At 70.3% G+C, this 55,883-nt stretch carries 57 protein-coding genes and 3 pseudogenes (2 of these 60 only partly in view); 27 read left to right on the forward strand and 33 right to left on the reverse strand.

Features of this window, described 5'->3' with window-relative positions:
- The 8 genes and pseudogenes from FCN22_RS09410 to FCN22_RS23025 all read left to right on the forward strand — a co-directional run.
- Positions 1–766, forward strand: partial view of a cytochrome ubiquinol oxidase subunit I gene (locus tag FCN22_RS09410; protein WP_137121294.1) — the 3' portion only. Its footprint begins 671 nt before the window's first position; 766 of the gene's 1,437 nt are visible here — the last part of the coding sequence; its start codon lies beyond the left edge, outside the window; its stop codon occupies positions 764–766.
- Positions 767–799: 33 nt separating this feature from the next.
- A complete protein-coding gene (cydB, locus tag FCN22_RS09415; RefSeq protein WP_137121295.1) occupies positions 800–1,822 on the forward strand; it encodes a cytochrome d ubiquinol oxidase subunit II in 1,023 nt (340 codons plus the stop codon).
- Positions 1,822–3,468, forward strand: a complete 1,647-nt coding sequence (gene cydD, locus FCN22_RS09420; protein ID WP_137121296.1) for a thiol reductant ABC exporter subunit CydD — start codon at positions 1,822–1,824, stop codon at positions 3,466–3,468. The genes cydB and cydD overlap by 1 nt, the downstream gene beginning before the upstream one ends.
- On the forward strand, positions 3,465–5,126 hold the full coding sequence (gene cydC / locus FCN22_RS09425; protein ID WP_137121297.1) for a thiol reductant ABC exporter subunit CydC: 1,662 nt from the start codon (positions 3,465–3,467) through the stop codon (positions 5,124–5,126). Before cydD ends, cydC begins: the two co-directional genes overlap by 4 nt.
- Before the next feature lies 1 nt (position 5,127).
- Positions 5,128–5,547, forward strand: a complete 420-nt coding sequence (locus FCN22_RS09430) for a BlaI/MecI/CopY family transcriptional regulator (protein ID WP_137121298.1) — start codon at positions 5,128–5,130, stop codon at positions 5,545–5,547.
- A 34-nt stretch (positions 5,548–5,581) separates the two neighbouring features.
- Entirely contained in the window at positions 5,582–6,463 is an 882-nt protein-coding gene (locus FCN22_RS09435; protein ID WP_137121299.1) for a M56 family metallopeptidase, read from the forward strand.
- 87 nt (positions 6,464–6,550) lie between these two features.
- Positions 6,551–6,649 (forward strand): annotated as a pseudogene (locus tag FCN22_RS23020) (DUF302 domain-containing protein); the annotation flags it as partial.
- Between the two features lie 25 nt (positions 6,650–6,674).
- A pseudogene (locus FCN22_RS23025) lies at positions 6,675–6,863 on the forward strand (DUF302 domain-containing protein); the annotation flags it as partial.
- Between the two features lie 403 nt (positions 6,864–7,266).
- On the opposite strand, the gene FCN22_RS09445 reads toward FCN22_RS23025, so the two are convergent.
- Genes FCN22_RS09445 through FCN22_RS09455 form a run of 3 tightly spaced genes read right to left on the reverse strand, consistent with a single transcriptional unit; the run spans position 7,267 to position 8,527 of the window.
- Positions 7,267–7,914: a DUF305 domain-containing protein gene (locus FCN22_RS09445; protein WP_137121300.1), complete on the reverse strand. Its 648-nt coding sequence runs from the start codon at positions 7,912–7,914 to the stop codon at positions 7,267–7,269.
- A gap of 20 nt (positions 7,915–7,934) precedes the next feature.
- On the reverse strand, positions 7,935–8,315 hold the full coding sequence (gene yajC / locus FCN22_RS09450; RefSeq protein ID WP_137121301.1) for a preprotein translocase subunit YajC: 381 nt from the start codon (positions 8,313–8,315) through the stop codon (positions 7,935–7,937).
- Complete coding sequence (locus FCN22_RS09455; protein WP_137121302.1) at positions 8,312–8,527, reverse strand: hypothetical protein; 216 nt, start codon at positions 8,525–8,527, stop codon at positions 8,312–8,314. Before FCN22_RS09455 ends, yajC begins: the two co-directional genes overlap by 4 nt.
- Before the next feature lie 109 nt (positions 8,528–8,636).
- Between FCN22_RS09455 and FCN22_RS09460 the strand changes: the two genes are divergently transcribed.
- Positions 8,637–9,164 carry a hypothetical protein gene (locus FCN22_RS09460; RefSeq protein ID WP_137121303.1) on the forward strand — a complete coding sequence of 176 codons (528 nt, stop codon included), beginning with the start codon at positions 8,637–8,639 and terminating at the stop codon, positions 9,162–9,164.
- Positions 9,165–9,217: 53 nt separating this feature from the next.
- On the opposite strand, the gene FCN22_RS09465 is transcribed toward FCN22_RS09460, so the two are convergent.
- The 6 genes from FCN22_RS09465 to FCN22_RS09490 form a co-directional block, all read right to left on the reverse strand.
- Positions 9,218–9,472: an SHOCT domain-containing protein gene (locus FCN22_RS09465; protein ID WP_202911497.1), complete on the reverse strand. Its 255-nt coding sequence runs from the start codon at positions 9,470–9,472 to the stop codon at positions 9,218–9,220.
- A gap of 70 nt (positions 9,473–9,542) precedes the next feature.
- Positions 9,543–9,959 carry a hypothetical protein gene (locus tag FCN22_RS09470; RefSeq protein ID WP_137121304.1) on the reverse strand — a complete coding sequence of 139 codons (417 nt, stop codon included), beginning with the start codon at positions 9,957–9,959 and terminating at the stop codon, positions 9,543–9,545.
- A gap of 505 nt (positions 9,960–10,464) precedes the next feature.
- On the reverse strand, positions 10,465–11,427 hold the full coding sequence (locus tag FCN22_RS09475) for a M56 family metallopeptidase (protein ID WP_137121305.1): 963 nt from the start codon (positions 11,425–11,427) through the stop codon (positions 10,465–10,467).
- Positions 11,421–11,843 (reverse strand): BlaI/MecI/CopY family transcriptional regulator, encoded by a 423-nt coding sequence (locus FCN22_RS09480; protein ID WP_137121306.1) that lies wholly within the window; start codon positions 11,841–11,843, stop codon positions 11,421–11,423. The genes FCN22_RS09475 and FCN22_RS09480 overlap by 7 nt, the downstream gene beginning before the upstream one ends.
- A 463-nt stretch (positions 11,844–12,306) precedes the next feature.
- Positions 12,307–13,659, reverse strand: a complete 1,353-nt coding sequence (locus FCN22_RS09485) for a dihydrolipoyl dehydrogenase family protein (protein WP_137121307.1) — start codon at positions 13,657–13,659, stop codon at positions 12,307–12,309.
- Between the two features lie 268 nt (positions 13,660–13,927).
- Complete coding sequence (locus FCN22_RS09490) at positions 13,928–14,227, reverse strand: thioredoxin family protein (RefSeq protein ID WP_137121308.1); 300 nt, start codon at positions 14,225–14,227, stop codon at positions 13,928–13,930.
- Between the two features lie 55 nt (positions 14,228–14,282).
- Between FCN22_RS09490 and FCN22_RS09495 the strand changes: the two genes are divergently transcribed.
- Positions 14,283–14,744, forward strand: a complete 462-nt coding sequence (locus FCN22_RS09495) for a heavy metal-responsive transcriptional regulator (RefSeq protein ID WP_137121309.1) — start codon at positions 14,283–14,285, stop codon at positions 14,742–14,744.
- Complete coding sequence (locus tag FCN22_RS22800) at positions 14,644–14,970, forward strand: class I SAM-dependent methyltransferase (protein ID WP_162308175.1); 327 nt, start codon at positions 14,644–14,646, stop codon at positions 14,968–14,970. The genes FCN22_RS09495 and FCN22_RS22800 overlap by 101 nt, the downstream gene beginning before the upstream one ends.
- Positions 14,971–15,852: 882 nt before the next feature.
- On the opposite strand, the gene FCN22_RS09505 is transcribed toward FCN22_RS22800, so the two are convergent.
- Positions 15,853–16,422, reverse strand: a complete 570-nt coding sequence (locus FCN22_RS09505) for a class I SAM-dependent methyltransferase (RefSeq protein ID WP_137121311.1) — start codon at positions 16,420–16,422, stop codon at positions 15,853–15,855.
- On the opposite strand from FCN22_RS09505, the gene FCN22_RS09510 reads away from it, so the two are divergent.
- The 10 genes from FCN22_RS09510 to FCN22_RS09555 all read left to right on the forward strand — a co-directional run bounded on the left by FCN22_RS09510 (position 16,403) and on the right by FCN22_RS09555 (position 27,338).
- Positions 16,403–17,140 carry an SAM-dependent methyltransferase gene (locus FCN22_RS09510; RefSeq protein ID WP_137121312.1) on the forward strand — a complete coding sequence of 246 codons (738 nt, stop codon included), beginning with the start codon at positions 16,403–16,405 and terminating at the stop codon, positions 17,138–17,140. The two genes, FCN22_RS09505 and FCN22_RS09510, sit on opposite strands and share 20 nt — an antisense overlap.
- Positions 17,141–18,127: 987 nt before the next feature.
- Positions 18,128–19,207, forward strand: coding sequence for a phospho-N-acetylmuramoyl-pentapeptide-transferase (gene mraY / locus FCN22_RS09515; RefSeq protein ID WP_137121313.1), 1,080 nt, complete (start codon positions 18,128–18,130; stop codon positions 19,205–19,207).
- Between the two features lie 124 nt (positions 19,208–19,331).
- Complete coding sequence (locus tag FCN22_RS09520) at positions 19,332–19,958, forward strand: thioredoxin-like domain-containing protein (protein ID WP_137121314.1); 627 nt, start codon at positions 19,332–19,334, stop codon at positions 19,956–19,958.
- A complete protein-coding gene (gene lnt, locus FCN22_RS09525; protein ID WP_238384632.1) occupies positions 19,955–21,646 on the forward strand; it encodes an apolipoprotein N-acyltransferase in 1,692 nt (563 codons plus the stop codon). Before FCN22_RS09520 ends, lnt begins: the two co-directional genes overlap by 4 nt.
- Before the next feature lie 123 nt (positions 21,647–21,769).
- Positions 21,770–22,054, forward strand: coding sequence for a hypothetical protein (locus FCN22_RS09530; RefSeq protein WP_202911498.1), 285 nt, complete (start codon positions 21,770–21,772; stop codon positions 22,052–22,054).
- Between the two features lie 411 nt (positions 22,055–22,465).
- Positions 22,466–23,083: a TlpA family protein disulfide reductase gene (locus FCN22_RS09535; protein ID WP_137121315.1), complete on the forward strand. Its 618-nt coding sequence runs from the start codon at positions 22,466–22,468 to the stop codon at positions 23,081–23,083.
- Positions 23,080–23,832, forward strand: a complete 753-nt coding sequence (locus tag FCN22_RS09540) for a cytochrome c biogenesis CcdA family protein (RefSeq protein WP_238384633.1) — start codon at positions 23,080–23,082, stop codon at positions 23,830–23,832. The genes FCN22_RS09535 and FCN22_RS09540 overlap by 4 nt, the downstream gene beginning before the upstream one ends.
- Complete coding sequence (gene resB / locus FCN22_RS09545; RefSeq protein WP_137121316.1) at positions 23,832–25,439, forward strand: cytochrome c biogenesis protein ResB; 1,608 nt, start codon at positions 23,832–23,834, stop codon at positions 25,437–25,439. The genes FCN22_RS09540 and resB overlap by 1 nt, the downstream gene beginning before the upstream one ends.
- Positions 25,436–26,437, forward strand: coding sequence for a c-type cytochrome biogenesis protein CcsB (gene ccsB, locus FCN22_RS09550; protein WP_137121317.1), 1,002 nt, complete (start codon positions 25,436–25,438; stop codon positions 26,435–26,437). Before resB ends, ccsB begins: the two co-directional genes overlap by 4 nt.
- Position 26,438: 1 nt before the next feature.
- Complete coding sequence (locus FCN22_RS09555) at positions 26,439–27,338, forward strand: prolipoprotein diacylglyceryl transferase (protein WP_137121318.1); 900 nt, start codon at positions 26,439–26,441, stop codon at positions 27,336–27,338.
- 37 nt (positions 27,339–27,375) lie between these two features.
- Here the strand turns inward: FCN22_RS09555 and FCN22_RS09560 are convergent, their stop codons facing one another.
- From FCN22_RS09560 to ftsW, 15 genes are all read right to left on the reverse strand, one after another.
- Positions 27,376–28,335, reverse strand: coding sequence for a M56 family metallopeptidase (locus tag FCN22_RS09560; RefSeq protein WP_137121319.1), 960 nt, complete (start codon positions 28,333–28,335; stop codon positions 27,376–27,378).
- Complete coding sequence (locus FCN22_RS09565; RefSeq protein ID WP_137121320.1) at positions 28,332–28,739, reverse strand: BlaI/MecI/CopY family transcriptional regulator; 408 nt, start codon at positions 28,737–28,739, stop codon at positions 28,332–28,334. Before FCN22_RS09565 ends, FCN22_RS09560 begins: the two co-directional genes overlap by 4 nt.
- A 318-nt stretch (positions 28,740–29,057) precedes the next feature.
- Positions 29,058–30,557 carry an NADH-quinone oxidoreductase subunit N gene (locus tag FCN22_RS09570; protein ID WP_137121347.1) on the reverse strand — a complete coding sequence of 500 codons (1,500 nt, stop codon included), beginning with the start codon at positions 30,555–30,557 and terminating at the stop codon, positions 29,058–29,060.
- A 2-nt stretch (positions 30,558–30,559) separates the two neighbouring features.
- Entirely contained in the window at positions 30,560–32,053 is a 1,494-nt protein-coding gene (locus FCN22_RS09575; protein WP_137121321.1) for a complex I subunit 4 family protein, read from the reverse strand.
- A gap of 4 nt (positions 32,054–32,057) precedes the next feature.
- Positions 32,058–33,938: a proton-conducting transporter transmembrane domain-containing protein gene (locus FCN22_RS09580; RefSeq protein ID WP_137121322.1), complete on the reverse strand. Its 1,881-nt coding sequence runs from the start codon at positions 33,936–33,938 to the stop codon at positions 32,058–32,060.
- Positions 33,935–34,237: an NADH-quinone oxidoreductase subunit NuoK gene (locus tag FCN22_RS09585; RefSeq protein WP_238384634.1), complete on the reverse strand. Its 303-nt coding sequence runs from the start codon at positions 34,235–34,237 to the stop codon at positions 33,935–33,937. Before FCN22_RS09585 ends, FCN22_RS09580 begins: the two co-directional genes overlap by 4 nt.
- Positions 34,237–34,779 carry an NADH-quinone oxidoreductase subunit J gene (locus FCN22_RS09590; protein ID WP_238384635.1) on the reverse strand — a complete coding sequence of 181 codons (543 nt, stop codon included), beginning with the start codon at positions 34,777–34,779 and terminating at the stop codon, positions 34,237–34,239. Before FCN22_RS09590 ends, FCN22_RS09585 begins: the two co-directional genes overlap by 1 nt.
- Entirely contained in the window at positions 34,776–35,720 is a 945-nt protein-coding gene (locus FCN22_RS09595; protein ID WP_137121324.1) for a complex I subunit 1 family protein, read from the reverse strand. Before FCN22_RS09595 ends, FCN22_RS09590 begins: the two co-directional genes overlap by 4 nt.
- Positions 35,717–37,057 carry a hypothetical protein gene (locus tag FCN22_RS22535; RefSeq protein ID WP_137121325.1) on the reverse strand — a complete coding sequence of 447 codons (1,341 nt, stop codon included), beginning with the start codon at positions 37,055–37,057 and terminating at the stop codon, positions 35,717–35,719. The genes FCN22_RS09595 and FCN22_RS22535 overlap by 4 nt, the downstream gene beginning before the upstream one ends.
- A complete protein-coding gene (locus FCN22_RS09605; protein ID WP_137121326.1) occupies positions 37,048–37,395 on the reverse strand; it encodes an NADH-quinone oxidoreductase subunit A in 348 nt (115 codons plus the stop codon). Before FCN22_RS09605 ends, FCN22_RS22535 begins: the two co-directional genes overlap by 10 nt.
- A gap of 73 nt (positions 37,396–37,468) precedes the next feature.
- Positions 37,469–39,751 (reverse strand): heavy metal translocating P-type ATPase, encoded by a 2,283-nt coding sequence (locus FCN22_RS09610; RefSeq protein ID WP_202911499.1) that lies wholly within the window; start codon positions 39,749–39,751, stop codon positions 37,469–37,471.
- 58 nt (positions 39,752–39,809) lie between these two features.
- The gene (locus FCN22_RS09615; RefSeq protein WP_137121327.1) at positions 39,810–40,031 is read right to left on the reverse strand and encodes a heavy-metal-associated domain-containing protein; all 222 of its coding nucleotides are present in this window, start codon (positions 40,029–40,031) and stop codon (positions 39,810–39,812) included.
- Between the two features lie 76 nt (positions 40,032–40,107).
- Entirely contained in the window at positions 40,108–40,416 is a 309-nt protein-coding gene (locus tag FCN22_RS09620; protein ID WP_137121328.1) for a metal-sensitive transcriptional regulator, read from the reverse strand.
- A 704-nt stretch (positions 40,417–41,120) separates the two neighbouring features.
- Positions 41,121–42,137 (reverse strand): C40 family peptidase, encoded by a 1,017-nt coding sequence (locus FCN22_RS09625; protein ID WP_137121329.1) that lies wholly within the window; start codon positions 42,135–42,137, stop codon positions 41,121–41,123.
- Positions 42,138–42,417: 280 nt separating this feature from the next.
- Positions 42,418–43,686 (reverse strand): putative lipid II flippase FtsW, encoded by a 1,269-nt coding sequence (gene ftsW / locus FCN22_RS09630; RefSeq protein WP_238384638.1) that lies wholly within the window; start codon positions 43,684–43,686, stop codon positions 42,418–42,420.
- A 357-nt stretch (positions 43,687–44,043) separates the two neighbouring features.
- Here ftsW and FCN22_RS09635 point away from each other — a divergent pair, with 357 nt between their 5' ends.
- The 3 genes from FCN22_RS09635 (at position 44,044) to FCN22_RS09645 (ending at position 47,346) form a co-directional block, all read left to right on the forward strand.
- The gene (locus FCN22_RS09635) at positions 44,044–44,604 is read left to right on the forward strand and encodes a hypothetical protein (protein WP_137121330.1); all 561 of its coding nucleotides are present in this window, start codon (positions 44,044–44,046) and stop codon (positions 44,602–44,604) included.
- Positions 44,605–44,725: 121 nt separating this feature from the next.
- Positions 44,726–46,450, forward strand: coding sequence for a multicopper oxidase family protein (locus FCN22_RS09640; RefSeq protein ID WP_137121331.1), 1,725 nt, complete (start codon positions 44,726–44,728; stop codon positions 46,448–46,450).
- Positions 46,447–47,346 carry a F510_1955 family glycosylhydrolase gene (locus FCN22_RS09645; protein ID WP_238384639.1) on the forward strand — a complete coding sequence of 300 codons (900 nt, stop codon included), beginning with the start codon at positions 46,447–46,449 and terminating at the stop codon, positions 47,344–47,346. The genes FCN22_RS09640 and FCN22_RS09645 overlap by 4 nt, the downstream gene beginning before the upstream one ends.
- A gap of 7 nt (positions 47,347–47,353) precedes the next feature.
- Here the strand turns inward: FCN22_RS09645 and FCN22_RS09650 are convergent, their stop codons facing one another.
- Positions 47,354–47,800 carry a MerR family transcriptional regulator gene (locus tag FCN22_RS09650; RefSeq protein WP_137121332.1) on the reverse strand — a complete coding sequence of 149 codons (447 nt, stop codon included), beginning with the start codon at positions 47,798–47,800 and terminating at the stop codon, positions 47,354–47,356.
- 28 nt (positions 47,801–47,828) lie between these two features.
- Here FCN22_RS09650 and FCN22_RS09655 point away from each other — a divergent pair, with 28 nt between their 5' ends.
- The gene (locus FCN22_RS09655; protein ID WP_137121333.1) at positions 47,829–48,605 is read left to right on the forward strand and encodes a methyltransferase domain-containing protein; all 777 of its coding nucleotides are present in this window, start codon (positions 47,829–47,831) and stop codon (positions 48,603–48,605) included.
- Between the two features lie 332 nt (positions 48,606–48,937).
- On the forward strand, positions 48,938–49,447 hold the full coding sequence (locus FCN22_RS09660; RefSeq protein WP_137121334.1) for a hypothetical protein: 510 nt from the start codon (positions 48,938–48,940) through the stop codon (positions 49,445–49,447).
- Between the two features lie 782 nt (positions 49,448–50,229).
- Here FCN22_RS09660 and FCN22_RS09665 read toward each other — a convergent pair.
- The 6 genes and pseudogenes from FCN22_RS09665 to FCN22_RS09690 form a co-directional block, all read right to left on the reverse strand.
- Positions 50,230–50,835 carry a cytochrome c biogenesis CcdA family protein gene (locus tag FCN22_RS09665; protein WP_444965516.1) on the reverse strand — a complete coding sequence of 202 codons (606 nt, stop codon included), beginning with the start codon at positions 50,833–50,835 and terminating at the stop codon, positions 50,230–50,232.
- Positions 50,836–51,126: 291 nt separating this feature from the next.
- A pseudogene (locus FCN22_RS22180) lies at positions 51,127–51,608 on the reverse strand (DsbA family protein).
- A gap of 290 nt (positions 51,609–51,898) precedes the next feature.
- Positions 51,899–52,453, reverse strand: a complete 555-nt coding sequence (locus FCN22_RS09675) for a hypothetical protein (RefSeq protein ID WP_202911500.1) — start codon at positions 52,451–52,453, stop codon at positions 51,899–51,901.
- A gap of 1 nt (position 52,454) precedes the next feature.
- The gene (locus FCN22_RS09680; protein ID WP_238384641.1) at positions 52,455–53,123 is read right to left on the reverse strand and encodes an ArsR/SmtB family transcription factor; all 669 of its coding nucleotides are present in this window, start codon (positions 53,121–53,123) and stop codon (positions 52,455–52,457) included.
- A 57-nt stretch (positions 53,124–53,180) separates the two neighbouring features.
- Positions 53,181–53,423 carry a metal-sensitive transcriptional regulator gene (locus FCN22_RS09685; protein ID WP_137121352.1) on the reverse strand — a complete coding sequence of 81 codons (243 nt, stop codon included), beginning with the start codon at positions 53,421–53,423 and terminating at the stop codon, positions 53,181–53,183.
- Between the two features lie 78 nt (positions 53,424–53,501).
- The gene (locus FCN22_RS09690) at positions 53,502–53,903 is read right to left on the reverse strand and encodes a DUF302 domain-containing protein (protein ID WP_137121336.1); all 402 of its coding nucleotides are present in this window, start codon (positions 53,901–53,903) and stop codon (positions 53,502–53,504) included.
- 169 nt (positions 53,904–54,072) lie between these two features.
- Between FCN22_RS09690 and FCN22_RS09695 the strand changes: the two genes are divergently transcribed.
- Positions 54,073–55,440, forward strand: a complete 1,368-nt coding sequence (locus FCN22_RS09695; protein WP_238384642.1) for an MBL fold metallo-hydrolase — start codon at positions 54,073–54,075, stop codon at positions 55,438–55,440.
- A 393-nt stretch (positions 55,441–55,833) separates the two neighbouring features.
- On the opposite strand, the gene FCN22_RS09700 is transcribed toward FCN22_RS09695, so the two are convergent.
- On the reverse strand, positions 55,834–55,883 hold the end of the coding sequence (locus tag FCN22_RS09700; RefSeq protein WP_137121338.1) for a hypothetical protein. 280 nt of this gene lie beyond the right edge of the window; only the last 50 of its 330 coding nucleotides appear in the window; the start codon falls outside the window, past its right edge; it ends in the stop codon at positions 55,834–55,836.

The raw sequence follows: 55,883 nt of genomic DNA on the forward strand, positions 1-55,883 counted from the left end.
CGGTGCGTGGGTGACCCTGGTCGCCGCTCTGGTCGTGGCCGTCAGCGGCGACGTGCAGGGCAAGGTGATGACCGATGTGCAGCCGATGAAGATGGCCGCGGCCGAGGCGCTCTACGAGTCGGCCGAGGGCCATGCACCGTTCTCGCTGCTGACGATCGGGTCGCTGGACGGCCAGCACGAGAAGGTGGCGATCACCGTGCCGAGCCTGCTCAGTTTCCTGGCCACCGGGCACTTCGATGGCAAGGTCGAGGGCATCAACGAGCTCAAGGCGCAGTACCAGGAGCGGTACGGCACCTCCCCCGACGTGCGCCAGCACAGCGACAGCTACACCCCCAACATCCCCCTCGCCTACTGGACCTTCCGGCTGATGATCGGGGTCGGGATGGCAGCGGCTCTGGTCGCCGCGGCGGTGCTGTGGGCGACCCGGCGCGACCGGATCCCCCGGCACCGGTGGTGGCTCTGGGTGGCCGTCGTGACTCCGCTGCTGCCCATCCTCGGCAACTCGTTCGGCTGGATCTTCACCGAGACCGGCCGGCAGCCATGGCTCGTCTTCGGCGTGATGACGACGAGCAGCGGTGTCTCCCCGGGAGTCTCGGTGGCCGAGGTGATCACGTCGATGGCCGTCTTCACCCTCCTGTATGGCGTGCTGGCGGTCATCGAGGTGGGCCTCACCCTCAAGTACGTCAGACGCGGTGCGGACCCCTACGAGGAGCCGGTCGACCCCGCGCACCGCGACGACGACGCACCGCTCCTCTTCGCCTACTGACTCCCGAATCTCTTCTGCTGCAAGGAGGCCGACATGGATCTCACCACTCTCTGGTTCATCCTCATCGCGGTCCTGTGGACCGGCTACTTCGTCCTGGAGGGGTTCGACTTCGGCGTCGGCATGCTGCTGCCGGTCCTCGGCCGTGACGAGACCCGCCGCCGGATGATGCTGAACACGATCGGCCCGGTGTGGGACGGCAACGAGGTGTGGCTGATCACCGCGGCCGGTGCCACCTTCGCGGCCTTCCCGCACTGGTACGCCACCCTGTTCAGCGGGTTCTACCTGCCGATGTTGCTGATCCTGGTCGCCCTGATCGTCCGCGCGCTCGGCTTCGACTACCGCGGCAAGCGGGACGACCCGCTCTGGCGCGCGCGGTGGGACCGGGCGATCGTCTTCGGCTCCGTCGTGCCGGCGTTCGGGTGGGGGGCGATCCTCACCACGATGGTGCACGGGGTGGCGATCGACGCCACCGGAGAGCTGACCGGTTCGCCGCTGCTGGTGCTGGCGAACCCGTACGGCCTGCTCGGTGGGCTGACCACGGTGGCGCTGTTCCTCACGCACGGCGCGCTCTTCGTCGCGCTCAAGACCGACGGCGACGTGCGCCACGCGGCCCGGTCGATGTCGCTGCGGACCGGGGCCGTGGCACTCGCCCTGACCACGCTGTCGCTGGTCACGCTCGGCGCCGGGCGAGCCTCCGGCATCTCGTGGTCCACCAGCGCGCTCGCCGTCGTCGCGCTGGCGTCCGGGCTGCTCGCGGCCAGCCGCCGACGCGAGGGCTGGGCGTTCGCCGGCACGTTCGTGGCCATCGGGGCCGTGGTCGCGTCACTGTTCCTCACCCTGTGGCCCGAGGTGATGCCGTCGTCGCTCGTCCCGGCCTGGTCCCTGACGGCCGCGGAGGCCAGCAGCACGGCATACACGCTCACCATCATGACCTGGGTGGCCCTGGTGTTCACCCCCCTGGTGGTGCTCTACCAGGGCTACACCTACTGGGTCTTCCGCCGCCGGATCCAGGCACACCACATCCCGGCGCCGGTGCCGTTCCCCGTGGAGCGGTGATGCGCCCCTTCGACCCCCGCCTGCTGACCTGGCTGCCGACGGCACGGCCGGCCGTCGCCGCCCTGGCTCTCCTCGGCGGGTTGCAGGGGCTGACCGCGATCGGCCAGGCGTTCGCCGTCAGCGCCCTGGTGGTCGCCCTGGTCGACGGGACGTCGCTGACCGGGGCGGCGGTCGCGGTCGGCTCCCTCTTCGCCGCGCGCGGGCTGCTCGCCGGCGCAGGAGAAGTCACCGCCGCGCGGGCGGGCAGCCGCGTCTCAACCGCACTGCGGGAACGACTCGTGCAGGCCTGGATCCACCGATCCGCCGAGGACCGCCCCGAACCGGCGGCCGCCCTCACCCTGGCGAGCCAGGGCACCACGAGCATCGAGCCGTACGTTACGCGCTACCTGCCCGCGCTGGTCCAGGCCGCGGTGCTACCGGTGCTGGCGCTGGTCGCAATCACCGCCATCGACTGGGTCAGCGGTCTCATCGTCCTGGTCACCGTGCCGCTGCTGCCGGCCTTCGCGGCACTGATCGGGCACGCCACAGCGGGCGAGACCACGCGCCGCTGGCGGGCGATGGCGTCACTGTCCGGCCACTTCTTCGACGTTGTCCGCGGGCTGCCGACGCTGGTGTCCTTCGGCCGGGCGACGGTCCAGTCGGAGGCGATCGCCGAGGTCAGCCAGCGGCACCGCCGGGCTACGGTACGCACGCTGCGGATCGCGTTCCTCAGCTCGGGTGCGCTGGAGCTGCTGGCGACGATCTCGGTGGCCATGGTCGCGGTCGCCGCGGGTCTGCGGCTGGCGACCGGCAGCATGCCGCTGGGCGTGGCGCTCACCGTCATCCTGCTGGCGCCCGAGGCCTACTGGCCGATCCGGCGGGTCGGCGTCGAGTTCCACGCCGCGGCCGACGGCGCGGCAGCCCTCGACGACGTGGCCGCCCACCTCGACCGTGCTCCGTCCAGGCCGGTTTGCCCACTTCTGGCCGGTGCGGCGGGACCGAAAACCGGCCTGAACGGAGCAAACCGGGCCGTAGGGAGCACCACCACGGTGCGAGTCCGTGGACTGGCCTACCGATACCCCGGCGCGGACGACGAGGCGCTGCACGACCTCAATCTCAGCGTGGGCCCGGGGCTGACGGCCGTCACCGGTGCCTCCGGTGCCGGCAAGTCGACCCTGCTCGAGCTGCTCGCCGGCCTACGCACGCCGACCCACGGCAGCATCGAGGCACCGCCTGCCCACCTGGTGACCCAGCGCCCCTTCCTCCTCGCCGGGGCGTTGCGCGAGTCCCTGCTGCTCGGCGCCGCCGCCGACACCGGCGACGGCGCACTGTGGTCGGCGCTGCGCCAGGTCGGGCTGCACGGCCTGGTCGCGGGACTCCCGGGCGGCCTCGACACGCCCATGGGAGACGACGGGTTCGGCTTCTCGGCCGGCCAACGGGGCCGGCTCGCCCTCGCCCGCGCCAGCCTGTCCGACGTGCCGTTGCTGCTCCTCGACGAGCCCACCGCCCACCTCGACGACGGTGCCGCGACGCTCGTCCACGCGCTCATCGGGCGACTGTCCCGGGAGCGGACCGTCATCGTCGTCACCCACCGTCCCGAGCTGCTCCGGTATGCTGTCCGCCACGTCACGCTGCCTGCTCGCCGACCGGTCGGGGCAGCCCCGTGACACGTCGCCGACTCCCCCCGGGCCTGCTGGCCGCCGCCCTGCTCGGCGGGCTGGCCAGCCTGTCCAGCATCGCCCTGACCGCGACCTCCGGCTGGCTGATCGTGCAGGCCAGCTACCAACCAGTGATCCTCACCCTGCTCACCGCGATCGTCGGCGTCCGCGCGTTCGGCATCGCCCGGCCCGCCCTGCGCTATGCCGAGCGGCTCCGCTCACACGACGTCGCCCTGGCCGACCTGGCCCGGCGACGAGTCGGCCTCTATGACCGGCTCATCCCGCTCACCCCGGCGCGGCTCGGACGCCGCGGTCGCGCGGAGCTGCTCGGCGGGGTCGTCGACGACCTCGAGGACGACGTCTACGCCCAGGTCCGCGTCGTCGTGCCGGTACTGTCGGCGACCCTCGCCGCCGGCGTGGCTGCCGTCGGCGCAGCCGTACTGCTGCCCCGCGCAGGTCTCGTCCTGACCGCGCTGCTGCTCGCCGCTGCCGTGGCCGGGGCTGCGGCCTGGGCGCTGGAAGGTCGGCACCAACAGGAGTGGTTGGCGGCGCGGGCCGAGGCAACACGGGTCGCTGCCCTGGTCACCTCCCGGGCCCTCGAGCTGCAGGCGGTAGGTGGCGGTGACGTCGCGGCCAGGTGGCTGGACCGGGCCGACCGTCGACTCACCCGGGCCGCCACCCGCCAAGCCAGGGGTCGGGCGCTGGTGACCGCGGCTCTGCCGGCGGCAACCGCGCTGTCTACCGTAGCCACGGCTGCCATCGTCGCAGCGGCGCTGCGAGGCGGGCTCCTCCACCCGGCCACCGGGGCGCTGCTCGTGCTGACTCCCCTCGCCGTCGGCGACGCCCTCGGGATCCTGCCGGATGCGATGAGCGGGCTCGCCCGCGCCGGCGCCAGCCGCACCCGTCTGACCTCGCTGCTCGCCCAGACCCCAGCAGTCCGGGACGCGCTGACCGGCGACCCCGGGCACCCGGCACACCCCCCGCGACTGCGACTGGACGAGGTCACCGCCGCCTGGTCGACCGACCAGCTCGGCGGGCGGCACGACCTCGGACCGATCACCCTCGACCTCGCCCCCGGCGAGCACGTCGCGATCACCGGGCCGAACGGCTGCGGCAAGTCGACCCTACTGGCGGTGCTGGCCCGGCACCTGGACCCCACGGGCGGTCGCTATCGCGTCGACGACCAGGACGTGCGTGACCGGACCGTGGAGCAGACACGCTCGCTCGTGGCGTTCCTCGACGACGAACCACACGTGTTCGCCTCGACGCTGCGCGAGAACCTGAGGCTGGCCCGTCCGGGCGCCACGGACGCGCAGCTGCACCTCGCGCTGCGACAGGCCGGGCTGGCGCGGTGGTCCCAGGACCTGCCCGACGGGCTCGACACGAGGCTCGGCGAGGGCGGCCGCGGGGTCTCCGGCGGCGAGCGCACCCGCCTCGGGCTGGCCAGGGCCCTGCTATCGGAGCGACCGGTGCTGCTGCTCGACGAACCGGTCGCACAGCTCGACCACGCCACCGCCACCAGCGTCCTCGCCGACCTGCACCACGCCGCCCGTGGCCGCACCGTGCTCGTGGTCAGCCACCGGCCCGAGGGACTGGCCGACTTCGACCGGGTGCTCGACCTGGCCGGGGCCGACGAGCGCGCCCCCACCGCCCGGGTAGGTTCGTGACATGGCCGACTCGACCGCACCCCGGCTCGGGGACCTGGAACGGGCCGTCATGGAGCACCTCTGGTCGCGCCAGGAGGCGGGCGGCGGTCCCGTGACCGTGCGCGAGGTGCACGAGTCGTTGGGTGCCTCGCGCGGCCTGGCCTACACCACCGTGATGACCGTGCTGGATCGGCTGGCCAAGAAGGGCTTGGTCGTGCAGGAGCGGACCGGCCGGGCCTACCACTACCTGCCCGCGGCTAGTCGCGAGAGCCTCACCGCCCGGGTGCTGCGTGACGCCCTCGGGGGTCTCGAGCGTTCCGACCGGCAGGCGGCCATGCTGCACTTCCTCGACGACGCGACTGCCGACGAGATCGACGACCTGCGGGCCGCGCTCGCCGTCGTGGAGGCGCGCCGACCGGAGCGCAGGTCCGGTAGGGGATGATCGCGCAGAGCACCGCAGCACCCGGCGGTGCGCGGTGATCGTCGCCGGGCTGGTCCTGATCGCCGTCGTCCTGGCCGGGCCGGCGCCGCGGTGGCTGCCTCGAGCCACCGCCCTGCGACGGGTCCCTCGAGCCGGGCTGACCCTGTGGCAGTGCGTGTCGTTGTCGGCGGTCGTCGCCGGTCTCGCGGCGGGCCCGATGGCCGTCGCGGGCAGCGACCGGCTCGAGGACCACCACCCTTGGGCCCATGACCTGCTCACGGTGCTCGGCGTCGCGGTGTCGGTGGGCATGCTTGTCCGGATCCTGTTGTCCGGGCACCAGGTCGGTCGGTCGCTGCGCGCCGCCCGGCGAGGGCACCGCGACCTCGTGGACGTGCTGGGCCTCGCGACGACCGCATCATCGAACCTGCCCGCCTCGGTCCGGGTCCTCGAGCACCCGACCCCGACGGCATACTGCGTCCCTGGCCTGCGGCACCGGGTCGTGCTCTCCCAGGGGACGATCGACGCCCTGTCCAGCGACGAGCTCGAGGCCGTGCTGAGCCACGAGCGCGCCCACCTGCGGGCGCGGCACGACCTGATCCTCGAGTTCTTCACCGTCCTGCACACGGCGGTGCCGGAGATCCTCCGGAGCCGGGCCGGGCTGACCGAGGTGCACCTGCTGGTCGAGGTCCTCGCCGACCGGGCGGCCGCCCGGGCCGTCGGTGAGTCGGCCCTCGCCCGGGCCCTGGTCACCCTCGCGACTGGCGGCCACCCCCGGGCGGCCCTGGGATCCGGCGGTGGGACCACCCGGACCCGGCTCGAGCTGCTCGGACAGCGGCCGGCGGGCGCCCTGTGCTCAGCAGGGGTCTACCTGCTCGCGACCGCGGTGCTCGCCGCACCCGTGGTGCTCATCGCCTTCGGTCTGCTGGGCAGGGGTTAGGCTTGGGTTAGGCTCGTTCGCCATGACGACACCACCGGGGGCAGTCGTCACCGCGGTGAGCGCGGTCAAGGAACTGCTCAGCGAGCAGGGTTCGGCGTGCTCATGGAGATCGACGTGGCCGCGACCCTTCGGGACAAGCGCGGGGTGGAGATGGAGTCCTACGTCATCCTGGGCGCCTGCCGCCCCGACCTCGCCCACCAGGCGCTGCAGGTGGACCGCAGCATCGGGGGTGCTGTTGCCCTGCAACGTGGTCATCGGTGCCGACGGCGATGGTTCACGGGTGCAGATTCTCGACCCACAGACCATGTCCAGCGTTACCGGAATTGCCGACCTGCGACCGGTAACCGATGAGGCATCGGCACGGCTGCAGGTGGTGTTGGACGAGCTCGCACGAGGCTGAGGACTCGCTCTCGGGCGCACTGCCGGGTTGCGATGGCAAGGAAACGGCTCGATGGCGGAGACTTGGGACCGGTCGGCCAAGACGGGCCCGTCGTCGGATGCCGATCCCAGGTGGGACGGCAGAAGGAGAGCAAGTGTGTAAGTCGGGCGGCGGCAACACGCGCTGGCTCGTCCCTGATCGGCCGCTGCGGGCCCGCAGCCTGCAGGCCGGGTGCGCCGAGAAGTGCGGAACCGTCCGGTCGACGGTTATCGAGCGTCGCAGAATCCCTCGACAGTGATAACGCGCTCGATCGCACGCTTGTGGTGGAACCGAATCTGCGGTCGGCCCAGCCGGGAGTGTTCAGGGATCTCAATGTGTCAACCCGTGCACCACCTCCCGGGCCCGGCAGGCGGCTGCCGATGCTTCAAGGCTGCGCGCTCACCGGAGGCAGAGACTTTAGATACGAGCGCATCTGCTTGATCTGTGCGGACTGTTCCTTGTCGATGGTCATGGCCAGGTCCCGCAGCTTTGGGTGCTCGCCTCGGTGCTGGGCTTGCCCAGCCATCTCGACCGCCACCTGGTGATGAGCGATCATCATCTGAAGGTACATCCGGTCTACTCCAGGTCCGCTCATCATCGCGCCGCTCATCATCGGGCCGCTCATCATCGAGCCGCCATCCGTGTCGGCGCCATCCATCATCGAGCCGCCCATCATGGTGAAAGTCGAGCCCAAGTGGGGGTACCACGACGCGCGCCACGCGCGCATCTTCTGAATCTGGTCGCGCTGAGTGGTGATGATGTCGCGCGCCAGCCGCCGCAACTGGGGCCGGTCGGAGTCGGCGATCATGGCCTGCGTCGAGACGATTGCTCCCTGGTGATGCATGATCATCTGGTCCAGGAACTGGGCGTCAAATGGTGCTCTTCCGGAAAACTGGGCCATCATGTCGCCCGTCTGCTGGCCACCCGGCCGCTCAGCGGCCAACTGACCGGACAGTGCCGAGGCAATCCGTGGAGCTGCGTAGGCACCCCCACCAACGGCCAGCACCGCCACAGACACTGTGGCTGCGACCACGGCCGCACGCTGTCGAATCCTCACCGAGGGTCCTCCTCCTTAGCTGTCCACTCTGTGCGTGCATCGGTGTGTCGGCCACGCGGCGCATGGGCTCCATAGGATGCTGTGCCGCGACCCTGGATGGCCGCTAACCGGGTCGTGGCGTATCCCGGCCGCGGCGACGTATCGGCGCGTGCAGCACGGCCGCCGGGAGCCTGCACGCCGTCGTCGACCTGCAGGATGCGGATCTCCTCGCGAAGGTCGGCGATCTGCCGACCGATGTCGCTGCCGTCCTCGTGTCGACGATTGCCGCTCTCGGTGCCGGACATGGCGCACTGGGCCTTGCGCATCGGTCGAACGCAGAGGAAGTACACCGCGCCGACGGAGGCGAGAAAGATGAGCAACGCGATCGCCGTGCTCACCGGCCGGACTCCTCCTGCGCCCTGCTGGCGCGCTGGCTCTTGAGCTGCTCTACCTCTGCCTGCAAATGGGCCAGTTCCTGCGCCGCAGTGTGATCAGGTTGCTCACTACTCGGGTCGGTGTTCTTCTTCTGACCCCGCATCATCATCCACATCATGGCGCCCATGCCGACCGGGCATGCGAGCACCGCCAAGCCGAAAAACAGTTGCTCCATCGCGGCACCTCCGAAATCCATCTACGATATCCGTACGTAGACAGTACCTCATCCAGGACGGACAGGACATCTCAGGAGGACAGTTGGTAGCCGACAGGACCGGGCCGGCATGGTGCCGCCGGTGAACGCCCGCTTAGCCAGAAGACGTGCACGTACGTGGAGTTCGTTGCTCATCGCGGTGATCCTCGGCACCGCGGTCATCGGTGCCGTCGGCGTGCTCCTCGTGTGGGCTGTCAAGCCCAGCGAGCCGAAGGCGGCGATCGTCTTCGACCGGGCTCCTAGTGTGGTGGCACCGCAGCCCAGCGGCACAGTTTCAGGTAGTGCCGTCCGTCAGGTGCATCAGGCTCTCCATGTGCTCGCCAGGAACTGCCCGTCCGGCAAACCGGTCCATCAAACGAACCACGGCGACCGGGTCGGTGTCGCCGTCAACACGATCCTCGGCTTCGCCCGCGACCATCCCGATGCGCGCTTTGTCATCGACGACGAAAACGGCACGACCCTTGAACTGCTCGTCGTCACCCGAGAGCAGTTGCGCTCCTGCGCTCCCTCACTCCTTGGACGGGTCGACCGCACGCTGCCGCCGAGTTACCGGACAGCTGGGCCGCGCGACCCGCAGCTGCCAGGCCGCACCCGGTGACGGCCAGCACACTCCCGGACGAAGCGAGGCGCATCAGCTCCCCGGCTGAGGGGTCACCGGCTTGCGGGGTCTGCCAACGCGCTGGTGCGCTGGCGGTATTCCTCCTCGCTGATCTCTCCGGCGGCGTAGCGGCGCCGGAGGATGTCCCGTGGCGTGGGACCGGGCTCTGGGCTCGGTTCACGGTGACGCCGCCCCAGGTCCCGGGCGAGCCAGATGATGCCGAGGACGGCCAGGACGAGGATGGCCAACCCGATCAGGCCCCACAGCAGCATCCCGAGGCCACCCCACATGCCCATCGAGTTCATCATGTCATCGTTCCCTTCGCTTCGTTCCGGCGCGTCGGCCGGTCACCGGCGACAACGTGCTGGTCGGGCAGTGTCATTCCCCGGCCGCGAAGTCGTAGCGCGTGGGCACGTCCACCTTGTGGCCGGGCGTGCCGAACACCAGCGCAATCTCCTGGTGGGCTTTGAGCTCTATCGCGGCGGGATTGCCGGTGACCTTGCGCCCGTTGACGTACGCGCTGATAGTGCGGCCGTCCCCGGCGTGTAGAGAACCAACCTGGGAACGGTTGAGCTTGACGTTCCATTCGTTGAACACCTGGCCCAGAATGTACTGCTGGTCCTGGTCGGCTTCGATGTGAACCACGCCGCTGGTGTCATGGGTGTGCAGGCCGGACATCGCACCGGTGGCGGTGTCGATGCCGAGGTTGGCTGGGACGGTGAGGTGCCGGCCGCCTGCGACCACGTCCAGATGGATGTGGAAGTGCTGCATGCCACTGCTCATCGGGCCGTCCATCGGGGCAACCTTTAGCCCAGCTGCCTGGGCGCCGGCGTTTGGGTCGGTGGGTGCGGGCCAGGGGGGAGGGATCGCACCGCCGTAGGCGTTGGGGTATGGCAGGGGGCCACTTGCCTGGGCGGGAGCGCGGTTGTTGACGGTGACCACGATCACGGATGTCAGGCCCGCGGCCACCACGACGGCCACCGAACCCAGCAGCCAGGGCCTGCGGCGTTCTCGGCGACCGGCACGGGCCACCTGTCGACGCACCTCGGCACGCCGCGATCCATCGGACCCACTTTGCGCGTGGGGTCGCGACTTAGCTGTTGGGTGACCCACGCCAATTCCTCACTTCGTCTCGGGGGCTCGCTGAGGCTTCGCACTGCCGGTGGGGCACGGTCAGCACCGTCAATCGGCGGGCGTTCGCCGCGATGTCCGGTGTGGGCATGTCGCATACGATGCGAAGGTGCTACTACCTACGTACGTAAATAGTAGCACGGCGGTCGGAGTTGTGGACCTGCCAAGATCACGTCAAGGTCGAGCCGCAGCCGGCGAGGCCGCCGGTGGCGAGGACCGTGACCGCGATGGGCGCGAGAATCAATGCCGTCAGCACCACTGCCAACGTCAGCTGATGGTGCAGCCGCTGGGCGCGACTGGGCGGCTCCAGCAGCCGGGCCAGGCGCGCGGTGACGCTGCCGCCGGTCGCAGCCAGGATCCCGGGCCCAACCGGAGCGCTGGTTCCAAGTCTCAGCAGGGCGTCGAAGACGTGGCGCCGGTCGCAACTGCGAACTGCCGCGTCGTCGGCGCACAGTTCCGTGAGCCGGCCGACCGCCCGGGCGCCGGCGGTGAACAGGGTCATCCGTGGCAGCAACAGGGCCAACGCACGGGTCAGGGCGACCCACGTATGGTGGCGCCCGCGCAGGTGAGCGCGCTCATGGGCCAAGACCGCCCTCAACTGTGCGTCGGTGAGTAGGTCCCGGGCCGGTCTGGTCACCACGATGGTGCCGGGCCGGCCCGGCACGCAGTACACCAGCTGCTGGGTGGTGTCCAGCAGCACGGTCGTGCCGTCTGGCATGGGCTGTCCGATCAGACGCGCCGTGAGGGCGTGCTCGTGCGTGAGCCGTCGTCCGCGGAGCAGGTTCTGCGCCACACGCGCCGCGCCGATCAGTAACGTGACGACGACGAGCACAGCGAGAGTCAGCAGCCCGAGCTGGATCATGGCCCCGTGGGCGCCGACCGCCGCGGCGCTCACTGTGGCGACGCAGGCATTCACCACTTGGGCGGAGCCACCCGACAGGGTGGCGGTCTGCGCCACCAAGAGGGCCGCGGCCGCCGCCCATGATCCCAGCACAGTGAGCATTGCGACCAGCCACGCAGCCAGTTCGAAGCGGGGTGCGCTCCCCGACCCGGTCCACCTCGCCAGCGCGACGGGGGCGAACACAGCGGCGACGAGCCCGTAAGCCGCCAAGCAGATCGCCAGGCTCAGCATGGCCGCCGCTGCCCCAGCCGGGCAAGCAGGCCGTGTAGCGTGCCGGACTCCTCACGGCTCATCTCACCAATGAAGTGCGTCAGCACGGCTTCGGTGTCGCCGCCAACGGCCAAGGCCTCCCGCATCAGCCTCGCACCGTATTCGGCCCGGCTTGCCGTGGCCCAGTACCGGAACCGCCGACCGTCCTTGCATCGGTCCAGCCACCCCTTGTGGTACAGGTTGTCCATCGTGCTCATCACGGTGGTGTACGCAATGGCACGCGTCCGCTGCAGATGCTCATAGATCTCCCGGACGGTGACCGTCTTACGGGTATCGCCCGGCCCCTCGGCCGGCTCGGTAGCGTTCCACACCAAGCGCATCACAACCGCTTCCAACTCACCGAAACCGCGCACACCGTCTCCCCGGTCAACCTGCATCTACTAACTCCGTACACATATCGTAGGTGACCGACGTGTCCTCCTGCGATAGTCGCGCCGTGCCCGAAGTACCGGGCCCCAACGAACCGCACAGGACTTCAGAGCCTCCGTGCAGACGACTTCGGAACCCGACAGCAACCCGCGCGAGCGAGGCCGCCATGTGTGGGACCGCGCGACTTCCCATCCGTGAGCATTTTGTAGGGCTCCCAGGACTCACCGCCGAGTGGGTTGGGAACTTGCTCTCAGTCGCCCAGCAGCAGGTGGTGCCACGCTCCTCGACAACAGCGCGAAGGAGCCCTCGCCGGCGAGCCGGGCCTGATTGGTGTCGTCCTCGGGGCGAAGTGACTTCGACGCCGAGGTGCTCCAGCCTGCCGCCCGGTCCCGAGTTCTGCATCAGGACCGCCGGCTGGCCGCTGGCGGGCGCAACGGGATCGCTCCAAGCTAGCTGACGTTCGGATGCGAGTCAGAGCATCGATCCGAGGTCGGAGCCGACGCTGGGGTAGGCGGCGGTCATGGATTTCAGCTGGCGCGTGGTGAGGTCAAGCTTGATGGCCAGTCCGAGGAAGTTGATCAGTTCGCCGTACTCGGGCCCCAGCAAGTGTGCGCCGAGGATCCGGTCGCTGGATCGGTCGATGAGGATCTTGGCGGTGGCCGTGGTCTCGCCGATCCGGTAGTTGGAGTACCAGCTAGTGGTGTCGCTGTAGCGGACATCCACGTCTAGGCCCTGGTCGAGGGCCTGTTGTTCGAGCAGTCCGACTCGGGTGAGCTCGGGGATCGTGAACACCGCGGTCGGCACACCGCTGTAGTCGGGGACGGTCCTCGTCCCCTTGAGCATGTTGGAGGCGGCGACCTTGCCTTCAACGACAGCGACCGGGGTCAGCGGCATACCTGGGCTGTCGGCGGCGTCGCCGGCGGCGTAGACCGCCGGGTTTGTTGTGCTCTGTAGATGCTTGGCCACCCGCACGCCGCGAACTCCCCACGCGACACTGGCAACGTCGAGGTCCAGCCCGGACAGCTGTGGCGTCCGGCCGGCACCGTGGACGACCAGGTCGAACTCCATTGTCTCGGACTTGCCGGATCGCTCGACGGTGACCTGATAGCCGCTCCCGGTCGGTTCGACCGCGGTGATCGTGGTGGAGCGGCGCACCTCGATCCCGACGTCCGCGCCGCGGGTGATCAGCAGTTCGACCAGGTCAGGGTCGAACGCCTTCAGGGGGCGCGCTCCGTGGTCGATGATCACCGGGGTGCTGCCGGCTCGAGCGGCGATGTGGGCGAACTCGAAGGAGATGAACCCGCCACCGACGAACAGGAGCCGCGGCGGGAGTGCCGGCAGGTCCAGGAAGTCGGTGCTGTCGATCAGATGCTGGTGGCCGGGGAAGTCGAGCCTGCGTGGGTGTGCGCCGGTGGCGATCAGGACGTGCCCGGCTTCGCGGGTTGTGCCGTCGACCTCGACGCGGCTGGTGCACGTGAACCTGGCTTGGCCGTGCAGGGTGGTGACCCCGTTGCCGGTCAGTCCGCGCTCCAGGTTCTGCGGCACCGGGTCGGTGAAGCCGTGCTTGTGCTTCATCAGGTCGGCCCAGTTGATCGCCAGGTCGCCGGCGTCGATGCCCTTTCCGCGCATCAGCCGGGCGCTGTCGATGATCTCCGCGCCGCGCCGCAGGATCTTCTTCGGGTCACATCCGCGTAGCGCGCAGGTGCCGCCGTAGGGCAGAGCGTCGACGATCGCGACGTCCCAGCCCTGCGCGGCGCACTTGTTGGCTGCCGAGATGCCGGCCATGCCGGCACCGATCACGATCAGGTCGTACCGCTTGGTCATCTCGGGAGCTTTCTCGCGGATGGTGCCTGGAGGTCGTCGTGTTCGTCGGCAGCGCTGTGTCTCACGCTGGTCCGGCTGAGGTCAGCCGCAACGCCTTTGGGGTCGGCGCCGCAGCGCGAATGCCACCGGTTGCTCGGCCGAGGACGATCGGGACCCAGCTGCCCACCCAGATGCCCGCGAAGGCGCCCAGCAGGCCCGACCGAGAGCAGGACGGGCAGTTCGCGCCACGCCGACGAGGGTCCTCGTGGCACCGTCGATCGAGGGGCGATCACGCGTCGGTGAGCGCTGCGTGCAGTTGCTCGGCAGAGGGGGCGCCGGCCGGCCCGTCCGGGGTCGCGTACACCCGACACGCCAGCCCGACACCCGGATCGCCCTGGGCGAACGGGTCGACGCCGTTGACCAGGATGCTCGGCGAGCCGTGGAAGCCGACCCGCTCGGCCTCCTCGACCGTGTCCACCAGCCGCCGGGTCACCGTGATGTCCGCGCGCCCGGCGGCGATCTGGGTGACGCGCTGGTCGGCGAGCTTCCAGTTGGGACAGCCGTCGAAGTACAGCAGGGTGATGTCCATGACCAAGACGCTATACCTTGCTCTGCGGTACAAGGTCAAGCGGTAGATTGGCCAAATGTTGATCGGTGAACTCGGCGAGGCCGTTCGGCTGCCAAGCCAGACCATCCGGTTCTACGAACGTAAGGGCCTGCTGCCCGAACCGTCACGGGCCGCCAACGGGTACCGCGACTACGACGAGTCGACCATCATCCGAGTGAGGTTCATCCGCGCCGCCCAGGCCGCCGGCCTCACCCTCGTCGAGATCCGCAGCATTATCGACCTGCGCGATGATGGCCACGTGCCGTGCGCGCACGTGACGACCCTGATCGACGGCAAGCTCGCCGACGTCCGAAGGCGCATCAGTGAACTCGCCACCTGGCAGACCGAACTCGAACAACTCCGTGACCGCAGCCAGCGGCTGGATCCAGCCGACTGCAGTGACGCGGACATCTGCCACATCCTCTCGACGGCCGCGCGGCCGCCCCAGGCAGCTGACCGGTCTCGACCTCAGCCCGGCCACGCTGGCACAGGCGCGTGACCGAGCCAGCGGGCTGGGTCGGCACGTCGACCAACGCCTCGGCGAGGCGCAGCTCCTGGACTTCCCCGATGCCAACTTCGACGCTGCCGTGGCCACGCTCGCCCAGTGCAGAATCCCCGACGAGCACGCCGCCGACGCCGAAATGACGCGCGCGCTACCACCGAGAGGCCACCTGGTCCTGCGTGAGCATGTAGCCAGCCCGAATGGCGTCATGCGGGGCGTGTAACGCCTCATAGATCCGGTCACCGTCCGGTTCGAAGGCGATCACCGGCTCCGTCGACCCGAGGGCGCGGTCCGCGTCGCCAGGCTGGTCATCGATCAGCTGACCGCTCCAAGTTGGGCCTCGTGCTCCGCTTGACCGCGTACAAACCCAGCACCACCCCGACCCCACCGTCGGGCCCGCCCCGGCGACCCCACGCCCCCTATGGTCTGACCATCTGTCGCCCGGAGAAGTACTTGCTGGCCACGCGTCGCCATCAGGCTCTCGGCCGCGTCTCAGACCTCGTGTCCCTTGAACGGCCGCTCTACCGGGCCCCGCGGCTACATCTGCAACTGGTCAACCCGCCGCCGGTGCCCCAGTCCTGGACAGCGGCTGCAGAACCGGCCTCGACTTCCCTGGCAACCTGCAGGCCATCGGGGCCAGTGGACGACTCGTCGACCCGGACTCCGGCCAAAGGATGCTCGGCCGGGCACGACGGCGCATCGTCGCCGAGACGGCGACGCCTCCTGCCCGCACGGCGGCCCTATACCGCCTACTGGCCGCGCGGGGCGGCGCCGACCCGCACCCGGCGGAACCCTGGAAACAACTGGCCCAGAGCGTCACGCTCACCGCACACGAGCAACGTCGCAGCGGTCGCATTCACATCGCAACCGCGCAGTACCTCATAACCGGAGGAGATTGACGGCGGCGGCCGGTAACCTCCGCACCCACTCACCAGGACCGGGGTGAGCGGCGGTCTCTGATCGCGGTCCGCCAGCGGACCGCAGCGACCGGGCGGACCAAGGACACGACCCCACTGGGCTGTCAGCGGTGTGGCGGCACGGTGGCCCATGCGGCGAAGATACCGATCTCAGCAGAGACCCCGACCGAGGTCTTGGAGACCACGCATCATTGCATGCCCAGCGACGCATACCCGTACTCCTGCAACCGCGACCGCGCGAAGTGATCAGCGACCTGCTCGGGAGAGAACCCGAGCCACAGGTCGGCCTGTTCGGTGCGCATCCACTCGTACTCGTGCGCCATCTCATCGGTGACCGCGATCCGGCCACCGGGCCGCACGACTCGCGCCATCTCGGCGATCATCGCGGCCGGGTCCGGTGCGTGGTGCAGGACCATGTTCGCGACCGCGGCGTCCACGCTGTCATCCGGTAGCGGCAGCGCGTCGATCTCGCCCTCGATGAGAGTGACGTTGTCCGCGCCGAGCGCATCCAGCGACTGGCGGGCCACGGCCAGCATCGCCGGCGCGTTGTCCACCCCAATCACCGCTGCGGCCCGGCCGGCCAGTCCCGCAGCGACGAAACCGGTCCCGGTGCCCACGTCAGCGACGGTGCTGACCTCGCCGAGCTGGGTCCGCTCGGCGAGCGCGTCGATGATGTCGGCGTTGTAGAAGCTCGAACGCATGTCGTCCCAGTCGCCCGACACCCGCTCGAAGAACTCCTTGACCGCTTCGCTGTCCATTGCCCTAGCGTCGCACGCCGCCGCCCACCGCGGCAGCAAGCCCGCGCACCTCAACTACGATAACTGTGGGAGCGGCAACGACGACCTGGCAGCGCACTGGAACGCCGCGTACTCGCGGGAGGAGTCCTCGACGAGCTGGTACGAGCAGCAGCCGCGCATGTCGCTGTCGATGCTCGACCAGGTGGGAGTCGGTAGCGATGCCTCGATCGTCGACATCGGCGCGGGAACTAGCCGGCTGGCCGACACGCTACTTACTGTAAGCGCGGGCACACCGACGTCACCGTGGTGGACCTGTCCACGGTCGCAGTGCACGCTGCGCAGGCTCGCCTCGGCGACCAAGCCGCACTGGTCCACTGGGCTGCCGCGGGACGTGCGCACGTGGCGACGTGGCCGGACTTTCAACGCATGGCACGACCGGGCAGTGCTGCCCTTCCTCACCTCAGATGCTGACCAAGTCAGCTACCGCCAGACCCTCGCATCGGTCACCGCGACCGGCTCGATCGCCGTCATCGCCACCTTCGCCCCCGACGCACCACAACAGTGCTCCGGGTTGCCCGTGGCCCGCCACACGGCCGACCTGGTCGGGCCCGAGTGGACCTTGACCGCGGAAGCCCGCGACGAGCACGTCACGCCGTCGGGCATGTGGCAGCCGTTCACCTGGGCCGCGCTGCGTCGTAGCTCAGCACCCCGTCAAACTCCGCAAGGACAGCGACGCTGAACTCGGACGAGTCGCCGACCCGCTTGGTGGCAGGCCCGGGCTCGGCCAGCGGCGAGCATGATCCCCTCATATCAGCCGGTCTCCAAGTCGTGGCGAGCAGCGTATGCGTCGTACTTGCGCCGCGGACTCCGCGGCCGCCTCCCCACCAGCGGACGGGCTCCACACCTTCCCGCAGAGGATTGGCAATCGGGGCACTCCGACGAGTCGTTGGAGTGCCTGCTCCGATCGAGAGTGTGAGGCGATTCGTCGAGCCGCCGTGTGGTAGATGGCGTGCTCATCCCGCAGACCGATGGCGATCACGTCGCGTGTCGCCTCGCCGACCTGGCGATAGACGAGGCGGATCCGTGATGGCCGTGGGCCAGGTCCTTGTCCTGAGCGGCCCGTGGTCATCGTTGGCTCACACCCGAGCGAGTCCTCAGCGCGTGGCGCGGTTAGCCGCCACGGTCAACCTGGGACGGACACAACTTACCCCTAGGCTCGATGCGCCGCGGCACGAGCTTCGGCCACCGCCAACTCCCAGATGTCATGCCTGCCGGTGGCGGTGACCTCGACGCCGCGCTGAAAGCTGCCTGCCGTGAGGACCAGTCCCCAAGCCGCATACGGCCAGCAGGGGCGTCTCCATGAAAGCTCCCGCCGATACCCGCGCCGAGCATCTTGGAGATGAAGGAACCGAGTCACCAAGGGTGGCGACGGACCAGTGCACCCGTTGCAAAGTCGGCCTCCCTGCGCTGTCTCCTCGCCCAACCTCTCTCAGGCCAAGCCCAGCCGGCTAGCGCTGATACTATGCCCTCTAGTAGCGGCCTGGTCAGGAGGCCACGCGACCCGGCACAGCACCATGAGAGGAGGAGATCATGAGCGCGCCCGCACTCTGTCCAATGGTCGCCTCCGCTAATCGCCGGTCGGCCCACTCCCACTGTCGTGATCGTGATCTCGGCCGTGATCGTTGCGATGGGGTGCATCCGTGTTCACGGACCTGACGGCAGCTGGATGACGGAGATCCTCCTCGCCCTCGCAGGTGGGCTGATCCTCTCCCTGAGCTCGACGCCCTTGTTCGCCAGGCTGCAGGTCCGCGAGGGGAGAGATCAGTCCTTCCGCGACGACGCGCCCGTCTCTCATCTCGGCCAGCGCAGGACACCCACCATGGGCGGGGCCGTCATCGTTGCGGCAGCCCTGCTCGCTTACGTGCTCGCCCACGTACTCACACTCACCTCGGCGACCGCGAGCGGTCTGCTCGTCCTGCTGCTGATGGTGGGGCTCGGGCTAGTCGGGTGCTTGGATGACTACATCCAGACACCCCACCAGCGCAGCCTTGGTCTGCGTCGTCGGACCAAGCTCACCGGACAGGCACTCGTTGCGACCTTGTTCGCGGTCTTGGCGCTGCAGCTTCCAAACAGTGGCCACCGCACCCCAGCGAGCACCTTCATCTCGTTCGCCCGCGACACTGACATCAACCTCGCCTTCGCCGGCCCGGCGCTCGGACTGGTCCTGTTCGTGCTCTGGGCGAACCTGCTGATCGCCGGAACCAGCAGTGGCGTGAACGTCACCAACCGGCTCGATGGTCTGGCCGCAGGTGCAAGCGCGATGGTGTTCGGCGCCTACGTCCTAATCGGCATCTGGCAGTTCAGCCAGGACTGCCAGTCCACCCCCAGTGCCCAATGCTACGAGGTGCGGGACCCACTCGACCTCGCCGTCGTGGCAGCAGCAATCGTCGGCGCCTGCTTCGGATTCTTGTGGTGGAACGCTGCGCCGGCCAAGGTTCTCATGGGGACCACCGGCTCGCTGGCGCTGGGTGGGGCGCTGGCTGGGCTGGCGGTCACCACTCGAACCGAGTTATTGGGCATCGTCCTTGCCGGTCTGTTCGTCGTCGTCACGCTGGCGATAATCCTCCGGGCCGCTGCAGGCACGCTTGCTGGACGAGGAGCCTTGCGCATGACGTCACTGCCAGCTCATCTCGGGCTGGCGGGCTGGAACGAGGTCACCCTCGTCATCCGCCTCTGGATCATCGCTGGGCTCTTTGTGGCGCTCGGACTCGGCCTGTTCTACGCCGAATGGTCCTTTCGCCCATGACCATTGAGACGGACGCGTCTGCCGAACCGTCCCGATATGCCGACCGGACGCGGCTTCCTGTCGCTGACGGAGGTCGGCCCTCGTCCCCGAGCATCCACGCTGCATCTCATCCGAGTTGGAGACCATGAGCCGATCGAAACGTTCCCGCAACAACGAGTCCACCCGCACCGAGCGTCTGGCCCAGGTGCGCCGCGCCCAGGCCCGGCAGGAGCGGCGCCGCAAGATCGCGATCTGGGGCGGGACCGCCACCGCCCTGGTGCTGATCGCCGCGGTGGTGGCGTTCAGCATCATCCGGGAGCAGGCCAACCAGCCCACCCTGGCCGCGGTGCAGACCTATCAAGAGCAGCGAGGCCACGTCACCACCCCGGTCGACTACGCCCAGACCCCGCCCGCCGGAGGGGAGCACGCACCGGTCTGGCTCAACTGCGGGGTCTACGACCAGCCCGTGCCCAACGAGAACGCGGTCCACGCCCTGGAGCACGGCGCGGTCTGGATCACCTACCGGCCCGACCTGCCCCAGACCCAGATCCAGACACTGCGCAAGACGATCCCGGACACCTACGCGGTCCTGTCCCCCTACCCCGGACTCGACTCCCCCGTGGTCGCCTCCGCCTGGGGCAAGCAACTCAAACTGACCGGAGCCGACGACCCACGCCTGCCCGCGTTCATCCGCGCCTACCGGCAAGGACCGCAGACCCCCGAACCCGGCGCCGCGTGCACCGGCGGCACCAACGGCACCACCGCCCCATGAGCGGCCGCACCCCAGCCGAGCAGAACCACCCGACCCCACACCGCGGTGGTCTTCGCCGAGGCATCACGGGCCCGCGGGCACCCGGGGGCAAGCTCGCGATGGCGCCCGTGCTCGCCGTCGGCTCAGGTCTGGCGCTCTGGCTGGCGTTCCCCACGCTCAACCTGTGGCCACTCGCCATCCTCGGCGTGGCCCTGCTGGCACTGGCCACCCGCGGGACGGGTCTCTGGCGCGGCTTCGGCCTGGGGCTTCTGTGCGGGCTGGCGTTCTTCATCCCGGTACTGTCGTGGTCAGGCACCTACGTCGGCGCGCTTCCCTGGTTTGCTCTGGCCACCCTCGAGTCGCTGTACTTTGGCCTGCTCGGTGCCGCGTCCGGTCTCCTGCAAGACGTACGTCGTCCCCTCATCCGTCGCACCGGCCTCGGCCGCCCCCGAGTCCGCCCCCTGGTCATCGCGATCTTGTGGGTGGCCCAGGAGTGGCTGCGGTCGACGACCCCGTTCGGGGGATTCCCCTGGGCGCGTCTGGCCTTCAGCCAGGCGGACTCCCCGCTGCTGCACCTGGCGGCCTGGCTGGGCGTGCCAGGAGTCACCTTCGGCGTCGCCCTCGCCGGAGGCGTGCTGGCAGCAGGCCTCGCGCACTTCCTCGAGGCGACGACCGGACACGGCATCACCGCTCGCCTGGCAGTAGCGATCCCGACGATGGCGGCACTGGTGGGGATCACCGCGCTGCCCGGTTTGATCCCCACTCCGGTCCAGGGACCCCCGGCTGCCGTTATGGGCGTGCAGGGCAACGTCCCGCGCGCCGGGCTGGATTTCAACACGCAGCGCCGGGCGGTCCTGGACAACCACGCGCGCCTAACCGAGGTGGCGGCAGCGTCCGTCCGGGCCGGGGACGGTCAGCGCCCCGATCTGGTCGTCTGGCCAGAGAACGCCTCCGACATCGACCCGCTGCGCAATGCCGACGCGGCCCGCGTCATCAGGGATGCCGTCGCCGCCATCGGTGCGCCCGTCATTGTCGGCGCCGTCTTGGAGGAGCCGTCCCCGAAGGTGTCCAACGCGAGCCTGCTCTACGTTCCAGGCAGCGGTGTGGTGGACCGCTATGTCAAGCAGCACCCGGTTCCGTTCGCCGAGTACGTCCCCTACCGGTCGTTCTTTCGGCAATTCAGCTCGAAGGTGGACCTGGTCACCCGGGACTTCACGGCCGGACGCGAGACCGGCATCTTCCGGGTGCCGTCACGCCGGGCGGGCACCATCGTCGCGGCGCCGGTGATCTGTTTCGAAGTGGCCTATGACGGGCTCATGCGCGATGCGGTGGGCCAGGGCGCCAACCTGCTCGTGGTGCAGACGAACAACGCGACGTTCGGCTACACGGCCGAGTCCGAACAGCAGCTGGCGATCTCGCGGCTACGCGCGGTCGAGCACGGCCGGTCCGTGGTACACGTCTCCACCGTCGGGGTGAGCGCGCTGATCACGCCCGACGGGGCGGCGCACCAACGCAGCGCGTTGTTTACACCGACGCTGCTCAGCGGCGACCTTCCCGTGCGTAGCCAGACCACGGTCGCCGACCATCTCGGCCCGTGGCCCGAGCGGCTTGCCGGTGCGGCGGCTGGACTGCTCATCGTGACCGGACTGGTCCGGCGCCGCGCGAACGGGTCCGGCCGTTGGGCGACGCCCACGTCCCGGATGGTGTAACCGCGCTTCACCTCACGGCGGTCCCGTGTCGTATGCATGCCGGGTCCCCTGACCAGCCCGAGACCCGTACTACTATCGTCCCTAGTTGTAGACGAGCATTCCCCAGCCCAGTGAGGTGTCCAGATGCACGGGTCCGACAAACCAGACGACGCGCGCAAGACGTCACCAGGTCAACATGACACGGCAGCCAAGCCCCAGCGAGACCCGGAGGCCGAGTACCGCCGGAAGAGACGCATCATTCGCGCGGGGCAGGCGTTGATGGGGCTCGGTGTGCTGGTCGGCTTGCAGCACTTCCTGTTCCACCTCGGGACATTCGGGGCACAACCTTCGGGTTGGCAGGACCTGCTGATCGGCTACCCGACCGCCGGCGTCCTGGTCATCGCGGGCGCGATCGCGGCCGGACGATGACTCCACAGCCGCTCAACGCGTCACTGCGCCGGGTTGCCCCGTCGCGGAGGCGGCCACCTCAGCGGATGTACCCGTCCACCCCGTCGGTTCGACCCTGGAGGGCTCGCGGGTGACGCACTCGGTATGGCCTGCACTGTTCGCGATAGGCGCACTGGTCGCGCTCACTGCCAGTTGGCGCTACCGGTTACCGCCGGGGCTTCGTTACGCCACGTCCGGATGGGGTCTGGCTGCGGCGCTTTGGCCGATGATCATCCCGGCCATCCGTGTCGACCGGTGGGATCTGGCAGCGTGCATCGGTGCGACGGCTGTATGCGCCATCGCGATCGCGCACGCCAGCCGAACCGGTCTGGCTCAGCTGCGGCCGGGCTGGTCAACGGAGTTGGAGCACTTGACCAGCCCGGGAAGTCGACCATGACGGGCCGCCACGTAGGCCCGACGAGAACCACGAAAACCGTCCTGGTGGGGGCGATCCTCGCGGTGACCGTGTTGTTGGTGGGTTGCGGATCGGACCCCAATTCCATCTCGGCTCAAGCGCGTGCCGGGGACGACAAGGGATACATCGCCGGCGACGGCACCATCGAGCAGATCGCGGCCGATCGCCGAGGGAGCCCGTTGCAGATCGCGGGAACCACACTGGCTGGGCAGTCGTGGTCCCTCGCCAAGGAGTCCGGCAAGGTGGTGGTGCTGAACATGTGGGGCTCGTGGTGTGGCCCGTGCGTCGCCGAAGCACCCGAGCTGCAGAAGGCCTGGCGGCAGTTCCGGGCCGCGAAGCAACCGGTCCAGTTCATGGGGCTCGATTTCAAGGAGGGCCCGGCGGCAGGGCGCGCGTTCGAGCGCAAGTACGGCATCACCTACCCGTCCCTGGCCTATGACGGTGGAGCCACCCAGCTGGCCCTGCGCGGCCAGGCACCCACGGTGCCGACCACCTTGGTGGTCGACCGCCAAGGTCGCATCGCGGCCCGGATACTGGGCCAGACGACGGAGCCCACCCTGACCCGTTTGGTCAAGACCGTGTTGGCCGAACGGTGATCGTCGGGGTCGGGTCGACGATCGCCGAGGGGTCCCTCCCGCTGGCGCTGCTGATCGCCGCGGCCGCCGGGCTGGTGTCCTTCGCCTCGCCCTGCGTCCTGCCGCTGGTGCCCGGCTTCCTGGGCTATGTCACCGGTCTTTCCGATGTCGCCATCGCGCGACGAGATCGGCGACGCCTGGTTCTTGGCGCCCTGCTGTTCATCCTGGGCTTCAGCGTCATCTTCGTGTTGGAGGCGGCGGCCTTCGCCTCGCTGGGCGGCCTGTTGCGTGAGCACCAAGGCACCCTGATGAGGGTTGGTGGTGTCTTCGTCATCCTGATGTCCCTGATGTTCATCGGGGTGGGCGGCGCACGGTCATGGACGATCCGGTGGCGTCCAGCCGCCGGTCTGGCCGGGGCGCCACTGCTCGGGATGGTCTTCTCCGTGGGCTGGGCCCCCTGCATGGGACCCACCCTGGCGGCTGTCCTGACATTGGCCACCACGACCGCGGACCAGCAGGCCGTCGCCCGGGGCGCCACCCTCGCGGTGGCGTACAGCCTGGGGCTGGGCATCCCGTTCCTGCTGATTGCGGGAGGATTCGCGCGGATCGAGGTGGCCACCAACTGGCTGCGCCGACACCATCGCGCCATTCAGCTCTGCGGCGGCGTCCTGTTGGCCATCGTCGGAGTGCTGCTCGTAACGGGGCTGTGGAACACGGTGAACACTGCCATCCAGACGCGGCTAGTCAACGGCTACACCACGGTGCTGTGATGGTACGGACTCGCCAGCGTCCAGCCAGCGACGCTCGCCCCGGCCAGCAGGCGAGCATCGCCCAACCCCGGCTGGGACCCTGGGGAATGTCGCGGTGGGCCTGGCGGCAGCTGACCAGCATGCGCACGGCGCTCTTCCTGTTGTTGTTGCTCGCGATCGGTGCCGTTCCTGGCTCCATCTGGCCGCAACGCAACATCGACGCCTCTCTCGTCACCGACTATCTCGCCAGGCACCGGTCCACCGGTCCCTGGTTGGACCGACTCGGCTTCTTCGACGTCTATGCCTCCCCGTGGTTCGCCGCGATCTACCTCCTGCTGTTCGTCTCGCTGGTCGGCTGCATCGTGCCGCGCACCCGGTTGCACTGGCGGGCCTTGCGGGCGAGGCCACCCCGCGCGCCGCGCCGCCTTGACCGGCTTCCCGAGCACGCCGAGGCTGTCGTCGACGGGTCACCCGTGGAGGTGCTTCGTTGCGCACGGCAGGTACTGCGGGCCAAACGGTTCCGGGTGCACGGCCATGACGCAGTCTCGCTCAGTGCCGAGAGCGGTTACCTGCGTGAGGTCGGTAACCTGCTCTTTCACGTCTCCTTGGTCCTGGTGATCGTCGCGGTCGCCGTCGGGCACCTGTTCGGATGGCGCGGCGACGTGATCGTCCCCACCGGCCAGACCTTTTCCAACACCGCCTCCTCCTACGACACCCTCGACCCCGGACCATGGGTCGACACCTCCGCGCTGCGCCCGTTCTCGCTCACCGTCGACCAGTTCGACGTGAGCTTCGAAGACCGCGCGGGGGGCGCGCAGTTCGGTGCCCCACGCGACTTCACCGCCTACACCACAACCACCGACCGGCCCGGAGCCAAACCGAACCAGCAGGTACTTGAGGTCAACCACCCACTCTCCCTCGGTGACGCCTCGGTCTTCCTGCTCGGCAACGGGTATGCACCCGTGCTCACGGTGCGAGACCGCACCGGCAAAGTGATCTACCACCAGGCGACCCCGTTCCTGGCCCAGGACAACAACTACACGTCGGTGGGCGCGGTGAAGCTGCCGGGAGCGTCGCCCCAACAGCTGGGCTTCTACGGCCTGTTCCTGCCGACCGGCCGGCTCGACCCCCAACGCGGCCCGGTATCGGACTTCCCCGGCCTCAAGGCTCCACGGCTCGCGCTGGGCCTCTACGAAGGCCAGCTCTTCCCCGGTGGCCGACCACAATCGGTGTACGCGCTGTCCACTGAGCAGATGACCAAGGTCAAAGGCGCCGATGGACGCCCAGCCCTGTTCTGGTTGTCTCCCGGACAAACCCTCCAGATCCCCGGGGACCGAGGCACCATCACCTTCGACCGGGTGGACCGGTTCGCCGGCCTCTCGATTCGTCACGACCCGGGCAAGGCCCTGGCCCTGTGGGGGTCGCTCGCGGCGTTGGCCGGGCTCATCGCTTCACTCACCATCCGGCGCCGCCGTGTGTTCGTCCGGGTCAGTCCCGCACCAGGCAGCAGCCACGCCCAAACCACACTCCACGTCGGCGCCCTGGCCAAGGGCGAGGACACCCAGCTGGCCGCCGTGCTCGACGACCTGCTGGCACGAATCTCGCAACAGAGAGGCAGTAATCCATGACCAACGAGACGCTGGTCCTCTACTCCAACCTCAGCTTCTACTCCGCCATCGTGGTCTTGACCCTGGCCATGATGGCCTTCGCCATCGATGTGGCGCGCGCCGCGGCCGGAGCCAGCGCGACCAAGACCAACGCCCGCGAACGGGTACCAGTCCCGGCTGGCTCGTCGTCGCGGACGGGCGACCCAACCGGCAGCGGCCCGACCGCTGGGACAGCTGATCACGCCATCGAACCGGCACCCCGCACGGCCGCCGGGATTGCCATGTCAACGACATGGCTCGCCGGGACACTTCTGGTCGCGGGAGTGGTGATGCGCGGACTGTCCGTCATGCGGGTGCCGTGGGGCAACATGTTCGAGTTCGCGACCACCGGCTCGACCGTGGTCATCCTCACCTTCCTGACGATCAGCCTGACCCGGGACCTGCGCTGGCTGGGCCTGTTCGTCGTGGGGCCGACTCTGCTGACGCTCGGGCTGGCGGTGACGGTCTACTACACGGCCGCCAGCCAGCTGCTACCGGCCCTGAAGAGCTTCTGGCTGGTGATCCATGTCAGCGTCTCGATCCTGGCCGTCGCGTTCTTCACGATTGCCTTCTCGGTCACCATCTTGTTCCTGGTGAAGACATGGCTGGAGCGGATCGCACCGGATCGACTCTCACGGGCACAGAGGGCCGTCGCCGCTGCCCTGCCCAGCAGCCGGTCACTGGACCAGACGGCATACGGACTGCACGTCCTGGCGTTCCCGCTGTGGACATTCACCCTGATCGCCGGCGCCATCTGGGCCGAACAGGCTTGGGGCGCCTACTGGCAGTGGGACCCCAAGGAGGTGTGGACCTTCGTCATCTGGGTGGTCTATGCGGCTTACCTGCACGCCCGGGCCACCACAGGCTGGTCCCGGCAAAGGAGCGCCTACCTCGCCCTGGCCGGCTACGGATGCGTCCTGATCAACTTCATGGTCGTCAACGTCTTCTTCGTCGGCATGCACTCCTACTCGGGCATGTGACATGGCCCCTGCCGCTGCCGCGCCCACGCTCGACTTCACCTATCCGCCGATCCCGTCCGTCCTCGGCATCTCTCCCCATGGCATCCTCGCGGCGATCGGCATCGCGCTGGGCGCATGGTTGATCCTGCGGCGGCTGCGGCAGGAGGGCCTGCCGGTGGAGCCGGTCGAGGCGGCGCTGCTCTGGGCCATCCCGGCAGGAATCATCGGCGCCCGGGTGGACTACGTCATCTCCCACCCGAGCCAGTTCGACTCGCTCTGGCAAGCCCTCGCGTTGTGGAACGGCGGAATCGCCTTGTTCGGCGCCCTCATCGCCGGGTTCGCCACCGGGTGGGTCGTCCTGCGCCGGCACCACGCGCCCATCCTGCGCATCTTTGACATCGCGGCACCGGCGGTCGCGGTGGCCATTGCCGTGGGCCGCATCGGAGACCTGCTCCTGACCGACCATCTGGGCCGGCCAACCGACAGTTCGTTTGCCCTGGCCTACGTCGTCAAGGCGGGCTACCACCTGGCACCCGGGTTCGGCCCGAGCCCGGCCGTCCCGCCAGGGGCCGGGGAGTCCTGCAGTGACGTTGGCCGCTTCTACGCCGGATGCGGCTACCAGCTCTCCGCCGGGTATGACCTCATCGGTGCCGCCCTGCTGGCGATCGTCCTGTTCGCCTTGGCCAGACGGACACGACCGACCGGTTTCCAGCTGTCCGTGTTCGGTCTCTGGTACGGCCTGCAGCGGCTGCTGCTGGACTTCACTCGAGGGATCGACGAACGCCCCATTCTGGGTTTGACCGGGACCCAGCTGCTGGCGGTGCTGGTGATCATCGCGAGCGCCGGCGCGCTAGCCCGCATCGGATGGCCCCGGATCGGGCTGTCCCAGGATCCGTCTCCACCTACTGACCCCAGGAGGTGAGCGGCCCGCCGAGCACCGTTTAGGCGCGCTGGCCAGGTCAGGCGCTGGTCTGCGACGGGGCACAGTACGGCATCTGTCCAGCCGTCACGGCCGGTGCCGATACGACGGCCAGCGGGGTTGCCAGCACCAGCCCGATCGCCACCGCGATCAAGGACCGGCGCACCAACCCCACCGCGCGCCTGGGGTGCACGAGCCGGTGCACCCGGTCGAAGGCAGCAACATCGGCGGCCGCCAACGCTGCTACCGGGACGCTGCCCTCGGCCATGCGCACCAGCGCGGAGGCCACCGTCTGCCGTCCACCCATGCCCGCTGCAGCGTCGTCCGCGATCATCTCCAGCAGCCGTGCCTGCTCGCTGCGCGCCCAGCCAAGGCCGGGTAGGAAGGGCAGCGCCGACGCTATCGCACGGCTGGTCGCCATGACCAGGTGGTGCCGTCCGCGCAGGTGGGCCCGCTCGTGGGCCAGGACCGCAGCCAGCTCGACGTCGTCCAGGACGCTCGTTGCTGCACTGGTCAGGACCACGGTTCCGGCGCGGCCGGGCAGGCAGTAGGCGATGGGCAGAGGGTAGTCCACGATCAGCGCGCCGAGAGCCTCGTCGCGACGAGCTGTAAGCCGCACCGCGAGCAGGTGGCTGGTGCGTTGCCGACGCGCGACCACCAGGCCCTTGCCGACCAGGTAGCTCACGCGGATGCCCAGTATCAGCGTCACCGCCGCGGCGGCGCCGTGACCGATCATGCCCAAGGGCGTGGAGAACTGCGCCCGCAGCTCGGTGAGGCAGGCATCCAACAGGTCTGCGGCGCTGCCTCCGCTCAGAGTTGCCGGGGCGAGCAGACTCAGCCCCGCCAGCAGCAACGACGCCACGACCGACACCGACAGGGACTGCCAGGCCAGCACGCCCAGCCGCGGCGCACCCATGGGCCATACCGCGTGGCGCAGCCACGCCGCTCCAACGGTGCCCATCGCCACCGCGTAGGCAACCAGCACGAGGGCGAACATCATCGCTTCCTGCCGCGATGGCGACCATCGACCCTCGACGCGACGGCACGATCCTCGCGTCCGGCCTCCAGCGAGGCTCGCAGAAGTTCCACCTCGGCAGGACTCATCTGGTCGACAAACCGCAGCAGGGGCGCCGTCCGGTCCTCGGCATCGGCCAGAACGGCCGCAATCAAGTTCGCCGAGTGCTCGGCACGGCTCTGGGTGGTGCTGTACCGGTACGCGCGGCCATCGGCCTGGCGGCTCAACAGCCCCTTGCGGTGCAGGTTGTCCATCACCGTCATGACGGTCGTGTAGGCGAGCGTGCGGTCCTGGTTCAGGTCATCCAGGACCTCCCGGACCGTCGCCGGGCGTCCCCAGGCCCACAGGCGGTCCATGACTGCTGCCTCAAGCTCTCCGAGCTGCCGCACGCCAATCGACTCCTTGTCCTTGAGGTCTGCCTACCCATGCGCGTCGTGTCACCGCTCATGATAGGGCCCCGATGTTCCACCCTGTAGTGGCCAACCGGACGGGGCCGGGCAGCCACCCCGCATCGGGACCAGCGCGCGGGGGCCCGCGGCGCACGTGCATTGCCTGGTAGCCGGAGGTGCATTCCAGGCAGCCGGAGGTGGTGGCGTCGATCGAGGACCGGGATCGGCGGGCAAGAGCCGGCAGGCCGGCTGCTCGTCTCCCGCGACGGAACCCCGTACGACGCTCTCGCATGCCGGGCCGATCGGGCGCCGGCACGGTCAGTGGAGTGCACCGCCGGCACCCACGGTCAGGATGACATCCGCGGCCGGGCCGAGCAGGAGACCCAGGACCCCGGCTATCAGAGCGCTTGCGGTGACCCAGTGGGCCGGCCGGGCCAGGGTGTCCAGGAGCACCTGCAGGGTGCTGCGCGGTGCTGCGCCACCTTCGGGGTGGACCGAACGGGGCTCGGGTCGCTCGCCGGTCATCTCTGGCCGGGCGGCCGGTCGAGTGAAGGCGGGGGCGATCCAGCGCAGGTAGTAGTAGAGGCTGGCGACGGTGTTGATGGCGGCGATCACGACCAGCCAGGCCCAGCCGCCGTCCCAGGTGGCGGTGAAGATGGTGAGCTTGCCGGTGAACACGCCGGTGGGTGGGGTGCCGACCAGGGCGAGCAGGCAGACGACCAGGACACCGGCCAGGGCCGGGTGGGCGCGGGCCAGGCCGCGGTAGTCGGCCAGGCTGGCGCGGTGGGGTTGGGTGGCCACGACGGCGAAGGCGCCGAGGTTGGCTGCGGCGTAGGCGGCCAGGTACAGCACCAACGCGGACAGTGGCGCCGGTTGCGCGGGGGTTCCGGCGACGACGATGGCCATCAGCAGGTAGCCGACCTGGCTGATAGTGGAGTAGGCCAGCAGCCGGGTGGGGCGGTCCTGGGTGAAGGCGGCCAGGTTGCCCAGGGTCATGCTGGCCGCGGCGATGATCGCCAGCAGCAGCCGCCAGTTGATGACGTCGTCGGGGATGACGAGCATGAGTCGATACAGGGCCAGCAGTGCCCCGACCTTGGGCACGGTGGTCAGGAACGCCCCGGCGCCCGTGGTGGCGCCCTGGACGGCGTCGGGGACCCAGAAGTGGGCCGGGACGGCGCCGGCCTTGAACAGCAGCCCGGCCAGCACCGCCACCACCCCGGTGGCCAGGGCTGCGGCGGGGGCGTGGGGCAGCTGGCGGGTGAGGTCGGCGTAGCTGGTGGAGCCGGCCAGGCCGAACAGGATCGCGACGCCCAGCAGCAGCAGGATGCCGGTCAGCACGCCGAGCAGGTAGGTTTTCAGGGCCCCTTCGGCGCCGAGCCGGTCGCGTCCCCACCCGGCCAAGGCGTACAGCGGGATGGAGGCCAGCAGGTAGGCCACGGCCAGCAGCAGCAGGTCGCTGCTGCCGGCGAGCAGGATGGTGCCCGCCGAAGCGAGCAGGACCAGCACCGCGAACTCGCTCTCCCGGGCATCGCCGCGAGTGCGGCCGGCGGCCACGGCCAGGGTGAGCAGCGCGGCGGCGGGCACGATGAGCCGGGCGGCGAAGGTGGCGCTGTCCAGGGTGTAGCTGCCGGCGTAGACGCTGCCCCCGGTAACTCCGGCGGTTGCGGTGGCAGCGAGCGAGGCGGCCAGCGCGGCGGCGGCGGCCAGTTGGGCTGCCCATTGCCGGTGGCGGGGCACGAACGACCCGGTCAGCAGCGCGATCACGGCCCCGGCGAGCAGGACCAGCTCGGGCGCGAACGCGGCGGGGTTCTCGTGCATGCTCACCGGCTCACCAGCGTGATCAGGGTGTGCGCGGCCGGCGTGACGACGGCGAGCAGGGATTGTGGGTAGACCCCGATCAGCACGGAGGCGGCGAGCAGCGGCACGGTGGCCCACAGTTCCCGCGGGCCCAGGTCGGCGATGGCGGCGGGGGCGCGGGGGGCGCCGAGGAACAGGCGGTGCAGCGCCAGCAGGAACAACCCGGCGGTCAGCACGATCCCCAGCGCGGCGACGGCGGCGGCGGGGGTGGCCGGGCCCAGGCTGCCGGCCAGGATCTGGAACTCGGCGATGAACCCGGAGAAACCGGGCAGGCCCAGGCTGGCGAACGCGGCGATGGCGGTGACGGCGGCGAACCTCGGGGCGGGGCCGGCCAGGCCGCCGTAGCGGTTCATGTCGTAGCTGCCGCCGCGGTCGAACAGCACCCCGGCGAGCAGGAACAAGGCGGCGGTGATCAGGCCGTGGCTTACCATCTGGGTGACCGCGCCGGTCACCGCCACGGCCCGGGCCCGGTCGTCGCCGACCAGCCCGGCGGCGCCGAGGGCGAGCAGGATGTAGCCCATGTGGTTGACGCTGGTGAAGGCGACCAGGCGTTTGAAGTTGTCCTGGGCCAGGGCAACCAGCGCCCCGTAGAGCACCGAGACCACCCCGACGGCCACGAATCCCCAGGCATAGGCGCGCCACTGGTCCGGCAGCAGCGGCATGGCGATCCGGACGAACCCGAAGGTGCCCATCTTCAGCAGGATCCCGGCCAGCACCGCCGACCCGGCCGCGGGCGCGTCGGTGTGTGCCGGCGGCAGCCAGGTGTGGAACGGCACGGTGGGGGTCTTGATCGCCAGGCCGAGGGCGATCGCGGCCAGCACCAGCGGACCTGCCAGGCCCGAGCCGGTCAGCGGCGGGTGCGCGGCCAAGGCCACGATGTCGAAGGTGTGCGGTTCGGCGGCCACGTACAGCCCGATGAACCCCAGCAGCAGCGCCAGCGACCCGACAAAGGTGTACAGGAAGAACAGCAGCGCGGACCGGCGGCGGCGGGCGCCGTGGCCCCAGCCGGCGATGACGAAGTACATCCCGACTATTGACAGGTCGAAGAAGACGAAGAACACGATCAGGTCCAGCGCCGCGAACAGTCCCAGGCTGGTGGTCTCCAGGGCCAGGAACAGCGCCGCGTAGGAGCGCGGCCGGTCCGCCTCGCGCAGTGAATAGATGGCGGTTGCGGTGAACACCACCGTGGTCAGGGTCAGCAACGGCAGGCTCAGCCCGTCCACGCCGACGTGGTAGCTGGAGCCCACCCCCGGGATCCACTTGACCTTGGTCTCGAACCCGTAGCCGTCGGCTCCCGGCCCGGCGCCAGCCAGGTATGCCGTCCAGGCGCCGACCGCGATCGCCACCGTGGCCAGCGCGGTGCCCAGCCAGACCCACAGGGCGGCCCGGCCGGGCACCTTGGCCAGCAGCAGCACGGCCGCGACCGCGGCGGGAAGGAAGATCAGCAGGGACAGCACGGGTTCACCTCGCGAGAACGGCGATCAGGACGGCCGCGGCCAGGCCCACCACGGCCTGGGCGTAGTAGTGGTGGGCTTGGCCGGTCTGCGGGCGGCGGGCCGCATCGGCGGCCTGACGCGCCCCGGCCACGAGGGCACGGACGGCACCGCTGACCCCGGCCCCATCGAGGGTGGCTGCCGCCCCGGCCACCCGCCGCGCGGCCGGACCGGCCCCGAGCACGACGCCCTCAAGGGCGTCGTCGGCCCGAGCCAGCACCCGGGCCATGGCCAAGGTCGGGCCCACGATGCCGGCGTGGGTCGCGCGTTCCAGGTACAGCCACGCCGCCGCCGGGCCGGGCGCGGGCAGCCGGCGCGGCCGGGCCAGCGCCACCGCGACCACCACCACGGCCAGGACGGCCGAAATCAGCAGCTCACCGACGCCGGGGGTCACCGGGACGATCGAGGAGTCCAGGCCGAGGCCGGCCGCCACCGGAGGCACGACGAGCAATCCCAGCAGGGCCGCGCCGATCGCCAACGGCACCAACGGGACCCGCGCGAGCCACGGCACCTGCCGCGTTCCCGGTTCTTCCGTGTCGTAGCCCGCCGGGTGGGCCGGCAGGGCCCGCCAGGTCAGCGCCAACGCCTTGCCGGCGTACCCGCTGGAGGCGACCGCGGCGGCCAGCCCGACGACATACAAGGCGGTGGACTGCTCCCGTGCGGCGGCCAGCACGGAGTCCTTGGTGGCCCACAGCGCCAGCGGCGGCAGTCCGGCCAGGCCGAGGGCGCCGATGGTGAAGGGGATCCCGACCCACGGGTAGGCCCGGCCGGCGCCACGCAGCGAGGCAATCGCCTTGGTGCCCAGCGCGGTCAGCCACGCCCCGGCCGCCAGAAACAGCAGCGCCTTGGTGGCGGCGTGTCCCACCAGGTGGGTCAACCCGGCGCCCACGGCGCCGGGACCGGTGGTGCCGGCGGCCAGCGCCACGAAGCCCAGCTGGGCGCTGGTGGAGGCGGCCAACAGCTGCTTCAGGTCGGTCTGGGCCAGGGCGACCACGCCCAGGGCCAGCGCGGTCAGGGCGCCGCCCCAGGCGGCCGCCGGCGCGGCCCAGCCGGCCGCCAGCAGCAGGGGGTGGGCCCGCAGCAGCAGGTAGCCGCCCATGGCGACCATCGCCGCGGAGTGCAGGAGCGCCGAGACACCGCTGGGGCCATCCATGGCCCGGGACAGCCAGAACGAGAACGGCAGCTGGGCGGCCTTGCCGAACGCGGCGGCCAGGATCCCACCGGCGGCCAGGTGCAGCCAGGGCGCGGGCAGCTCGGCAAGCCGGTTCAGGGACAGCGCCGGCGTGGCGGTCCCGGCGGTGGCCAGGGCGGCGCCGGCGGCCAGGTACAGGCCCACGTCGCCGGTGCGGGTGACCACGAACGCGGTCGTGCCCGAGCCCACCGCGGTGTCTCGGTCCCAGCTGAACGCGATCAGCGCGTAACTGGTGGCGCCCATCACCTCCCAGGCCATCAGCAGCCCGAGCAGCGTGGTGGCGGTGGCGGTCACCAGCACTGCCGCCACGAACACCAGCATCAGACCGGTGAACCGGGCCCGCGCGGTCCGAATGGCCGAGGCGCAGAAAATCAGCACCAGCAGGCTGACCGCGGCCACCGTGACCACCATCACCGCGGACAGGTCGTCCACCGCAAGGGCCAGAGGGTCGCCGGCCAGAAAGCGCGCCGCCGCGCTCGGGCGCGTCGTTGCGACGGCTGCGGCCAGGGCCAGGACCGCGGCGGCGACCAACACCCCCACCCCGGCGGCGACCCGCTCGGCGGCCCGCGCGAGGGCGGGCGGCCCGTAGGTGGCGACCAGCAGGACCCCGCCGGCCACGGCGGGAGTCAGGACCAGGGCCCACAGCAGGGCGGTCATTGCTTCAGCTCCGCGGCCATGTCGGTCATGTCCACGTCGCCGGCACGAAACAGCAGGGTCACTACGGCGAAGCCCATCGCCATCTCCACGGTCATCGCCGAGATGACCACCAGCAGCAGCACCTGCCCGTCCGGTGCGGACGGGGCCAGGAAGTACCAGAACGCGGCCGCGGCGACGATCACCGCGGCGACCATCAGCTCCAGGCCCATCATCACCATGACCACCGACTGCTGGCTCAGCGCGCCGAACAGGCCGACCGCCAGCAGGGCCGCGGCCAGCAGCAGGAACAGCTGCAGCATCACCGCTGCCCCTCGTCCTGAGGCTGCTGCTCCTGCGGCTCGTAGCGTCCGTGCGGGGTGGCCAGCACCAGGGCGGAGACGATGGTGGCGAACAGCACGGCCGAGATGGCCACCATCACCGGCATGTGCGGGCCCATGATCGCCTCCCCCACCGCCCGGGTGGCATCGGCCGGCGCCGTGCCGCGCTGGGCCGGCCACGGCACCAGCAGCGCCCCGGCGGCCAGCAGCACGAACGTGGCCACCGAGATCGCCAGCGCGCCACGCTTGTTGTGCAGCATCGACATCGGCATCAGGCCGGCCGGGTTCATCATGAACATCACCATGAACACGACCATGATGGCCATCTCCATCACCATCATCAAGATGGTGACCACGCCCAGGTAGTCCAGGGTCAGCAGCACCAGCTCGCCGCCGACGGCCACGAACGAGGCGGCCAGTGCGAACGTGGCCCGGGCCATCGAGTCGACCACGAACACCGCGGCCCCGGCCGCGACGGCGACCAGGCCCAGCACCGCGAACACGGCCATCGCTGCCCCGCTCACGGCTGAGCTCCACTGACGGCGAGGATCGAGACCACCAGCAGCTGGGCCAAGGTGGCCGGCAGCACGGCCAGCCACGCCACCCGCATCGACCGATCGGCCCGCCACACCGGCACCCGGTGCCGGACCCACACCAACAACACCAGGATCGCGGCGGTCTTAAGAACCGTCCACGCCCAGGCCGGCAGCACCGGACCGGCGCCGCCGCCGAGGAACAGTGCCACCGCCATCGCGGCACCGACCACCAGCAGGGCGTACTGCCCCAGCCGCAGCAGCAGCCGGGCCGGCCCGGACGCCTCGACCAGCAGACCACCGGAGGCGTCCAGACCGGCCGGGTGGGCGAACGGCCCCCACACGCTGAACGCGGCCACCGCGCCGGTGAACACCACCGCCGCCACCGGCATCTGCACCACGAACCACAGCTGCGCCTGCTGGGCGGTGACGATGTCGGTCACCGACAGGCTCCCGGCCGCCACCGCCGGGGCGGTCAGGGCGAACATCAACGGCAGCTCGTAGGCCAGCGCCTGGGCCAGGAACCGGTACCCCCCGACCAGGGAGTGGACGCTGTTCGGCGCCCACCCGACCAGCCACCACGCCGCCCACAACACCACGTCCATCGCGTTGAACCACACCACCCCCACGCCCAGGTCGGTCACCACCTGCCCGCCGAGCGGCACCACCGTGGCCATCGACAGCGCCACCAGCAACGGCAGTACCACGCCGACCGACCACAGCAGCCGATCCGGCGCCAAGGTGCGACGTGGCTGGGCCAGCAGCGCCCGCGCGGTCTCCCACACCGGCCGGCCCAGCCTGGCCCACAACGGCACGGACCGGCTCGCCGGATCGACGGCGGCGTCCACGGCCGCGGTAGCCGCCGCGGCGACCAGCACCAGCCCGGCCGCCACGACCACCGACCAGCCGGGTGCGGTGTGCACGGCGCTCATGTCAACCCCACCTCGTCGGTGTCCGGGTCCAGGCTGGCCATCACCAGCCGCGCGCCCGCCAGGTCCAGCCCCGGCATCAGCTCGACCGCGGCCCGCAGCAGCGCCGTGGACCCCCGCCCCGACGTCCCGCGTGAGGATTCGCCGGGTGCGACGACCCGGCCATCCAGTGCCGTAGCGGTCTCGTCCAGCCAGGTCACGACCCGTGCCCACGCGTCGCCGCCCCTGGCGGTGGCCCGGGCCGCGGGACCGGACAGTCCCAGCCGCTCCACGTCCACGGCGGCGAGCCGGCCCAGACCCTGCAGGGAGCGGCGCAGCGTCCAGGACCGCTCGACCCGGCTCCGCCACCGTGCGAACCCCTGCCGCCCGTCGCCGGGAACCTCGCCGGAGGTGGCCAGGAGCCGGTCGCGGCGGCGGGCGGCCTCGGCGCCGGCCCCCGGCCAGCCGGCCACCTGCAGCAGCCGGGAGAGTGAGTCCAGGTGCGCCGCCGCCCGGCGGGTCGGAGCCGGATCGGCCCAGAAACCCGGCGCTTTCGCCCCCGAAGTGGCCAGGACGCGGGTGGCGGCGGCCTGCACCAGATCTCCCTGCAGCTGGGTGTCGACCACCAGGCCGGCCGGCCAGGCCGGCAGCACCGGCCCGAGCGGGACGTGCAGCACGTCCAGCTTCAGCCCGTCGCGGTCCGGGGCCCGGTCGGCCATCATCAGCCCGCCAGGCATCTGCATGCCCTCATGGCCGCCCTGCCCCTCGTGACCGCCATGGCCGGGGTGGCCGGCATGTCCTTGGCCATCCTCCCCGCGGGCGCCGTGCCCGGAGCCGTCGCCGTCGCGCGCCGCGTGCTCCTGGTGCCCCCGAGGGCCGCCGTGGTTCGTCCCGGGCTCGGCATCCATGTGGTGGCCGTCGTGCTCCCGGCGCTCGGGGTCAGTGTGGGCGCGGTGCTCGTGACCGCCGGTGTGCTGCTCCGCCGGGTCCGCGCGGTCGTGGGACCGCGCAGCTTCGTTCTGTGCCGCGTCCGGGCCCGGCAGGGTCGCCAGTTCCCGCACCCCCGCGTCGAGCAGGACGCCGGTGGTGGCGGGGTCCACAAGGTGCAGGCGCACCCGTGGTGCGGGGACCTGGGCCCACACCAGCTCGGCCGCCTCGGCCAGCTGCGCCGACGGCGTGCCGGCCACCACGAGCAGGTCCGCGCCAGCCGGGGTGTCCGCGAGCACCCCCCCGATCGCGGATACGTGCGTCTCCACCGCCAGCCGCTGCTCGGTACCGCCCGGAGCGGTGACCAGCAGCAGGTGCGGGCGGTAGGCGGCCCAGCGCGCCAGCCGCTGCTGGGTTGTGCCGGTTAGGCCCATCGCAGCGCACCCTCACGCCAGGCATAGACGACCCCGGCCAGCAACAGCGCCAGGAAGAGGAACATCTCGACCACCGCCGGCGTGCCCATCGAGGCGACCACCAGCGACCACGGGTACATGAACAGCATCTCCACGTCGAACGCCAAGAACAGCAACGTCACCGTGTACCAGCGCACGTGGTACCGCGACAGCGCGTGCTCCGCAGGCATCTGACCGGACAGGTAGGCCGGCACTTCGGCCGTCGCGCCCACCGCGAACAGGCGATGGGCGGCCACGACGACGCCGGCGCCGAGCAGCCCCAACCCGATCGCGACCACGATGCTGGCAAAGCCTGTCATGTCCTGCGGTCCTTCCTCGCGTCAGGGACTGCTCGGCGCCCGTGCCCTCCAGCCTGGTGGGTTCGTTGATGCCTCAGTGTGCCGTGAACCGGCGCAGCCGCAGGCTGTTGGACACGACGAACACGGAGCTGAAGGCCATCGCCGCCCCGGCGATCAGGGGGTTGAGCAGGCCGAGCGCAGCCAGCGGTAGGGCGGCCACGTTGTAGGCGAAGGCCCAGAACAGGTTGCCCTTGATCGTGGCCAGGGTCTTGCGGGACAGGCGGATCGCGTCCGCGGCCGAGCGCAGGTCGCCGCGCACCAGGGTCAGGTCGGAGGCTTCGATGGCCACGTCGGATCCGGTGCCCATGGCCAGGCCGAGGTCGGCCTGGGCCAGGGCTGCCGCGTCGTTGACGCCGTCGCCGACCATGGCGACCACCTTGCCCCGTTCCTGCAGGGACCGCACGGCGGCGACCTTGTCGGCGGGCAGCACCTCGGCGATCACGTCCGATTCGGCGATGCCGACCTGAGCGGCGACGGCTCGGGCGGCGCGGGTGTTGTCGCCGGTCAGCAGCACCGGCGACAGGCCGAGGCGGCGGAAGGCGGTGATGGCCTCGGCGGAGGTGTCCTTGATGGTGTCGGCTACCACGATGACGCCGCGGACCTGCCCGTCCCAGGCCACCCACACCGGGGTCTGCCCCAGCTCTTCGGCGGCCTGGGCGTCGTCGACCAGGGATACGGGTGCGGTCAGGGACCAGTCCTGCTCGAGCCAGCTGCGCCGTCCCACGAGCACGGCGTGGCCGTCGGCGACGCCACTGACGCCGCGACCGTCATGGCCCGCGAAGTCCTCGGCGCGGGTCAGCGGGACGGGGCTGGCCTGCCGGGCGGCGGTCGCGACCGCGGCCGCGATCGGGTGCTGCGAGGCGTCCTCGACCGCGCCGGCCAGGGCCAGCAACTGGGCTTCGTCCTGTCCGGGCGCCGGGTGGAGGGAGGCCAGGCTCATCCGTCCGGTGGTCACGGTGCCGGTCTTGTCCAGCACGATGGTGTCCACGGCCCGGGTGGACTCGAGGATCTGCGGGCCCTTGATCAGGATGCCCAGCTGGGCGCCCCGGCCGGTGCCGACCATCAGCGCGGTCGGGGTCGCCAGGCCCAGGGCACACGGGCAGGCGATGATCAGGACGGCGACGGCGGCGGTGAACGCCGCGGTCGCGCCGTGCCCGGTGGCCAGCCACGTCGCCAGGGTAGCCAGGGCCAGCAGGATCACGACCGGGACGAACACGCCCGAGACGCGGTCGGCCAGGCGCTGTACCCGGGCCTTGCCGTTCTGGGCGTCCTCGACCAGCCGGGCCATCTGCGACAGCTGGGTGTCGGCGCCCACCTGGGCGGCCCGCACCAGCAGCCGGCCGCCGGCGTTGACGGTGGCGCCGACCACCGGGTCACCCGGCCCGACCTCCACCGGCACCGACTCGCCGGTCAGCATCGAGGCGTCCACCGCGGAGGTCCCCTCGGTCACCACGCCGTCGGTCGCGACCTTCTCCCCGGGACGGACCACGAACACGTCGCCGACCGCCAGGGCGCTGGTGGGGATCCGGGTCTCGACCCCGTCGCGAACCACGCCGACGTCCTTGGCGCCCAGGTCCAGCAGCGCGCGCAACGCCGCGCCGGAGCGCTTCTTGGCGCGGGCCTCGAAGTAGCGTCCGGCCAGGATGAACACGGTGACCGCGGAGGCGACCTCCAGGTAGAGGTGGCCGGCGGCGGACTCGCGCGAGGGCATCAGGTCGAAGGTCATCCGCATCCCGGTCATCCCCGCGTCGCCGAAGAACAGCGCCCACAGCGACCACAGGTAGGCCGCGGACACGCCCACCGAGATCAGCGTGTCCATCGTGGCCGCGCCGTGCCGGGCATTGGTGACCGCGGCCCGGTGGAAAGGCGCCGCGCCCCACACCACCACCGGGGAGGCCAGGGTCAGAGCCAGCCACTGCCAGTTGTCGAACTGCAACGCGGGGACCATCGACAACACCAGCACCGGAAGCGCCAGGACCGTCGAGATCAGCAGCCTGCTCCGCAGGGCCCAAGCCTCGTCCGGCCCGCCGTCGGGTGCGCCCCCGGCCCCGGTGCCGGGCCCGTCCTCAGCCGACGCCGGCAGGGTGGCGGTGTAACCGGTAGCCTCCACGGTGGCGACCAGGTCCGCGGGAGCCACCGACGCGGCATACGTCACCTTGGCCTTCTCGGTCGAGTAGTTGACACTGGCGCTGACTCCGTCCAACTTGTTCAGCTTCTTCTCGACCCTCGCCGCGCAGGAGGCGCACGTCATCCCGCCGATCACGAGCTCGACGCTCTGCTCGCCTCGGACCTGCTCGGTCGGTGTGCTGGTGCTCATCGTGTTCCGTCCTCCCGCGCGACGCACGCCGCAGTGCTTGCCGGTCTGTGTGGTGGGTCTATCGGGTGGCGAGCCGGTAGTCGCCGGCCTCGTCCAGGGCCGCGGCGACCTGTTCGTCGCTCAGGGGCCGGTCGCTGCTGACGGTCACGGCCGAGGCGCCCTCGGGGACCAGCTCGACCTGCACGTCGGTGACGCCCTCGAGGGCCTGCAGCTCGCCGGTGACCGCACTCGCGCAGTGCCCGCAGGTCATCCCGGTAACGGCATAGGTGTTGGTGTTCATCACTCGTTCCCTTCGTCGGGTACGCCGTCGAGCCGCAACACGACGACCATCCCGGTTGGTGTTCTGATCTGGTGTCTCAAGCCCGTACCAAGCGGGCGATGGCGTCCGTCGCCTCGCGGACCTTCTCTTGGGCCTCGGGCCCTCCCTTGGCCGCGGCGTCCACCACGCAATGGCTCAAGTGCTCCTCCAACAGCCCCAGCGACACCGCCTGTAACGCGCGGGTCATCGCTGACACCTGGGTGAGGATGTCGATGCAGTACTGCTCCTCCTCGACCATCCGCTGCAAACCCCGCGCCTGACCCTCGACCCGACGCAACCGCCGCAGATAGTCGTCCTTGCGGTGGATGTAACTCGGCAACCTCGTTGCTGTTCGGTTGTCGTCCATCACACTTCCCTCTCACTGGTGTACACGCACAACACTATACCCCCCTACCGTATTTCGGGGGCTGTAGCCCGCTCGCCCGTCCAGGGCAATCCGCTCGCCTCTCACCAGGACACGACGCCTGCCACGGTCGTCTCCACCAGGCCCGCCAGTGACGTTGGTGCCTACCGGCACGCAAGCCACGGCTCATCCCGCAACCGTTCCTGGCCGAACGGGTCGAGCAGACGAGGTCGACGCGCGGGGACCGCAACCAGCTCGCCGCACGGCAGCTCTCATGTCCTGGCCGGCTAGATGCCGGCCGACGAGGTGGGCCATCGGATCGGCAGGGCTGCGCAGGGGCCGCTTCCAGGGCAGGCGGGAGAGCGTTCAGGAAACCATCCCTGACCTCGGCTCAGCCATCCATCAGGCAATGCGGCAGGCCGTGTCGACCCACCGCTCTGGTCGACCAGCGCTGTCGGCGCGAGCAACGGCAACCAGATGGGGACGATTGACGGGCTTCGTCCCTCACAGCATGCGCCGGTGCCGGGCATCCGGATCGCCCCGGCCTGGGCCTCAGCACAGGCCCCGGCACGCCCAAAACCCCGGGCTTGGTGAGCCAGCTCGTTCAGCGTTGAGCCCGAGCCGCGAGGCAAGACAAGGCCGAGGGCCCCAACCAACGGGTCGGGGCCCTGGCGCTCTTCCGCGCATCGTGTACGCCGAGATTGGAATCAGATGACGCTGCGGTAGCGGGTCACACCACTGAAGATCCGGCGCTTCTGGGTTGGGATGCCGGGCTTGCCCGAGTCATACATCATGCCGCCGCCGGCGTAGATGCCGACGTGACCGGTGCCGATGAAGACCAGGTCACCAGGCTGCGGGTTGCTGGTAGCCGGAAAGTGGTCCAGCTGCGCGTAGGTGGTCCGGGGCGCCGAGATGCCCACCTTGGCGAGGACGAACTGCACGTAGCCCGAGCAGTCGAAGCCGGTCGACGGCGAGGTCCCGCCCCACTGGTACATGATGCCGGTGTAGTCGGCGGCGGTCGCGAGGATCCGCGACCGCACCGAGGTGCGGTCGGTATCGCGCGACGGTGCGTCCGAACCGCGGGACGTGCTGGAGGACGGAGCGAGTCGCATCGCGGCGGCCGTCTTGGGCCCCACCACGCCGTCCCGGAGCAGGCCGTGACGGCCCTGCCAGGACTTCACCGCCGACAACGTCCTGGGCCCGAAGACACCGTCAGCGTAGGCCCCGACGACACGCTGGATCGCCTTGACGACCGCGCCGCGCGAGCCGTACCGGACGTTCTGCCAGCTGCGGTATCCCGAGGTGCCGACCGGCGCGGTCGATCCACCCGGACTGCCGCTGGACAGCCGCATCTTCGCCGCGGTCCTGGGCCCGACGATGCCGTCCACGACGAGTGCGTGGCGACCCTGCCAGCGCTTGACCGCCGCGTAGGTCTTGGGACCGAAGATCCCGTCGGCGGTGGTCCCCACGATGCGTTGGATCTGCTTCACGACGGCCCCTCGAGCGCCGTAGCGCACGGTCTGCCAGATCGAGGGTGTCGTCGGGACCGCGGTGGCGATCTGGACCGCTGTCGCCACGTGCGCCGCGGCGGCCACGGGGGCCGCGCCAGGGGTGGGAGCGGCGGCGGGGGTAGGCGCCGCGTCGGCTGCCGGAGCACCGAAGGCAGCTCCGGTGAACAAGGCCCCCGCGGTCGCCAGTCCGAGTCGTCTGCTCTGTCTCGTCACGTATCTGCTCTTCCGTATATAGTCCGGCCCCGAGGCAACCCGAGGGAGGCTAGCAGCGGATGAGGTGATTGGGGTAGCTGGGACGGCGGTGATTTTTGAGGTTGTCGGCGTGTCGGCTTGCAAATCACACCGAAGTGACTCTCGAATGCTTGCGCTCAACCTTCCGACCGGCCAGTCAGTTGGGCGAGGCACCACGGCACCATCGCGCGGCAAGGTCTCCCGCACGCCCCGCTCCGCCGATGCCCGCGAACGGGTGGACCAGGCCGTCGGCCAGGCCTGGTCACTGGTTGCTGGGCGGTCGTCTGGTCGACAGCAGCGCGAACGAACGGCGAATCAGCGTGGGGCCCTCATCCAGGGCTGTTCGACCGCCGGGCACGTCCCGGGCAAACGCCAGCAGAACCCCTACCCCGACAAGGGTGGTCACTAGCGCTGACCCACCGCTGGAGATCAGCGGAAGCGGCACGCCGATGATGGGCAGGAGGCCGACCACTGCTCCGACGTTGATGGCGGCCTGCGCCAGGATCCACACCATGATCCCGGCGGTCGCCACTCGCACGAAAAGGTCGGTGCTGCGCAGCACCAGCAGGTAGCAGCCCAGTGCGACCAGGCAGAACAACGCGAGCACCGTCAAGGTACCGGGAAGGCCGAGCTCCTCGCCGATGATCGCGAAGATGAAGTCGTTGTCGGCTTCAGGCAGCCACGCCCACTTCTCTCGACTCGCCCCGAGCCCGACGCCCCACCATCCACCATCGGCCAGGGCGTACAGCGCATGCACCTTCTGGAAGCAGCCGTCCGAAAGCGCGCTTTGACAGGCGTCGCTGCCAGCCAGCCACGAGGTGATCCGCCCCATCCGGTTGGGGCTGCTGACCACCAGGGCTATGGCCATCGCGGCGAATGCCCCGGCGGCGATGATCATGCCACGCAGTGGCACTCCGGCCGCGAACAGCATCCCAGCGATGATCGCCAAGAGCACCAGCGCCGTCCCGAGGTCGTGTCCGAGCAGGACCAGTCCGACAATGCTCGCTCCCGCAGGCAGCACCAACGGTATGACCGCGTGGGAGAACCGGCCGAGCTGTCGACGTTTCCTGGCCAAGACGGCGGCACCAAGCAGTACCAGCGCCAGCTTCGCCAGCTCCGCCGGCTGTAGCCGCTGCCCGGCCACCTCGATCCAGTTGCGGTTTCCCATCACGCTGATGCCCAAGGGAGTGAAGACCAGGCCCTGCAGCCCCAGCGCCCCGAGGAACAGCCAAGGAGCGGCCGCCTTCAGCAGGCGTACCGGCAGCCTGCTGGCAATCCAAGCCCCTATGACCCCCAGCGCCGAGAACCTCAACTGTGCCAGGAACACCGTGTACGAGGAACCGCTGTCCGTGAACGCCTCGATGCTCGAGGCCGATAAAACCATGACCAGCCCGACACCGACCAACATGGTCGTTGACCCGAGCAGCAGGTAGTACGGAGCGACCGGCGAGGCGAGCCACTGCAGGCGCGCGGCTGCACCCTCCCCGCTCGGCGGGCGGTTCACGTCATCCGCATCAGCACCGGTGGGCACCGGTCTCCTGTGGCGCGTGCGCCCGAAGAGTCTAGCCATCACGGCGTGGCGAGGAACGGACATACAACCACCGATCATTGACGCTGCCCGACTGTGACTGCCCGAAGAGGTCCGGGTCCGCGCCAACTATCCACGCTAGTAGTTCGTCGCGCCCACAGCGACACGCCAGGTCCAGTGGTGACTTACGGCGCGGCATGCGTATGAGGTGATGACCGCTGTCAGGCGTGCAGACTCGGTCGGCCTGTTGCGCGTGTCCGACCGGCTGGCGGTCGCACTCCGCCCAGGCCAAAGAACATCCAACCGACCGCCGTGAGCGGCCGGTCATTCCATCCCGGGCGCGGATGCGAGGATGGTGCGGTGAACCGACCGAGCAGCGTGCCCATCGGGCCGCGTCGCGCGACCCTGCCCATGGCGCGGGTCATGGCGCGGGTCGTGCTGCTGGTGGTGGCCATCGCCGCGCTCGGCTTCACCATCGTCACGATGCACGCCATGCATCTGGGACCCGGCCACGCCCCCTCCATGCAGACGATGGCCACCCCTCACCCGGCGATGGACACCACGACCGCAGAAACTCCGCCCAGGCACGCCCCGGGCAAGGGTTCCGACGCGGACGGCGCCGCTACCTCGGTGCAAGTCGTTCCCCAGGTCCAGTCGATGGCCGACCAGCCGAGCGACAGCACGGCCCCCTGCGCGTCCGACTGCCTGGTCGGTGGCTCCGGCGCGGGCCACGGCGTGGCGATACTGTGCCTGTCCCTGCTGCCGTTCGCCGCGCTGTTCGCGCTGCGCCTGCCGCGACGCTTGCCCCCGTCCACCCGCGGCCTCGAAACGTCCCGTCGCGTCATCGGATTCGTCCTCGGATACCGCGGGCCGCCTCGCCCACGGCCCACGCTCGCCGCGCTCTGCATCCTGCGCACCTAGAAATTATCCGCAGCCCGCGACCGGGCTGCCCCTGTCTGCACACCCTGTTGGCCCGCCCGGCCGCGCCACGTCGCGCTGCCTGGCGCCGACCCCCGATTCGTGAGCTCTTTGAGGACCCTTGATGAACACACCATGGCACCCCGCCCGACCCAACAATGCCCCACCCGACAATGCCCGACCCTCCGGCTCCCTCGGCCTGAACCGGCGGACCTTCCTGACCGCGACCGCCACCGGACTCGGTGGCCTGGCGCTGGCCGCGTGCAGCGGCGGCAACACGCCCACCCGGATCCCTGCCGGCACGACCACGACCCCGGCCGTCAGCGCCGCGGCCATCAAGCGGGCCGAGGCCCGACGGCCGCACACCGGCCGGACCCGCGCCTACCGGCTGACCCCCGGGTCCACGCAGGTCGACCTGGGCGGTCCCACGGTGACCACCCTCGCCTACGGCGACACCATCCCCGGCCGGGTCATCCGGGCCGACGTCGGCGACGAGCTGGCGGTGGCGGTGACCAACCGGATGGACCGGCCGACCTCGGTGCACTGGCACGGCATCGCGCTGCGCAACGACATGGACGGCGCCGCCCCGGCCACACCGGACATCGACCCGGGCGCGTCGTTCACCTACCGCTTCTCGGTACCCGACCCGGGCACCTACTGGGCCCACCCCCACGTCGGCCTCGACACCGACTTCGGGCTCTACCTGCCGGTCATCGTCGACGACCCGAACGAGCCGGCCGACTACGACACCGAATGGGTCGTGGTCCTGGACGACTGGACCGACGGCATCGGACCCAGCCCGAAACAGATCTACACCAAGCTCACCAGCGGCGGCATGTCCGGCATGGACCACGGCGACATGAACGGGATGGACGGGATGGAGGGGATGGAGGGGATGGACCACGGCGCCGGATCTACCCCCACGGACGGCATGTCCGGGATGTCCGGCATGAGCGGGATGGGCGCGATGGGGACCGCGGACCCGTCCCCCACCGGGTCGGCCGGGATGGGGATGGGGGGCATGCGCAAAAGCACGCTGCTCGGCGGAGACGCCGGCGACGTCGCCTACCCCTACTACCTGGCCAACGGCCGGATCCCGTCCGCCCCGACCACCTTCCGCGCCAGGCCCGGCCAGCGGATCCGGATCCGGATCATCAACGCCGGCGCCGACACCGCCTTCCGGGTCGCCCTGGCCGGCCACCGGATGACCGTCACCCACACCGACGGCTTCCCCGTCGAGCCGACCGAGGTCGACGCGCTGCTGCTGGGCATGGGCGAGCGGTATGACGTGATCGTCACCGCCGGCGACGGCGTCTTCCCCCTGGTGGCCGCCGCCGAAGGCAAGGGAACCAAGAGCCTGGCCCGAGCCCTGCTGCGGACCGCCACCGGAACCACCCCAGGCGCCAACGTGCGGCCCCGGGAACTGAGCGGCCGGGTCGGCACCGTCGAGGTGTTCACCGCCACCCAGCCGGTGACCCTGCCCACCGCCAAACCCGACGTCGAGCTGGCAGCCAACCTCGGCGGCAACATGGCCAGCTACCGGTGGACCATCAACGGCCGCACCTTCGACCAGCTGGAACCGCTGACCATCCGACAAGGCCAACGCGCCCGGCTCACCTTCGCCAACCACACCATGATGTGGCACCCGATGCACCTGCACGGACACACCTTCCAGGTCAACCAGCCCGGCGGTCGGCCCGGGCCACGCAAGGACACCGTCATCGTGCTGCCCATGCGCTCGGTCTCGGTGGACCTGGTCGCCGACAACCCCGGCGACTGGATGCTGCACTGCCACAACGGATACCACATGGACGCCGGCATGATGACCCGATTGGACTACCGCGCATGACCGCCACACGGACGCCACGGCCACGACCCGCCATACGGGCCCTCGCCGCGGCCACCGCCCTCATCGCTGTGTTCGTGCTGGCCGGCTGCAGCCAGGACGACACCGCCACTGCCCAGGCCGCGGCCACGACGACCGCGTCGCTACCCAGCCAGCACGTGCACGCCATCGCCCGCGACCCCGGCGACGGCACGGTGAAACTGGCCACCCACGACGGCCTGTTCACCCTCACCACCGGCGGCACCTGGCAGCAGATCGGCCCGGCCATCGACCTGATGGGCTTCACCGTCACCGGACCCGGCAACTACTACGCCTCCGGCCACCCCGACCCCGACACCGGCCTGCCCGAACCCGCGGGGCTGCTGCACTCGGTCGACGCCGGGAAGACCTGGACCGCCCTCTCCCGCGGCGGCCAATCCGACTTCCACGCCCTGACCGCCTCCACCCGCGGCGTCGTCGGCTTCGACGGCGGGCTGCGTCACAGCAGCGACGGACGCTCCTGGCGCACTGGTGCCATCCCCGCGCCCGTGCGGTCGCTGGGCGCCGCCCCGGACGGCGCACGGGTCCTGGCCACCACCGAACAAGGGGTGCTCGCCTCCAGCGACCACGGCCGGACCTGGACCGCGGTCCCGGGCGCCCCGATGCTGCTGCTGGTCGCCTGGGCCGACGACACCACCGCGGTCGGAATCAGCCCCGCCGGCCAGGTATCGATCAGCACCGACGCCGGCAACACCTGGCGCACCACGCAGCACACCCTGGCCGGGCCCGAGGCGCTGTCCGCGATCCGCACCCCGGGCGGCGGGCTGGAGATCCTCGCGGTCGCCTCGGCCGGGGTGGTCTCCTCCACCGACCGCGGCGCCACCTTCAAACCTGTCACCCCGGCACCACCAACCCGGTGATGACAGGTCAGACCGGCCGTGGCGCGGCGACCGCCGCCGCGCCGTCCATGTCGAGTCCGCTCCGCTGCGCCACGTGGGCCAGGAAGTGGCTGCAGGTGACCAGGTCCTCGTGCTCGCAGTCCAGCGCGCACTCGATCAGCGCCAGGGCCTCCTGCAGCGCCGCGACCCGCCGGGCCAGGTTGGCGCGGTGCTCGCGAAGGATGGCGGCCCTGGTGGCCGCGCCACCCGCGTGGAGCAGGTTGCGGATGTCCGCCAGGCCGAGGCCGGCCTCCTTGGCCCGCAGGATGACGGCCACCCGGTGCAGGTCCGCCACCTCATAGCAGCGCCGCTCACCGGCGGCTCGGGCCGGTGACAACAACCCCTCCGACTCCCAGTGCCGCAGCACGTGCGTGGCCATGCCGAACCGCTCGGCCACCTGCCCCACGCTCCACACCTGCCGCTGGGTTGACTTCATGTCGACATGAAGTCGCATCGTGACGGGTATGTCAACCCGCACCTCCGAGACAGACCGTTCAAGAGACCAGGCCAGCTCACTGATCAGAATCCTGGATGCCGCGGACGCCACGCCTGGCGCGGCCGAGCTGCGGGCCCGCAGCTACGCGCTGCTCACCCTGCCCCCAGGGTCGCGGGTCGTGGACGTCGGCTGCGGCGCCGGACGAGCAGTGGCCGAGCTGGCCGACCGAGGCGCCGACCCAGCCGGGGTGGACCTCAGCGAGGAGATGATCACCGTCGCCCGCCGACGCCACCCCGACCAAGAGTTCCACGTGGGTTCTGCCGAGGTCCTGCCGTTCGGTGACGGCGAACTGGCCGGATACCGCGCCGACAAGGTCTTCCACGACCTCACCGCGCCCGAGCGAGCGCTGGCCGAAGCCCACCGCGTCCTGGCACCCGGCGGGCGCATCGTGCTGATCGGGCAGGACTGGGACACCATCGTCATCGACTCCCAGCACCCAGAGCTGACCCGGACCATCGTGCAGGCCCGCGCCGACACCATCGCCAGTCCCCGGGCAGCCCGCCGCTACCGCGCCGGGCTGCTGGACGCCGGCTTCACCGACGTCGCCGTGGAGGTCCACACCGCGACCTTCACCGACACCACCATGTTGCCCATGCTCACCGGGCTGGCCGACAACGCCCGCTCCACCGGCGCGATCAGCCCAACTCAGGCCGAAGTCTGGCTGGCGGACCAAGTCGCCCGCGGGCAGACCGGCCGCGTCTTCCTCGCCATACCCCTCTTCCTCGCCCACGCCGGCAAACCCTGAGACGCGACACCGCCGACGCACGAAGCCAGGCCCTCTCCTCCGCCGGCGAGGTGGCAGGCTGGCCGCCACGCGCGGGCCGCCTTCCTGGCAACCACGTCTCGAACCAACCGGTCGACGAACATCCATGCCAACGGATCAGACGGGCCCGGCGGATCTCGACGTGGCGAAAATCGTCGACACATGCGGCGGCTGTGTCTGCGCCTTCCTGCCGGACGGCGAAGCTCCATTCCAGCGGGGCGTGGCCACAGCGGCTGGAGCCGGTATCGCGCTCGGATCGCACGACGGCCTGTAGAAGGCTCCCCGGCCAAGGTTGCCTCAGCTAGGTTCCTGGCATGACCAGCGACTCGTCTCATCCTGCAGCGGGCATGGTGCTTGGCGCCCTGCCGGCCGAACGCTTGGCCACCGTCGCGGTCTGTGAGCGCGATGAGGTCGTGGCTGTGGTCGTTCAGAACGACTCGGTGCGCTACGTCGTCCTGGTGGAGTGGCGCGAGAAAGAGTGGGTCGTGCCGAGCTTGATCAATGGCACAGGCAGGCCGGCCACCGGACCACCCCGGCCAGCAACGACTCAGGACCCTGTGACCTTGCCAGAATTGACATTCACCCAGTCTGGATGGCCAGCGCCCGATGGCGACCGACCCGAGTTTGCCTGGTGTGCCGTCACGGGCGGGGTCGCGCGGGACGCACGCGAAGTCGTCCTGACTTCCGAGGTCGATGAAGTCTGCACCGCGGTCCGCAGTGACGGCTTCGTACTCGGGGTGGTCAAGGCCCGATGGCACATCCGTCCCGAAGTCGCTGTGCGGACCAGCGCCGGCCACCTCGTGGTCGACGGGCGTCCATCGTGACTCGGTTCCCTTTGTCGATATCACGGCCCACCACCCGCCCCCCGCCTTCCGAAACGAACCACCGAGGCCAACTGGATGAGCGCGAAAGCGGACGGCGCGCACGGCCCACCGGCCATCCTGAACCACTCCAGTGGCACCCGCACGGACGAGGGAAGCTGCGGTGGTCAGCAGGAGCCGCGGACGATCGGGGGAAGCGAGCAGGTGGAAAGGCACGCCCAGCTCATCTAGGTGACGGTCAATCGCGTGGCCACCGGGCCGTCGGTCGCGGCAGTGCGTGCCTGCACTGGTGCAAGGTGAAGGCGGCGTCCGTGCCCCAGCCGGGCCACGGCGACCAGGACGGCGGCCACCGTGTGCCGCAGCCCGGTCCGAGGTCGTCTCCGGCACACCGGCAGCATCCGGCAGCCGCACGATCTCGTCTGGCCCGGGGCCGTAACCGGATGTTCAACCGGACAGACGGGTGTGTTGTCGCTGGTGTAGAGGCGACTGTCGTGGTCTGCGATCTCCTGCACCGTGACGGCAGCGAGTGATTGGATTACTTCGGGGCCGCGGGCCGTCCCAAACAACCGGATGCCAACGGTTTCCAGGCGAAGAGAGTCCGCGGCTCCGCGGCTTTGACTCGCAGACAAGATCTGTCCCGTGGGTCGTGGCGCTGGCGCAAAGGGGACTGGCGCATTGTGTTCGAAGGGTGGAGGGAGAGTGGCCGGCGCAGATGTTCGTTGGGATGCGGTGTTCGCCCATGTTGCCCGGCATCCGTTGAGTGACGACCTGCGGCGGGCGTCGTGTCAGGGACGGCGGTCCTGCTCGGCGGGTTCCGGTGCTGCTGCCGGCTCGCGGGGCGGGATGTCTGTCCGGCGCATCCGGGACCATGCGATCGTCCCCGCCAGGATCGCTACTGCGGCCGGCAGGGCCCACGCGGGGATGGCCGTGGCGAGTCGAGTGACCAGTTCCTGGGCTCGCACCTCGAGGTCGGTCGTGTCACCCAGCCCCAGCACACCGGTGATCCCGGCGGTGCCGTCGAAGCGGAGGAACAGCGCCCCGATGGCCACGAAGAGCAGGCCGGCGACGAGGTTGGTCGTGTGCAGCCGCACCGGTCCCAGGGCCAGCTCGCGGCCCCGCAGCCAGGCGCGCCGGCCGAGCTCGTAGCGGTCCCAGAACCAGGCCAGGACGAACAGCGGCAACGCCATGCCCACGGCGTAGGCCGCGAGCAGCACCCCGCCGCGCAACGGTGAGTCCTGGGTCGCGGCCAACATCAGGATGGCCCCGAGCACCGGTCCGGAGCAGAAACCCGCCAGCCCGTAGACCGCGCCGAGGGCGGCGGTGGACAGGTAGCCGCCTCGCCCTGCGCCGCGGGCGGTCGACCAGGCTCGCAGGCGGCCGGTGAATGGCATCCGGAAGCCCCCTCCGACCAGGTGCAGGACACCCAGGGCGATGATGGCCCACCCGGCGACCGCGATGAGGGTGGCGCGGTGGCCGTAGACCAGCCCGGAGACGGCGGCGGCGCCGCTGCCGAGCGGGACGAGGGTGGCCCAGCACGCTGAGGTAGAACGCGCCGGTGCGGGCCACCAGCGCGCTGCGGCTGGAGAAGGCGTAGGCGAAGAACGACGGGAGCAGCAGGGCGCTGCACGGTGACAGCAGGGCGAGCACCCCGGCGGCGAGCGCCGCGAGGAGGCTGACCTCGGTCATGGTGCGTCGGCGGCGGCCTCCTCGATCGCCTGGGTGAAGACCTTGGTCGGTTGTGCGCCGATGACGCGCTTGCCGTTGATGATGAACGCGGGCGTGCCGGTGACGCCGATCGACTGTCCCTGCAAGAAGTCCGCGCGGATCTGCGAGGTCAGCTCGGGGTCCTTCACGTCCTTGTCGAGCCGGTCACCGTCCAGTCCGACCGACTCCGCGAGCGTGACCAGGTGCGCCTTGGTGAGGGTGCCGCTGTTCGGCGCGGCCTGGTCGGCATACAGGGCGTCGTGCAGCTTCCAGAACCCGTGTTGGCGCGCCGCGGCCCGGGCGACCAGGGCTACGGTGCCGGACTCCTCGCCCAGGTACGGGAAGTCGCGCCACTCGATGCGCAGCTGCCGTTCTTGACGTACTTGTCCACCAGCAACGGTTCGGTGTCGCGGGCGAACTTGCCGCAGAACGGGCACTGGAAGTCGGAGTAGTTGATCATCACCACGGGTGCGTCGACCCAGCCCCGGGCCAGCGGGTCGCCCGGCTTGCGGCGCACCAGTTCGGCGAAGGGGTCCGGCGCACCGGACTCGCCCGGCGCGGTGGACTGCGCTGGGCCCCCCTTCGACGGGGCTGAGCTGGCCGTGCTGGGCGTGGCCTGTGGGTCGGCGTCCGGCGACCGGCTGGTCAGGACCGCGAACACCGCCACGAGGGCGGCCACGACGGCCACCACCACGGGGATCGTCGCCGTCCGCCGTCGGCGGCCGGGAGAAGGGGAGGCCGAGGGGAAGGTCACTGGTTCTCCTGCGAGATCGTTGACGGCGTCGTCGGTTTGGTCCGCCGCGGTGGGGACGGGGCGGGGTCCTCGACGTCGACGGCGCAGCGCCGGGCACCGCGCAGCCTAGCCAGCAGTGCCCAGGCCAGCAGGCCGATCGCGCCCGCCTGCAGCAGTGGCTGCAACGGCTGGAACCAGGTCAGCGCGCCCGTGTAGCCGAGGACGAGCAGGACCACCTTGTTGCAGACGGGGCAGCCCACGGCGAAGAAGGTGAGCAGGCTGCCAACGACGCCGAAACGGCTCGGCCGCGGGGAGCCGGCGGGGCCGGCCGGGTCGGTGGCGCCGGAGGGGTGGTCGGCCACGTAGCTCGCGGCCAACAGCCCCACGAGCAGGGCCGAGGCCAGCAGCGACGGCCACGCCCACCACGTCGGTGGCACGTCCCGGGTGAACACGGGGGTGTCGAACAGGTCGGTGGGGACGGCGACCGCGAGCAGGTAGGCGACCCCGACTCCGGCCGCCACCAACCAGCGGCGCGGCACCCAGGTGCCGAGCGTGCGCAGGTCAGCGAGCACGTCATGCCCCTGCGGCGACGGGCAGCCCGGCCAGCCGCCACTCGAGGAAGCCGTCCTCGAGCCGCAGGGCGTGCCGGTCGCGGGTGCCCAGCAGCGTCACCGCATCGTGAGCCAGCACGCAGTAGGCCCCGCGGCAATAGGCGACCAGCTCACCCTCGGCGAGCTCGGCCAGGCGGTCGGTGAGCTCGGCCAGCGGCACCGAGACGGCGCCGGGGATGTGCCCGGCGTCGTATTCCTCCAGCGGCCGGACGTCCAACAGGGTCACCGCGCCCGACTTCAGCCGCCGGGCCAGCTCGGCGCGGCTGATCTGGTCGACCTCACCACCCCCCAAGCCCAGGTAGGCCGTCAGCGCGGCCTGGACGTCCGGAGAGTGGGTGCGCGCGGTGGCGCCCAGCGCGGCATACAGGGTCGCGACGTCGGGGCCGGCGACCCGGTAGATCACCCGGGTGCCCTCACGTCTGGTGCGCACCAGGCGCGCAGCACGCAGGATCTGCAGGTGCGCCGACACGCTGCTCATCCCCTGGCCGGTGGTCCGGGCGATCTGCTCGACCGAGTGCTCGCTCTGAGCCAGCAGCTCGATGATCTCCAGCCGCTTGGCGCTGGCGAACGCCTTGCCGACCACCGCGAGCTCGTCCAGGACCGTGCCACGCTCCATCATCTGCTTCTCCAAAGATTTATGGAATAGTGTGACACACGATGAAGCGGACGGAACCGGTCCGGGCGATCGTCAGGACAGGGTGAGGAAGAGCTTCTCCATGGCGGCCTGCTCCTGGGCGCTGGTCCCCTCGGACGCGGAAAGGCACTGGCGCATGCCGGAGGAGATGATCACGAAACCGGCCCGGTCGAGAGCACGCTTGACTGCGGCCAGCTGGGTCACGACGTCCTTGCATTCGCGTCCCTCCTCGATGAGGCGGATCACCCCGCCGAGCTGTCCTTGCGCCCGGCGCAGCCGGTTGAGCACGGGCGTCATGTCATCGGTGTCAAGCGTGACCACGAGCTGGTCCCTCCTGTTCGGTCGACGGATCCAGCGGCGGTCATCCAGCGGGGGTCATTTAGCGGTGCCCTGCAGGGACTGCACGGTGGCCTGGATCCGGTGGCGGGCCTCCTCGGCCACCTCTCGCAGGTTCTCGTTGCCGGCCAGCGAGATCATGATCGCGGGGTCCATCGCCTCGACCACGCACTCGTGGTCGCCAGTGGCGCGGACCACCACGTTGCACGGCAGCAGCACCCCGATGGAGGGCTCGGTCTGCAGGGCCTGGTGGGCCAGCTGCGGGCGGCAGGCGCCGAGGATGACCTGCGCCGGCACGTCGACCCCGAGCTTGTCCTTGAGCGCGGCAGCGATGTCGATCTGGCTGAGGACTCCGAAGCCCTGGGCGGACAGTGCTTCCCGAACCTGGTCGAGCGCACGCTCGAAGGGCGCGTCCAGCGTGGTGGAGATGGCGTACGTCATGTTGTGACCTCCTGTTCGCCCTGTTCGTCATGTTTCGATCGATGCCTTCACCATACCTGCCGGGGTATGACCTGTCCCTTCCCTCACGTGGGGAATGGATGCCACATCCGCTAACGTTGGGCTAGCTGAACGAATACCCCCCTGGGTATTACGCACGGATAGGAGCGACGTGGACATCCCTTGGATCATCAGCATCGAGACCCCCAGCCTCGGCGACCGCAGCTACCTCGCCCACGACGGGCAGGTCGCCGCCGTGGTCGACCCCCAGCGCGACATCGACCGCGTCCTGGACGCAGCCGCCGGAGCCGGGGTGCGGATCACCCACGTGTTCGAGACGCACATCCACAACGACTACCTGACCGGGGGTCTCGCGCTCGCCCAGGCGACCGGCGCGGCATACCACGTCAACCGGGAGGACGCGGTGTCGTTCGCGAGGACGCCGATCGGTGACGGGGACGTCATCGACGTCACGCCCTCGATGTCGATCGGGGTGATCGCGACACCCGGCCACACCTTCACCCACCTGTCCTACGCCCCGCGCTGGCAGGGTGAGCCTGTCGCCGTCTTCACCGGCGGGTCGCTGTTGTTCGGCGCGGCCGGCCGGCCCGACCTGCTCGGCCAGGAGCACACGACCGCGCTGGCCCGCCACCAGTTCAGCTCGGTCCGCCGATTGGCGAAGGAGTTGCCGGCCACGGTCGACGTGCTGCCGACACACGGCTTCGGCAGCTTCTGCTCGGTCGGGTCGACGGGAGGGGCGACGGCCTCCACCGTCGGACGAGAACGCGAGGTCAACCCGGCTCTGACCTCCACGGAGTCGGACTGGGTCGCCGAGACGCTGGCCGGTCTGGACGCGTGGCCGGCGTACTACGTCCACATGCAGCCGGGCAACCAGGCGGGTCCGCCCGCCGCCAACTTGACTCCACCCAAGGAGGCGGACCGGGACACACTCGCCAGACGGCTCACCGACGGCGAGTGGATCGTCGACCTGCGCAGTCGCGCCGCGTTTGCCGACGGGCACGTCCGCGGCACCTTCAACATCGGCATCGACGGCCAGTTCGCCACCTACCTCGGCTGGCTGATCCCCTTGGGCACGCCGCTGACCCTGCTGGGTGATTCCCCCGAGCAACTTGCCGAGGCCCAGCGCGAGCTGGTCCGGATCGGTGTCGACCGCCTGGAGGGTGCGGCCACCGGCTCGCCGCACGACTGGACCCACGAGCCGCTGGGCAGCCACCCCCGCGCGGCCTTGGCGGACCTGGCCCAGGTCCGCCATCATCGACCGGTGACCGTGCTGGACGTCCGACGAGACGACGAGTACGCCGCCAGTCACCTCCAGGACGCCGTGCACATCCCGATCCACGAGGTTCTCGTCCGCCTGGACGAGGTGCCGCAGGGTGAGCTGTGGGTGCACTGCGGCAGCGGCTACCGCGCCTCCATCGTCGCCTCCCTCCTCGCAGCCCGAGCACACCACCTCGTGCTCGTCGACGACGACTACGACCAGCACGCCGTCGACGCCGGCCTGCCCATCGTCACGAACTGATGGCGGCACTCATCGTGAACGTTGTGTACCCGCCGTGCCGTTGAGCCCTGGCTGTCTCAGGTCAGATCTGGAGTCCGCAATCGTTTAGGCGGCCTCGTCCTGACGCTTCGAGCAAAGACGACAAGCCGCGGAGGTCGTTCAGCATTCCGTTCCACTGAGTCACTTCGGCGCGGTCAACCGATCGTCTGTCAACGGCAATCGAATGGGCCGCGAGGCGGTGGACGACCCCGCAGGCTGTGACCTGTTGGGTGGGATGCGCAGCCGACCCAGGCTCGTCTCGTTTCATCGGACCGAGCGTCGGCGGGATGCTGCCATCTGGAGGCAACGCGTTCCTTCTCATCGAATCGACGCATCAGCACGATCCTCCCTACCCGCTATCCGGGTCCGAGCCGGTCATGGCTGCCGACTCCCCATCGCGGCCTCGTCGGGCTCGGCTTGGGCCA

The sequence above is a fragment of the Segeticoccus rhizosphaerae genome (assembly GCF_005222685.1).
In the GTDB taxonomy this organism is placed as follows: domain Bacteria; phylum Actinomycetota; class Actinomycetes; order Actinomycetales; family Dermatophilaceae; genus Segeticoccus; species Segeticoccus rhizosphaerae.

Excerpts from the sequence above, each read along its gene's own strand:
- cydB (WP_137121295.1), top strand. The coding sequence starts at position 800 with ATGGATCTCACCACTCTCTGGTTCATCCTCATCGCGGTCCTGTGGACC.
- cydD (WP_137121296.1), top strand. The coding sequence starts at position 1,822 with ATGCGCCCCTTCGACCCCCGCCTGCTGACCTGGCTGCCGACGGCACGG.
- FCN22_RS09430 (WP_137121298.1), top strand. The coding sequence starts at position 5,128 with ATGGCCGACTCGACCGCACCCCGGCTCGGGGACCTGGAACGGGCCGTC.
- FCN22_RS09455 (WP_137121302.1), bottom strand. The coding sequence starts at position 8,527 with ATGGAGCAACTGTTTTTCGGCTTGGCGGTGCTCGCATGCCCGGTCGGC.
- FCN22_RS09460 (WP_137121303.1), top strand. The coding sequence starts at position 8,637 with ATGGTGCCGCCGGTGAACGCCCGCTTAGCCAGAAGACGTGCACGTACG.
- FCN22_RS09465 (WP_202911497.1), bottom strand. The coding sequence starts at position 9,472 with ATGATGAACTCGATGGGCATGTGGGGTGGCCTCGGGATGCTGCTGTGG.
- FCN22_RS09470 (WP_137121304.1), bottom strand. The coding sequence starts at position 9,959 with ATGGACGGCCCGATGAGCAGTGGCATGCAGCACTTCCACATCCATCTG.
- FCN22_RS09475 (WP_137121305.1), bottom strand. The coding sequence starts at position 11,427 with ATGCTGAGCCTGGCGATCTGCTTGGCGGCTTACGGGCTCGTCGCCGCT.
- FCN22_RS09480 (WP_137121306.1), bottom strand. The coding sequence starts at position 11,843 with ATGCAGGTTGACCGGGGAGACGGTGTGCGCGGTTTCGGTGAGTTGGAA.
- FCN22_RS09485 (WP_137121307.1), bottom strand. The coding sequence starts at position 13,659 with ATGACCAAGCGGTACGACCTGATCGTGATCGGTGCCGGCATGGCCGGC.
- FCN22_RS09490 (WP_137121308.1), bottom strand. The coding sequence starts at position 14,227 with ATGGACATCACCCTGCTGTACTTCGACGGCTGTCCCAACTGGAAGCTC.
- FCN22_RS09495 (WP_137121309.1), top strand. The coding sequence starts at position 14,283 with ATGTTGATCGGTGAACTCGGCGAGGCCGTTCGGCTGCCAAGCCAGACC.
- FCN22_RS09505 (WP_137121311.1), bottom strand. The coding sequence starts at position 16,422 with ATGGACAGCGAAGCGGTCAAGGAGTTCTTCGAGCGGGTGTCGGGCGAC.
- mraY (WP_137121313.1), top strand. The coding sequence starts at position 18,128 with ATGACGGAGATCCTCCTCGCCCTCGCAGGTGGGCTGATCCTCTCCCTG.
- FCN22_RS09520 (WP_137121314.1), top strand. The coding sequence starts at position 19,332 with ATGAGCCGATCGAAACGTTCCCGCAACAACGAGTCCACCCGCACCGAG.
- lnt (WP_238384632.1), top strand. The coding sequence starts at position 19,955 with ATGAGCGGCCGCACCCCAGCCGAGCAGAACCACCCGACCCCACACCGC.
- FCN22_RS09530 (WP_202911498.1), top strand. The coding sequence starts at position 21,770 with ATGCACGGGTCCGACAAACCAGACGACGCGCGCAAGACGTCACCAGGT.
- FCN22_RS09535 (WP_137121315.1), top strand. The coding sequence starts at position 22,466 with ATGACGGGCCGCCACGTAGGCCCGACGAGAACCACGAAAACCGTCCTG.
- resB (WP_137121316.1), top strand. The coding sequence starts at position 23,832 with ATGGTACGGACTCGCCAGCGTCCAGCCAGCGACGCTCGCCCCGGCCAG.
- ccsB (WP_137121317.1), top strand. The coding sequence starts at position 25,436 with ATGACCAACGAGACGCTGGTCCTCTACTCCAACCTCAGCTTCTACTCC.
- FCN22_RS09555 (WP_137121318.1), top strand. The coding sequence starts at position 26,439 with ATGGCCCCTGCCGCTGCCGCGCCCACGCTCGACTTCACCTATCCGCCG.
- FCN22_RS09560 (WP_137121319.1), bottom strand. The coding sequence starts at position 28,335 with ATGATGTTCGCCCTCGTGCTGGTTGCCTACGCGGTGGCGATGGGCACC.
- FCN22_RS09570 (WP_137121347.1), bottom strand. The coding sequence starts at position 30,557 with ATGCACGAGAACCCCGCCGCGTTCGCGCCCGAGCTGGTCCTGCTCGCC.
- FCN22_RS09580 (WP_137121322.1), bottom strand. The coding sequence starts at position 33,938 with ATGACCGCCCTGCTGTGGGCCCTGGTCCTGACTCCCGCCGTGGCCGGC.
- FCN22_RS09585 (WP_238384634.1), bottom strand. The coding sequence starts at position 34,237 with ATGCTGCAGCTGTTCCTGCTGCTGGCCGCGGCCCTGCTGGCGGTCGGC.
- FCN22_RS09595 (WP_137121324.1), bottom strand. The coding sequence starts at position 35,720 with ATGAGCGCCGTGCACACCGCACCCGGCTGGTCGGTGGTCGTGGCGGCC.
- FCN22_RS22535 (WP_137121325.1), bottom strand. The coding sequence starts at position 37,057 with ATGGGCCTAACCGGCACAACCCAGCAGCGGCTGGCGCGCTGGGCCGCC.
- FCN22_RS09605 (WP_137121326.1), bottom strand. The coding sequence starts at position 37,395 with ATGACAGGCTTTGCCAGCATCGTGGTCGCGATCGGGTTGGGGCTGCTC.
- FCN22_RS09610 (WP_202911499.1), bottom strand. The coding sequence starts at position 39,751 with ATGAGCACCAGCACACCGACCGAGCAGGTCCGAGGCGAGCAGAGCGTC.
- FCN22_RS09615 (WP_137121327.1), bottom strand. The coding sequence starts at position 40,031 with ATGAACACCAACACCTATGCCGTTACCGGGATGACCTGCGGGCACTGC.
- FCN22_RS09620 (WP_137121328.1), bottom strand. The coding sequence starts at position 40,416 with ATGGACGACAACCGAACAGCAACGAGGTTGCCGAGTTACATCCACCGC.
- FCN22_RS09640 (WP_137121331.1), top strand. The coding sequence starts at position 44,726 with ATGAACACACCATGGCACCCCGCCCGACCCAACAATGCCCCACCCGAC.
- FCN22_RS09645 (WP_238384639.1), top strand. The coding sequence starts at position 46,447 with ATGACCGCCACACGGACGCCACGGCCACGACCCGCCATACGGGCCCTC.
- FCN22_RS09650 (WP_137121332.1), bottom strand. The coding sequence starts at position 47,800 with ATGAAGTCAACCCAGCGGCAGGTGTGGAGCGTGGGGCAGGTGGCCGAG.
- FCN22_RS09655 (WP_137121333.1), top strand. The coding sequence starts at position 47,829 with ATGTCAACCCGCACCTCCGAGACAGACCGTTCAAGAGACCAGGCCAGC.
- FCN22_RS09660 (WP_137121334.1), top strand. The coding sequence starts at position 48,938 with ATGACCAGCGACTCGTCTCATCCTGCAGCGGGCATGGTGCTTGGCGCC.
- FCN22_RS09665 (WP_444965516.1), bottom strand. The coding sequence starts at position 50,835 with ATGCCATTCACCGGCCGCCTGCGAGCCTGGTCGACCGCCCGCGGCGCA.
- FCN22_RS09685 (WP_137121352.1), bottom strand. The coding sequence starts at position 53,423 with ATGACGCCCGTGCTCAACCGGCTGCGCCGGGCGCAAGGACAGCTCGGC.
- FCN22_RS09690 (WP_137121336.1), bottom strand. The coding sequence starts at position 53,903 with ATGACGTACGCCATCTCCACCACGCTGGACGCGCCCTTCGAGCGTGCG.